The organism is Ewingella sp. S1.OA.A_B6 (assembly GCF_049889095.1).
In the GTDB taxonomy this organism is placed as follows: Bacteria; Pseudomonadota; Gammaproteobacteria; order Enterobacterales; family Enterobacteriaceae; genus Ewingella.
Genome location: NZ_JBLJFK010000001.1, coordinates 1721245 through 1770607, shown reverse-complemented (window position 1 = coordinate 1770607; position 49363 = coordinate 1721245). Strand labels below are relative to the sequence as shown.

Annotated in this window: 41 protein-coding genes and 1 pseudogene (1 of these 42 cut by a window edge); 14 read left to right on the top strand and 28 right to left on the bottom strand. The window is 52.2% G+C overall.

The features are described from left to right. The 4 genes from ACMV8I_RS08280 to ptrR form a co-directional block, all read right to left on the bottom strand. Positions 1–328, bottom strand: a 328-nt coding sequence (locus ACMV8I_RS08280) for a helix-turn-helix domain-containing protein (protein ID WP_498864674.1), incomplete at its 3' end; no start/stop codon positions are given. A 209-nt stretch (positions 329–537) separates the two neighbouring features. Further along, positions 538–1389 (bottom strand): S-formylglutathione hydrolase, encoded by an 852-nt coding sequence (gene fghA / locus ACMV8I_RS08275; RefSeq protein ID WP_498864673.1) that lies wholly within the window; start codon positions 1387–1389, stop codon positions 538–540. A gap of 12 nt (positions 1390–1401) precedes the next feature. Then, positions 1402–2526, bottom strand: coding sequence for an S-(hydroxymethyl)glutathione dehydrogenase/class III alcohol dehydrogenase (locus ACMV8I_RS08270; RefSeq protein ID WP_498864761.1), 1125 nt, complete (start codon positions 2524–2526; stop codon positions 1402–1404). A gap of 8 nt (positions 2527–2534) precedes the next feature. Beyond that, a complete protein-coding gene (ptrR, locus tag ACMV8I_RS08265; RefSeq protein WP_498864672.1) occupies positions 2535–3461 on the bottom strand; it encodes a putrescine utilization regulator PtrR in 927 nt (308 codons plus the stop codon). Positions 3462–3688: 227 nt separating this feature from the next. Here ptrR and ACMV8I_RS08260 point away from each other — a divergent pair, with 227 nt between their 5' ends. The 7 genes from ACMV8I_RS08260 (at position 3689) to mglC (ending at position 12255) form a co-directional block, all read left to right on the top strand. After that, complete coding sequence (locus ACMV8I_RS08260; RefSeq protein ID WP_498864671.1) at positions 3689–4828, top strand: YbfB/YjiJ family MFS transporter; 1140 nt, start codon at positions 3689–3691, stop codon at positions 4826–4828. A gap of 136 nt (positions 4829–4964) precedes the next feature. Then, positions 4965–5630, top strand: coding sequence for a GTP cyclohydrolase I FolE (gene folE / locus ACMV8I_RS08255; RefSeq protein WP_498864670.1), 666 nt, complete (start codon positions 4965–4967; stop codon positions 5628–5630). A 110-nt stretch (positions 5631–5740) separates the two neighbouring features. Next, positions 5741–6898, top strand: coding sequence for a DUF418 domain-containing protein YeiB (gene yeiB / locus ACMV8I_RS08250; RefSeq protein ID WP_498864669.1), 1158 nt, complete (start codon positions 5741–5743; stop codon positions 6896–6898). Between the two features lie 287 nt (positions 6899–7185). Further along, positions 7186–8232 carry an HTH-type transcriptional regulator GalS gene (galS, locus tag ACMV8I_RS08245; protein ID WP_498864668.1) on the top strand — a complete coding sequence of 349 codons (1047 nt, stop codon included), beginning with the start codon at positions 7186–7188 and terminating at the stop codon, positions 8230–8232. A 251-nt stretch (positions 8233–8483) separates the two neighbouring features. Beyond that, positions 8484–9482 carry a galactose/glucose ABC transporter substrate-binding protein MglB gene (gene mglB / locus ACMV8I_RS08240; protein ID WP_498864667.1) on the top strand — a complete coding sequence of 333 codons (999 nt, stop codon included), beginning with the start codon at positions 8484–8486 and terminating at the stop codon, positions 9480–9482. A gap of 193 nt (positions 9483–9675) precedes the next feature. Further along, positions 9676–11226 carry a galactose/methyl galactoside ABC transporter ATP-binding protein MglA gene (gene mglA, locus ACMV8I_RS08235; RefSeq protein ID WP_498864666.1) on the top strand — a complete coding sequence of 517 codons (1551 nt, stop codon included), beginning with the start codon at positions 9676–9678 and terminating at the stop codon, positions 11224–11226. Positions 11227–11244: 18 nt separating this feature from the next. Continuing rightward, the gene (mglC, locus tag ACMV8I_RS08230) at positions 11245–12255 is read left to right on the top strand and encodes a galactose/methyl galactoside ABC transporter permease MglC (RefSeq protein WP_498864665.1); all 1011 of its coding nucleotides are present in this window, start codon (positions 11245–11247) and stop codon (positions 12253–12255) included. A 95-nt stretch (positions 12256–12350) separates the two neighbouring features. Here the strand turns inward: mglC and sanA are convergent, their stop codons facing one another. From sanA to ACMV8I_RS08185, 9 genes are all read right to left on the bottom strand, one after another. After that, entirely contained in the window at positions 12351–13268 is a 918-nt protein-coding gene (sanA, locus tag ACMV8I_RS08225; protein WP_498864664.1) for an outer membrane permeability protein SanA, read from the bottom strand. A gap of 230 nt (positions 13269–13498) precedes the next feature. Then, positions 13499–15196: an NAD-dependent malic enzyme gene (locus ACMV8I_RS08220; RefSeq protein WP_498864663.1), complete on the bottom strand. Its 1698-nt coding sequence runs from the start codon at positions 15194–15196 to the stop codon at positions 13499–13501. A gap of 246 nt (positions 15197–15442) precedes the next feature. Continuing rightward, positions 15443–16327, bottom strand: coding sequence for a cytidine deaminase (gene cdd / locus ACMV8I_RS08215; protein WP_498864662.1), 885 nt, complete (start codon positions 16325–16327; stop codon positions 15443–15445). A 171-nt stretch (positions 16328–16498) separates the two neighbouring features. Beyond that, positions 16499–17233 carry an arginine ABC transporter substrate-binding protein gene (locus ACMV8I_RS08210; protein ID WP_498864661.1) on the bottom strand — a complete coding sequence of 245 codons (735 nt, stop codon included), beginning with the start codon at positions 17231–17233 and terminating at the stop codon, positions 16499–16501. Between the two features lie 223 nt (positions 17234–17456). Continuing rightward, positions 17457–18125, bottom strand: coding sequence for an arginine ABC transporter permease ArtM (artM, locus tag ACMV8I_RS08205; protein ID WP_498864660.1), 669 nt, complete (start codon positions 18123–18125; stop codon positions 17457–17459). Then, on the bottom strand, positions 18125–18841 hold the full coding sequence (gene artQ, locus ACMV8I_RS08200) for an arginine ABC transporter permease ArtQ (RefSeq protein WP_498864760.1): 717 nt from the start codon (positions 18839–18841) through the stop codon (positions 18125–18127). Before artQ ends, artM begins: the two co-directional genes overlap by 1 nt. A gap of 12 nt (positions 18842–18853) precedes the next feature. Then, positions 18854–19585, bottom strand: a complete 732-nt coding sequence (artJ, locus tag ACMV8I_RS08195) for an arginine ABC transporter substrate-binding protein (protein WP_498864659.1) — start codon at positions 19583–19585, stop codon at positions 18854–18856. A gap of 29 nt (positions 19586–19614) precedes the next feature. Then, a complete protein-coding gene (gene artP, locus ACMV8I_RS08190; protein ID WP_498864759.1) occupies positions 19615–20343 on the bottom strand; it encodes an arginine ABC transporter ATP-binding protein ArtP in 729 nt (242 codons plus the stop codon). Between the two features lie 278 nt (positions 20344–20621). Next, a complete protein-coding gene (locus ACMV8I_RS08185) occupies positions 20622–21194 on the bottom strand; it encodes a lipoprotein (RefSeq protein ID WP_498864658.1) in 573 nt (190 codons plus the stop codon). A gap of 240 nt (positions 21195–21434) precedes the next feature. On the opposite strand from ACMV8I_RS08185, the gene ACMV8I_RS08180 reads away from it, so the two are divergent. Further along, entirely contained in the window at positions 21435–22259 is an 825-nt protein-coding gene (locus ACMV8I_RS08180; RefSeq protein WP_498864657.1) for an N-acetylmuramoyl-L-alanine amidase, read from the top strand. Between the two features lie 12 nt (positions 22260–22271). On the opposite strand, the gene ACMV8I_RS08175 is transcribed toward ACMV8I_RS08180, so the two are convergent. From ACMV8I_RS08175 to ACMV8I_RS08145, 7 genes are all read right to left on the bottom strand, one after another. Then, a complete protein-coding gene (locus tag ACMV8I_RS08175) occupies positions 22272–23306 on the bottom strand; it encodes an NAD-dependent epimerase/dehydratase family protein (protein WP_498864656.1) in 1035 nt (344 codons plus the stop codon). A gap of 275 nt (positions 23307–23581) precedes the next feature. Further along, entirely contained in the window at positions 23582–25036 is a 1455-nt protein-coding gene (locus ACMV8I_RS08170) for a DUF2867 domain-containing protein (protein WP_498864758.1), read from the bottom strand. Positions 25037–25126: 90 nt separating this feature from the next. After that, entirely contained in the window at positions 25127–26140 is a 1014-nt protein-coding gene (gene ltaE, locus ACMV8I_RS08165; RefSeq protein WP_498864655.1) for a low-specificity L-threonine aldolase, read from the bottom strand. An 85-nt stretch (positions 26141–26225) separates the two neighbouring features. After that, on the bottom strand, positions 26226–27947 hold the full coding sequence (gene poxB / locus ACMV8I_RS08160; RefSeq protein WP_498864654.1) for a ubiquinone-dependent pyruvate dehydrogenase: 1722 nt from the start codon (positions 27945–27947) through the stop codon (positions 26226–26228). 181 nt (positions 27948–28128) lie between these two features. Continuing rightward, positions 28129–29142 carry an NADH oxidoreductase gene (gene hcr / locus ACMV8I_RS08155; protein ID WP_498864653.1) on the bottom strand — a complete coding sequence of 338 codons (1014 nt, stop codon included), beginning with the start codon at positions 29140–29142 and terminating at the stop codon, positions 28129–28131. Between the two features lie 6 nt (positions 29143–29148). Continuing rightward, entirely contained in the window at positions 29149–30801 is a 1653-nt protein-coding gene (gene hcp, locus ACMV8I_RS08150; RefSeq protein WP_498864652.1) for a hydroxylamine reductase, read from the bottom strand. Between the two features lie 167 nt (positions 30802–30968). Then, positions 30969–31868 carry a LysO family transporter gene (locus tag ACMV8I_RS08145; protein WP_498864651.1) on the bottom strand — a complete coding sequence of 300 codons (900 nt, stop codon included), beginning with the start codon at positions 31866–31868 and terminating at the stop codon, positions 30969–30971. A gap of 168 nt (positions 31869–32036) precedes the next feature. On the opposite strand from ACMV8I_RS08145, the gene ACMV8I_RS08140 reads away from it, so the two are divergent. Beyond that, a complete protein-coding gene (locus ACMV8I_RS08140; RefSeq protein ID WP_498864650.1) occupies positions 32037–33770 on the top strand; it encodes a DUF2813 domain-containing protein in 1734 nt (577 codons plus the stop codon). 23 nt (positions 33771–33793) lie between these two features. On the opposite strand, the gene ACMV8I_RS08135 is transcribed toward ACMV8I_RS08140, so the two are convergent. Together ACMV8I_RS08135 and cspD are read right to left on the bottom strand one after the other, a co-directional pair. Further along, positions 33794–34747 carry a VirK/YbjX family protein gene (locus tag ACMV8I_RS08135; RefSeq protein ID WP_498864649.1) on the bottom strand — a complete coding sequence of 318 codons (954 nt, stop codon included), beginning with the start codon at positions 34745–34747 and terminating at the stop codon, positions 33794–33796. A gap of 325 nt (positions 34748–35072) precedes the next feature. Continuing rightward, positions 35073–35306 (bottom strand): cold shock-like protein CspD, encoded by a 234-nt coding sequence (cspD, locus tag ACMV8I_RS08130; protein ID WP_498864648.1) that lies wholly within the window; start codon positions 35304–35306, stop codon positions 35073–35075. Positions 35307–35693: 387 nt separating this feature from the next. Here cspD and clpS point away from each other — a divergent pair, with 387 nt between their 5' ends. Then, positions 35694–36014 carry an ATP-dependent Clp protease adapter ClpS gene (gene clpS, locus ACMV8I_RS08125; protein WP_498864647.1) on the top strand — a complete coding sequence of 107 codons (321 nt, stop codon included), beginning with the start codon at positions 35694–35696 and terminating at the stop codon, positions 36012–36014. Between the two features lie 27 nt (positions 36015–36041). After that, entirely contained in the window at positions 36042–38321 is a 2280-nt protein-coding gene (clpA, locus tag ACMV8I_RS08120; RefSeq protein ID WP_498864646.1) for an ATP-dependent Clp protease ATP-binding subunit ClpA, read from the top strand. A 217-nt stretch (positions 38322–38538) separates the two neighbouring features. Here clpA and infA read toward each other — a convergent pair whose 3' ends face one another. From infA to ACMV8I_RS08090, 6 genes and pseudogenes are all read right to left on the bottom strand, one after another. Then, positions 38539–38757, bottom strand: coding sequence for a translation initiation factor IF-1 (gene infA / locus ACMV8I_RS08115; protein WP_004244560.1), 219 nt, complete (start codon positions 38755–38757; stop codon positions 38539–38541). Between the two features lie 93 nt (positions 38758–38850). Further along, positions 38851–39585, bottom strand: coding sequence for a leucyl/phenylalanyl-tRNA--protein transferase (aat, locus tag ACMV8I_RS08110; protein WP_498864645.1), 735 nt, complete (start codon positions 39583–39585; stop codon positions 38851–38853). 33 nt (positions 39586–39618) lie between these two features. After that, complete coding sequence (cydC, locus tag ACMV8I_RS08105) at positions 39619–41340, bottom strand: heme ABC transporter ATP-binding protein/permease CydC (protein WP_498864644.1); 1722 nt, start codon at positions 41338–41340, stop codon at positions 39619–39621. A 2-nt stretch (positions 41341–41342) separates the two neighbouring features. Beyond that, a complete protein-coding gene (gene cydD, locus ACMV8I_RS08100; protein WP_498864643.1) occupies positions 41343–43109 on the bottom strand; it encodes a heme ABC transporter permease/ATP-binding protein CydD in 1767 nt (588 codons plus the stop codon). 137 nt (positions 43110–43246) lie between these two features. Further along, positions 43247–44215 (bottom strand): thioredoxin-disulfide reductase, encoded by a 969-nt coding sequence (gene trxB / locus ACMV8I_RS08095; RefSeq protein ID WP_498864642.1) that lies wholly within the window; start codon positions 44213–44215, stop codon positions 43247–43249. Positions 44216–44496: 281 nt separating this feature from the next. Next, positions 44497–44649, bottom strand: a pseudogene (locus ACMV8I_RS08090) (hypothetical protein); the annotation flags it as partial. A 304-nt stretch (positions 44650–44953) separates the two neighbouring features. Between ACMV8I_RS08090 and lrp the strand changes: the two are divergent. The 3 genes from lrp to lolA all read left to right on the top strand — a co-directional run. Beyond that, a complete protein-coding gene (lrp, locus tag ACMV8I_RS08085; protein WP_013574775.1) occupies positions 44954–45448 on the top strand; it encodes a leucine-responsive transcriptional regulator Lrp in 495 nt (164 codons plus the stop codon). A gap of 121 nt (positions 45449–45569) precedes the next feature. After that, positions 45570–48989 carry a DNA translocase FtsK 4TM domain-containing protein gene (locus ACMV8I_RS08080; RefSeq protein ID WP_498864641.1) on the top strand — a complete coding sequence of 1140 codons (3420 nt, stop codon included), beginning with the start codon at positions 45570–45572 and terminating at the stop codon, positions 48987–48989. 193 nt (positions 48990–49182) lie between these two features. Continuing rightward, positions 49183–49363 carry the 5' portion of an outer membrane lipoprotein periplasmic chaperone LolA gene (gene lolA / locus ACMV8I_RS08075; protein ID WP_498864640.1) on the top strand. Its footprint extends 431 nt past the window's final position, so the window shows 181 of its 612 coding nt (coding positions 1–181); the start codon lies at positions 49183–49185; its stop codon lies beyond the right edge, outside the window.

The following is a 49363-nucleotide window of genomic DNA, read 5'->3' as shown; positions in this document are numbered from 1 at the left end:
TAGAGCTACTCGCTGGTACGTCGAAAGGTGCATTGTTATTGAGCAACCAATGCCGAATTTTTACTGGCCCCCAGTCAGGGTGCTTTAGTCGCATATCGACTAATTTCTTGATGATGCCATCAGGCGTCCGTTCGGGGTGAGTAAGGCGTGCTCGGGAACGATCGGTAAGAGATAAGGGGTCGTCAGGTTGGAAACGTTTAAGCCATTTATATCCGGTTTTACGGCTGATCTTAAACTGGCGACAAACAGCGGAGAAAGACTCTCCGCTGTTCTGCATGGCGTAGATAAACTCAAGTCGTTGCATGATAACAGTCTCTGTCCAGGGCATAGCGTCTCTCCTCTGCTATGCCATTTATAACTGTTACCCATGTGGCCGGTCTAAAGTGTTACCCATGTGACCGGCTATACAATAGACACCCCTTCAGGCCGGTTTGGGTGGCAACCCAAGGTTTTGACCTTGAATGTAAAAGCCGGTTTGGGTGGCAACCCAAGGTTTTGACCTTGAAGTTGAATTTAAGAAGCTGAAAACGGTTCAGCCTAACCGTGCAAATACCCTGCGTGAAACCGCAGATGATCTTCGATAAACGTCGCTATCGTAAAATAGCTATGATCATAGCCCGGCTGGGCCCGCAGCTCTAACGGCCAACTGCGTTGGCGGGCGATCTCTGCAAGCTTTGAGGGTTGTAACTGATCGGCCAGGAACTGATCGCCATCACCTTGATCAACTAACATCGGAAACGGTGTTTGATCTTTTGGCAGGGCGCTAAGCAAATGACAGCTGTCATATTGCAGCCACTGCGTTTCGTCATCGCCGAGATAGGCGCTGAAGGCTTTACGGCCCCAGGGCACCTGACACGGATTGACGATAGGAGCAAAAGCCGACGCGGAGCGGAAACGCTGCGGATTACGCAATGCCAGCATCAATGCGCCATGGCCGCCCATGGAGTGCCCGCAGATCGACTGCTTATTACTGATACTGAAATGGCCTGCGATAAGCGCGGGCAGTTCATCAATCACGTAGTCGTACATGCGGTAGTGTGCAGCCCAGGGGGAGCAAGTAGCGTTGAGGTAAAAACCAGCACCCTGGCCCAGATCATAACCTTCGTCGTTGGCTACGTCGTCACCGCGCGGGCTGGTGTCTGGCATCACCAGCACCAAACCCAATTCGGCGGCGATGCGCTGCGCCCCGGCCTTCACCGTAAAGTTCTCATCATTGCAGGTCAGTCCTGACAGCCAATAGAGCACCGGCGGCGGGTTATCATCGCGCGGCGGAGGCAGGTAGATGCTGAACGTCATGCTGCAATTGAGGCTGCTGGACGTATGGCGATAACGTTGCTGCCAGCCGCCAAACATCCGGTGTTCTTCCAGAAGCTCTATCGAACTACTCATCGCCAGGATCCTTTATTTATTAAAGTGAATAACCGTGCGAATCGACTTCCCTTCATGCATTAAATCAAAGGCTTCGTTGATTTGTTCGAGCGGCATGGTGTGGGTGATGAAATCATTGAGCGCGAATTCGCCATCGAGATAGCGCTGCACAATACCCGGTAATTGAGAACGGCCTTTGACGCCGCCGAACGCAGAACCGCGCCATACGCGGCCAGTCACCAGCTGGAACGGCCGAGTGGCGATCTCTTCACCGGCACCGGCTACACCAATGATCACTGACTCGCCCCAGCCTTTATGGCAGCACTCGAGCGCGGAACGCATCACGTTCACGTTACCTATACATTCGAAGGAGAAGTCCACGCCGCCGTCGGTCATTTCGACGATCACGTCCTGAATTGGCTTATCGAAATCTTTCGGATTAATAAGGTCGGTAGCACCAAGCTTACGCGCCAGATCGAATTTACTGGTGTTCAGATCGATGCCGATGATACGGCCTGCGCCTGCCATTACCGCGCCGATAATGGCAGACAGACCAATACCGCCAAGGCCAAAGATCGCTACAGTGTCGCCTTTCTGCACTTTGGCCGTGTTCATTACCGCACCCATGCCGGTCGTCACGCCGCAACCCAGTAAGCAGACCTCTTCCAATGGGGCTTCTTTGTTGATTTTTGCCAGGGAGATCTCAGGAACTACGGTGTATTCAGAGAAGGTTGAGGTGCCCATGTAATGGAAAATTGGCTTGCCGTCTTTGAAGAAACGCGTGGTGCCGTCGGGCATCAGCCCTTTGCCCTGGGTGGTGCGGATTGCCTGACACAAATTGGTTTTGCCGGATTTACAGAATTTACATTCGCCGCATTCCGGGGTGTATAGCGGGATAACATGGTCGCCCACAGCTACGCTGGTCACGCCTTCACCGACCGCTTCCACCACGCCGCCGCCTTCGTGGCCGAGAATAGCCGGGAAGACGCCTTCCGGATCCTTACCTGACAGCGTGTAGGCGTCGGTGTGGCATACACCGGTTGCCACGATGCGCACCAGAACCTCGCCTTTTTGCGGCGGCATCAGATCCACTTCTTCAATGGATAGCGGTTGGTTAGGCCCCCAGGCAACTGCCGCGCGGGTTTTGATCATTTTCATATCGGTGTTCATAGTCGTGCTCCTGAATTCATCACCGGGTGGGTTTCACCGGCAATCGGGTGTTTTAGCAACGGCACAACGCCGTCGTTCTGTAGGATTATCAATTCTTTCAATGCCCGCACATTGGGGCTGAAGGCATCGCGACGCCAGATAAGCCAGGTGGCCGTATCGGCGAATTCATCTGGAATTTCATTGACCTGCACACGTTCGTGGCCGGGAAGCTGTTCGAGTACGCTGCGTGGCACCATGGCAATACCCGCGCCGCTGGCGACGCAGGCTACCATCGAATGGTAGGACTGAATTTCCATTGTATTGGTGACGTGCAGGCCGGTGTGTTTGATCCACGCCTGTAAACGTGAGCGGTAAGAGCAGCTCTGGCGGAAGGCAAATACGGTATGCCCGGACGGGTTTTCCAGCGGCAGTTCGCCAAGTGGGGAGATAACCACCATGCGCTCGCGAAAGGCGATACAGCCATTGATGTCGTCAAAGTCGATCGGGCCATCGACCAGAGCCGCTGCGAGACGGCCAGCGCGCACGCCATCAATCGTTTCACCAGAAGTCGCGGTGCTCAGCGACAGTGCTACCTGCGGATAGTGCTGGTGATATGCCGCCAGCAGGTTCGGCAGACGGGTTGCTGCGGTGCTTTCCATCGAACCCAACGCAAAACTACCGGCGGGCTCACCGGCGCGGGTAATGCTCATGGCTTCTTCGCTCAGTGCCAGAATGCGCTGCGCATAATTGAGGAAGTTATGACCCATGGCAGAAAGGCGGATGCGCTGTTTTTCACGGATGAACAGATCGGTGCCCAGCTCCAGTTCCAACTGGCGCAAACGGGTCGTCAGATTCGACGGCACACGGTGCAGATGCTCGGCAGCTCGCGCCAGCGAACCGGTTTCGGCCACACTGCAAAACATGCGCAGTTGGGTGAGATCCATTATCTGCTCTCCGGATATAGAAAATCGACTGTTCTCTTAAGAGAAACAACTTGGTTATTATTATTCAGTTTTCGTGATTGTATCTTTGCTGCACCATGACCACAACATTCTTTTAACTTTGTTGTTTATCTAAGAGAGAAATTTTCTTTTTTCGCATCGCTGCATTGAGTATGTTTATTCATTGTTTCTGATATGTTGCGTCGTGGTTTCCTGATGGTGGAGCAGTTATGGCTTTTCGTATTGCGTTAAGTGGCTTTCTGGCCTTTGTGGTGGCGATGGGTATCGGGCGGTTTGCCTTCACGCCGCAGGTGCCTTTAATGATAGCTGAACATCAGTTTACGTTGACCGGGGCGGGGCTGGTGGCGGCGGTTAACTACCTCGGTTATCTGTGCGGGGCTTTTGACGCCATGCGCGCTACCCGGCATCTCGAGCGTCGTCTGTGGCTGGGGGCGTGGGGCGCAGTGTTGCTTACGCTGCTTTCGGCGGCGGTGACCGGTGAAGTGATGCACAGCATAATCCGCTTTATGATCGGCTGGACCAGCGGCTGGGCGATGGTCCTGGTGGCCGCGTGGTGTAACGAGCGGTTGATGCATTATGGTCGCCCGGCAATGAGTGCGGCGGTGTTCGCGGGACCGGGCGCGGGAATTTTCCTCAGCGGCATGTTGGCGGTGGGCATCCACAGCCTGCATTTCACTTCGGCGCAGGCATGGAGTATTTATGGGATACTGGCGCTGATTCTGATTGCACTGATCAGCGTGAATTTGCCGCGAAAGGGCGTTCTACACCGCGCTCACGTGGCCACTGAGCCCCTGAAAATGACGCCGGCGCTGAAGCGACTGGTGCTCTGTTACAGTCTGGCAGGCTTTGGTTATATCCTGCCCGCGACATTCTTGTCGCAGATGGCGAATGCCCGTTTTCCAGACAGCCTGTTTGCACAGTTTGTCTGGCCGGTATTTGGCGGTGCGGCCGTGATTGGGATTGTCATTGGTATCCTGACCCGCCAGTGTCTGACCACCCATACTCGTCTGGCCCTGACGCTGTGGGCGCAGGGAGTGGGGATTTTATGTGCTGAAGTCGTGCCGGGTGTCACCGGTCTGGTGCTTGGCGCGCTGCTGGTCGGCGGTGGTTTTCTCAGTGTAGTGCAACTGGCCTTGCAGTATGGGCGAGAGCTGGCGCCCAATCACAGCCGCTATCTGGCAGGCCTGCTGACCACCGGTTATGCCATTGGCCAGCTGTGCGGGCCGATACTCTCTGCCGTTTCTACTTCGCTTACTCATCGCCTGGAACCGGCACTGTATGTCGCGCTGGTGGGCTTTATTATTGCGGGTGCGCTGGTAGTGCGCCGTCCGGCCGCAAACCTGCAATGATAACTTGCAGCTATTTCATCCATCATGAAACACAATCACTGGATTATGGATCCGCTCTCCACTACAGTAAGCCACCTCAATTTGACGTGTTCTGCGTCAAATTGACTACATTTGCGGGACCTGCCGGAGAGAAAATATGTCGACGTTGAGTAAAGAAGCCATTCAGGTACACGAAGCGTTAATGGCCCGTGGTCTTGAGACCCCATTGCGTGAACCTCTGCCTATCGATAATGAAACGCGCAAGCTGCGTATTCAGGAGCATATGACGGGCATCATGCAGTTGCTCAATCTGGATCTTACCGATGATAGTTTGACGGAAACGCCACGACGTATTGCCAAAATGTACGTGGATGAGATCTTCTCCGGTCTGGATTACGCCAATTTCCCGAAAATCACCGTCATCGAAAATAAGATGAAGGTGGATGAAATGGTGACAGTGCGTGATATCACGCTGACCAGCACCTGTGAACATCACTTTGTGACCATCGATGGCAAAGCGACCGTGGCTTACATTCCGAAAGATAAAGTGATTGGCCTGTCGAAAATCAACCGTATCGTGCAATTTTTCTCGCAACGCCCGCAGGTGCAAGAGCGTCTGACTCAGCAAATTCTCCTGGCGCTGCAGACCTTGCTCGGGACCACCAACGTGGCCGTTTCGATTGACGCCGTGCACTACTGTGTCAAAGCGCGCGGTATCCGCGACGCCACCAGCGCTACCACGACCACGTCGCTCGGTGGCCTGTTTAAGTCCAGCCAGAACACGCGTCAGGAGTTTCTGCGCACAGTCCGCCATCATTCGTAACTGAAACTGCAGCAGCATTCGCTGCTGCAGTCTTGCTGCAACGCCATTTCGTCTTTCTCATTTTTAATTTATTGTTAGAACCCCCTTAATTCCAGAAAGGAACGTCAGGAATGCGCCCACGTATTGCCACGCTAGACTTTGCCCGTGGTATCGCCATTTTCGGTATTTTGCTGCTGAATATTAGCGCGTTTGGTTTGCCGAAAGCGGCCTATCTGAATCCCGCGTTTGCCGGTCAGCCTTCGCACAGCGACGCCTGGACCTGGGCGATGCTTGATGCGCTGGCGCAGGGCAAATTCCTGATGATGTTTGCCATTCTATTCGGTGGTGGTCTTTATCTGCTATTGCCGCGTGGTAAACACTGGATCCAGTCCCGTTTATCGCTGCTGGTGCTTTGCGGTTTGCTGCACACCACTTTTTTCTGGGATGGCGATATTCTGCTCTCTTATGGCCTGATCGGACTGGTGTGTTGGCGGATGGTCAGAGAAGGGCGCAGCAGCCAGTCGCTGATCGGCACCGGTATCCTGTTGTACGCGATAGGCGTGGCGATTTTACTGATGCTGGGGTTTATTTCGACCCATACCGCCGGGAGCTTCTGGTTACCCGGTCCTGCGGAGTTGCAATATGAGCAATACTGGAAACTGAAAGGCGGTCTGGAAGCCATCCGTAACCGCCTTGATTTGCTCTCATCAAGCCTGATTGCTATTGCGGTTCAGTATGGATGGGAACTGGCCGGTGCCATGTTATTGGGGGCCGGGTTGATGCGCAGCGGCTGGTTACGTGGCGGATATAGCCTGCGCCATTATCGGCACTTAGCCGCGTTATTGTTACCGTTTTCATTGCTGATCCAAATTCCGGCTATTTATCTGCAATGGCATCTCGGTTGGGACTACCGCTGGAGTGGTTTTTTGTTGCAGTCGCCGCGTGAAATAGGCGGGCTGATGCAGGCTGTGGCCTATCTGGCGCTCTGTTACGGTTTCTGGCCACAGCTTTCGCGACTGCGGCTGGTCCACTGGGTTTCCCAGGTCGGACGCATGGCACTGAGCAACTATCTGTTACAGACGCTGATCTGTACCATTTTCTTCAATTTATTAGGCTTCTACCAGCACTTCGACCGTTTGCAATTACTGGGGCTGGTTCCGCTGGTTTGGGTCATCAACCTGTTGGTGACACTGGTCTGGCTGCGTTATTTCCAGCAAGGGCCGGTGGAGTGGCTGTGGCGTAAACTGACTATCAAGGCATCAGGCCTCGAGCTAAAAGGGCAGGATTGAAATTCATCCAAATGATGAATCTGCGAGAGAGGTTGCAAAATTGTATGTAAACGTTTTCTTTCCTGTGACGAGATTCACGCAGGTGTTTTTGCAAAGCGTTTAGGATAGCAGTCGTGCAGAGTTAGCCGATCGTTACACTAAAACAGGAAACACCATGATCACTGTACTGCGGCCTTTCTTGAGGTCCTTTATCACCACCTGGGCGTTATCCCTCAGTTTTCCTCCCTATTCGTTTCGGGCCAATTCGGCTCGTGTAACGTCTGTGCCGCCAGAACACGGAGCGACCTATGGTCACCATTCGTGATGTGGCAAAACTGGCCGGCGTCTCAGTCGCTACGGTTTCACGGGTCCTGAATAATCCAGCTATCGCAAGTAAAGAGGCGCGCGAGCATGTGTTGCAGGCGGTAACCACGCTCGGTTACCGGCCTAATGCCAACGCGCAGGCTCTGGCGACGCAGAGCAGCGACACCATTGGTGTAGTGGTCATGGACGTCTCAGATCCTTTTTTTGGTGCACTGGTAAAAGCGGTCGATATGGTTGCCCAGCGCCATCAGAAATATGTACTGATCGGCAATAGCTATCATGAGGCGGAGAAAGAGCGCCATGCGATAGAAGTGTTGATTCGTCAGCGCTGTAATGCGCTGATTGTGCATGCAAAAGCTCTGGGTGACGACGAGCTTTCCCGCTTTCTCGACCAGGTGCCGGGCATGGTGCTGGTTAACCGCGTGATCGCCGGTTATGAGCATCGCTGCGTCTCTCTTAACAACGTAGTGGGTGCGGAAATAGCCACACGTTTGCTGCTTTCACAGGGGCATCAGCGTATCGGTTACATCGGGTCTAACCACGGAATTGAAGACGAATTACAACGGCATCAGGGTTATTTGGCGGCGATGACGGCGGGCACGTCAGAAGCAATGACGCAGGCGCGTCAGTCGCCGCCGGACAGCTGGCGTGCGCAGGGGTCACCGGATTTGCAGGGTGGGGAAGCGGCGATGGTTGAATTATTGGGCCGCAACCTGCATCTGAGTGCGGTTTTCGCATACAACGACGCTATGGCCGCTGGCGCGCTGGCAGTACTGAAAGAAAACGGTATCAACGTACCGCAGGATTTTTCACTGGTTGGCTTCGATGATATCCCTATTGCGCGCTACACCAGCCCAAAATTAACCACGGTTCGCTATCCAATTGTTTCTATGGCGACATTAGCCACTGAATTGGCTCTTAAGGGGGCATCAAACCACCTGGTAGCGGGGGTTTCGCACTGTTTTATGCCCACGCTGGTCAGGCGCCATTCTGTCGCACCTTGGCAAAATGTGGCATCGGTCACTTATTAATTAAATAACCGTGTGTAACCGTTTTCAATCTGTGAGAACTTTCACAGTTTATTAACATCGGCACCATTATGATTCATCCGTTTTCTACATGAATCAGTTTGAGTCCGACCTACCGGACAGATTTCACAGCGAGCAGGAAGTCAGACGTCAAGGAAGGCAGGCACCGCAGGATTGCTGAAACGCGGACGCACTGCTCCAGCATGGATTGCCGGTGCCAAATTCAGTACCACCCTACATAACCGGAGATACAAATGAATAAGAAGGTCTTCACCCTGGCTACTCTGGCTGCAAGCATGATGTTTGGCGCTGCCGCCCATGCTGCTGATACTAAAATCGGCGTGACTGTTTATAAATATGATGACAACTTCATGTCTGTGGTTCGTAAAGCCATCGAGAAAGATGCGAAAGCCTCTCCAGGTGTGCAGTTGCTGATGAATGACTCGCAAAACAGCCAGTCCACCCAGAATGACCAGATTGACGTCATGCTGGCGAAAGGCGTAAAGGCTCTGGCAATCAACCTGGTTGACCCGGCTGCAGCCCCCGTCATTATTGAGAAAGCCCGCGGTGCTGGCATTCCGATTGTTTTTTATAACAAAGAACCGTCCCGCAAAGCCCTGGACAGCTATGACAAGGCTTATTACGTGGGTACTGATTCTAAAGAATCTGGTGTGATCCAGGGCGAGTTGATTGCCAAACACTGGAAAGCAGACCCTGCCTGGGACTTGAACAAAGACGGCGTGATTCAGTACGTGCTGATTAAAGGCGAGCCTGGCCATCCTGATGCTGAAGCCCGTACTAAGTACGTAATCAGCACCTTGAATGACAAAGAAGGCATCAAAACTCAGCAACTGCAGCTTGATACAGCCATGTGGGATACCGCACAGGCAAAAGACAAGATGGATGCATGGTTGTCTGGTCCAAACGCCAACAAAATTGAAGTGGTTATCGCTAACAACGATGCAATGGCAATGGGCGCTGTAGAAGCACTGAAATCTCACAATAAATCCAGCATCCCGGTATTTGGTGTGGATGCGTTGCCAGAAGCGCTGGCGTTGGTGAAATCCGGTGCAATGGCCGGTACCGTACTGAACGATGCTAACAATCAGGCTAAAGCTACTTTCGATCTGGCGAAAAACCTGGCCGATGGCAAACCAGCGGCAGAAGGCACTAACTGGAAAATCGAAAATAAAGTGGTCCGTATCGCTTACGTACCGGTAGACAAATCCAACTTATCTGACTTTGTTAAATAATTCAGAGGGTATGGGCGGAAAAGATAATAGCTAAACATATAGCTAAGCAGTGGCAGTAATAAGCTACACGACGTTAATACCTGTATAACAGGAAGTGATGTCAACATACCGCCGGTCTATTAACGATCGGCGGTATTCATGGCGTCAGGTATTAATATAACCAGATTCTTCTAATATTTAGCCAGGTATAATTATGGCCGATATTCCTAAGCCTGACATCAAGCAGTCTGACACGGTGGCACCAGAGCCACGTGAGTTTTTGCTGGAAATGAGCGGTATTAATAAATCATTTCCTGGCGTCAAGGCACTTGATAATGTGAATTTAAACGTTCGTCCGCACTCCATCCATGCCCTGATGGGCGAGAACGGTGCGGGTAAATCCACGTTATTAAAATGTCTGTTTGGCATTTACAGCAAAGATTCCGGCACCATTCTTTTTCAGGGGCAGGAAGTTAATTTTAAAAGTTCGAAAGAAGCGCTTGAACAAGGCGTGTCGATGGTTCATCAGGAGTTAAACCTGGTGTTGCAGCGTACCGTCATGGATAACATGTGGCTCGGGCGTTACCCGACCAAAGGCTTCTTTGTCGATCAGAACAAGATGTACCAAGACACCAAGGCCATTTTCGACGAGCTGGATATTGATATTGATCCGCGAGAAAAAGTCGGCAAGTTGTCCGTTTCACAGATGCAGATGATCGAAATTGCCAAAGCTTTTTCCTATAACGCGAAAATCGTGATTATGGATGAGCCGACGTCGTCGTTGACCGAGAAAGAGGTCAACCATCTGTTTACTATTATTCGCAAGCTGAAAGACCGTGGCTGCGGCATTGTATATATCTCGCACAAGATGGAAGAGATTTTTCAGCTGTGTGATGAGATCACTATTCTGCGCGATGGCCAGTGGATTATTTCCCAGACACTGGCAGGCCTCGACATGGATAAAATTATTTCCATGATGGTGGGTCGTTCCCTTAGCCAGCGTTTTCCGGATCGCCTGAATGTACCGGGAGAGGTCATTCTTGAAGTTCGTAATCTGACGTCGCTGCGTCAACCTTCCATCCGTGATATCTCCTTTGATTTGCATAAAGGTGAGATCCTTGGTATTGCCGGTCTGGTGGGTGCTAAGCGTACTGACATCGTGGAAACCCTGTTTGGTATTCGCGAAAAGATTGCTGGTACGATCAAACTGCATGGTAAGACGATTAAAAATCACAGTGCTAATGAAGCGATTAACCACGGTTTTGCATTAGTCACCGAAGAGCGTCGTTCTACCGGTATTTATGCCTATTTGGACGTCGGCTTTAACTCGCTGATTTCCAATATTCGTAACTATAAAAATAAAATTGGGCTGCTTGACGTTGGCCGTATGAAAAGCGATACCCAATGGGTAATCGATGCGATGCGGGTGAAAACACCGGGACACAGAACCAGTATTGGTTCGCTCTCTGGAGGTAATCAGCAAAAAGTCATTATTGGTCGCTGGTTATTAACTCAGCCAGAAATATTAATGCTGGATGAACCTACGCGCGGTATTGACGTGGGCGCTAAGTTTGAAATATATCAGTTAATCACAGAGTTGGCGAAAAAAGAGAAAGGGATCATTATTATCTCTTCTGAAATGCCAGAGCTTCTGGGAATAACAGACAGAATATTGGTTATGAGCAATGGACTGGTTGCGGGGATTGTTGACACAAAAACAACTTCGCAGAATGAAATTTTACGCCTTGCATCCTTGCATCTCTAATTTTTAAGGGTTCTTATTATGAAAGCATTAAATAAGAAAAGTTTGCTCACTTATTTAAAAGAGGGCGGGATTTATGTGGTTTTGCTGGTATTGCTGGCAATTATTATTATTCAGGATCCCTCTTTCCTCAGTTTGGTCAACTTAGGTAACATTCTTACCCAGTCCTCAGTACGCGTCATTATTGCACTCGGCGTAGCGGGGTTGATTGTGACCCAAGGTACTGACCTGTCAGCCGGACGCCAGGTCGGGTTGGCTGCAGTGGTTGCAGCGACCATGTTGCAGGCAATGGACAACGTCAATAAGGTGTTCCCTAATCTGGACGTGGTGCCTATTCCGCTGGTTATTTTAACCGTGTGCATTATTGGCGCGCTGATTGGTTTGGTGAACGGCATTATTATTGCCTATCTTAACGTCACGCCATTTATTACTACTTTAGGCACCATGATCATCGTTTACGGTATTAACTCACTGTATTACGACTATGTGGGTTCATCGCCAGTAGCGGGTTTTGATCCGGGTTTCTCGAATTTTGCCCAAGGATTTATTCAACTGGGCGGCCTGAAGGTCTCCTATATTACCTTCTATGCACTGTTTGCTATTAGCTTCGTCTGGGTACTGTGGAACAAAACCCGCTTTGGTAAAAACATCTTCGCTATCGGTGGTAACCCGGAAGCGGCAAAAGTCTCCGGTGTTAACGTACCTTTAAACCTGATCATGATTTATGCGCTGTCAGGCGTGTTCTACGCCTTCGGCGGTTTACTGGAAGCTGGACGTATCGGCAGTGCCACTAACAACCTCGGTTTTATGTATGAGCTTGATGCTATCGCTGCCTGCGTAGTTGGTGGAGTATCGTTCGCCGGGGGCGTCGGTTCGGTGGCAGGTGTGGTCACCGGTGTGCTGATCTTTACCGTGATCAACTATGGTTTGACTTACATCGGCGTGAACCCTTACTGGCAGTACATCATCAAGGGTTCGATCATTATCTTCGCCGTGGCGCTGGATTCACTGAAGTACGCCAAGAAAAAATAAGCTATTGGAATCGAGAAGGGCGCAGACGCGCCCTTTTTTACGTTGGTACAAACGTGGTATCGATCAGCTCCCCTTCGCAGGTGGGGGCAAACCAATCAATGCTGGAAAGGATTCCGTCCTATTGGCTTCGCCGGTTTCGCTGCCGGTTCAACATCTTTTGTTTCATTTTCTGCTGCCTCATTCGCGTCCTGTTCCGCCTTCAATCTGGCGGCTTCATCCGCTACCGCCTGGTCTGCAGCCGCTTTTTCGGTGGCGGCTTTCAACTGCGCGGCTTTGGCTTCGGCGGCTTTTTTCTCGTCGGCCAGACGCTGCTGTAATACCAGCAGTTGGTCAGGTGTTACTGCGGGGTAGCCTTGGGCGTCATCGGGGATATGATGTATGGCTGGGATAGGGATCAGCGGGCCGAGGAAGCGCGGTTCGCGTTTAAGAATATAGAGGTCAGTCAGCGCACCGAGGCGTGCAAAGATTTCTCGTATTCGTACGGTCAGGATATCTTTCGGTGAGGGCACGGCAAAACATTGCGCCTGAATGCCCATATGCAGTGCGATATAGAGTGCGCGCTCGCAGTGAAATCTCTGGGTGATGATAATGAAATCGTTGGTATCAAACACTTTGCGGGTGCGCACGATAGAGTCCAGCGTGCGGAACCCGGCGTAATCGAGCACGATATCGCTGGCAGGAATGCCTGCGGCCATCAGATCCCTTCGCATTGTCATCGGTTCGTTGTAACTTTGTTGGGCATTGTCACCGCTGAGCAGCAAGTATTTTACTTTGCCGCTGTTATAGGCATTGATGGCGCCCTGAATACGGTAGTGGTAATACTGATTCGGCACGCCGGTACGGTAATATTTTGCCGTACCCAGCACCACACCCACCTGACGATGCGGCAGTTGCTGAACTTCATCATAGATATAATCTTTGGTTTTCCAGCTGATCCACCGGTCAAGCCCAATAGCAACAACCAGCATCAATACGACGATGCCGGTGAAGCCTACTATGAGCCTTTTAAACATGATTGTGCCCTGTGTGGAATCGAATGCTGTAAATCAGGGCTTTAAGGCTACTTGACCTGTGGGAGCCATGCAATAAGCACAAAGCCCGATCTCGGTGCTTCGTGGACTTTTTCAGCAAATTTCACTGAATTACTTCGGGGTTTGGCCTCGGGGTGCATTTTTCGCAAAAAAAAAGGCCAATATCCGAGGATATTGGCTTTGACCAATCTACGCTATAAAGCGTTCGATATTTAGAACGACGTTCGTTTGTAATCGCGGTACTGAGGCGCCCAGAAGTTGTGCTCGATAGCTTTTGATAACGCATCTTCAGAGGTCACCATCGCCACACCCTGTAACTGCGCAGCTTTACCGACTTCCATCGCGATGCATTTTGATACGCCCTGAATGTCATCTACGTCCGGCAACAGCGAACCTACGCCGTCGGTAGCCAGCGGTGAACAGTCTGCCAGCGCCCGGCTGGCGGCCATCAGCATGCCGTCGGTGACGCGGGTTGCACCGGATGCCACGACCGCGAGGCCAATGCCGGGGAAGATATATGAGTTGTTGCACTGCGCGATAGGATAGATCTGGCCTTTATAGTGCACCGGTGCGAACGGACTGCCGGTGGCCACCAGCGCCGTGCCGTCGGTCCAATTGATGATATCTGCGGGTTGCGCTTCAACGCGTGACGTTGGGTTACTCAGCGGCATCACAATCGGGCGCGTACAGTGTTTATGCATCTCGCGGATCAACTCTTCGGTGAACAGCCCAGGCTGGCCTGATACGCCGATAAGCACGGTCGGTTTGGCATGACGAACCACATCGAGCAGAGAGATGCTGTCGTTATTCAGCGCCCATACGCTGAGGTCGGCGCTTTTTTGCGTGAGCTTGCTTTGGAAGTCGAGCAGGTTAGGCAGTTTGTCAGTCAGCAGGCCGAATCTGTCCACCATGAAGACCCGTGCGCGTGCCTCTTCTTCGCTCAACCCTTCGGACTTCATCTGGGCAATGATCTGCTCTGCAATACCACAACCGGCAGAACCCGCGCCGAGGAAGGTGACAGTTTGGTCGCGCAGGCGGCTGCCTGCGGCTTTACAGGCGGCAATCAGGCTGCCAAGCGTGACGGATGCTGTGCCCTGAATGTCGTCATTAAAGCAGCACAGTTCATCACGGTAGCGGGTCAGCAGGGGCATGGCATTTTTCTGCGCGAAGTCTTCGAACTGCAACAGGACGTTCGGCCAGCGCACTTTGACGGCTTCGATAAACTGGTCAACGAAAGCGTAATATTCATCGCCGGTAATGCGGGGATGACGCCAGCCCATGTAAAGCGGATCATTGAGCAACTGTGGATTATTGGTTCCCGCGTCCAGCACCACTGGCAGTGTGTAAGCGGGACTGATGCCACCACAGGCGGTGTAGAGCGACAGTTTACCAATCGGAATACCCATTCCGCCGATGCCCTGATCGCCAAGGCCAAGAATACGTTCACCGTCGGTGACTACCACCACTTTTACGTGCTGTTTGGTTGCGTTCTGCAACATATCGTCGATGTGCGCACGGTTCGGATAAGAGATAAAGAGTCCGCGTGCGCGGCGATAGATGTCAGAGAAATGCTCGCAAGCCTCGCCCACTGTCGGGGTGTAAATCACTGGCATCATTTCACTGAGGTGGGAGTCAATCAGGCGATAAAACAGGGTTTCGTTCGTATCCTGAATATTGCGCAAATAGATGTGTTTATCGATATCGGTTTTGAAATCCTGAAACTGACGGTAGGCGCGTTCTTCTTGTTCTTCTATGGTTTCAACGGCTTCCGGCAATAGTCCATGCAAATTGAAATTGCTACGCTCTTCTTCGGTGAAGGCACTGCCTTTATTGAGCAGCGGGAATTCCAGCAGAATTGGGCCGGCGTGCGGAATATACAGCGGGCGTTTACTCTCGTATTCAAGTTCCATTGATTTACTCTTCAGGCTCTCGGAGCGGGTGACTGATTGATTAGTATTCACTATGTTAGGACGCAGATCCTAAGAGATTAAGTAAATATGTACAGTATTTGTTATCAGGCTATGAAAAAAAACCGGGAATTTGTGATTTATATCGAGTTTCTGCAGGGAAGGGTAACAATGGCAAGAGAGGATTTCAAATCATGGTGCATTGGCGGGCGGCTGGAAAGCGCGCCCGCCAATATTTTTACCGGAAAATTACAATGTCAGAGCGGTAAGCTCACTGCATCCGATTGCCGCCAGCGTCGAGCGGGTTGCATCACGTTGACTGACCAGCGGTTGCGGGCGCTCAATCAGCACCGCACGACGTACTTGCAGATAGTCTTCACCTGCAAGGTTCAGCAAAATCAGCGCGCCCTGTAATGGTGGCAGGCTTGGATTGAAGGCGGCGTTTTCTGCATAGCGGCCGGCGAAAACTTTGCCACTGTGCGTCTCCAGGGCAATGCCGCTATGTGACTGGCTATAAGGCGCATGACTCTGGTTACAAGCCAGCAACGCCTGCTGACTTAAGGTGTCAGTGGCTTCAAGGGTGTAGCCGTGGTCGATCTTATCCATCAGCAGCGTGGTGATATCCAGATCTTTTGGGCCGAACGAATAGGGCAGGTAGTCGCCGAGCGTTGCAACGTCGCGATCCGGCAGATGAATATTCAGTTCCGTACCGCTGTTAAGCTCATTCATAAACTGACGACAGTGTCCGCACGGCGTGTAGTTCACGGTGATCGATGCCAGTTTTGTTTCACCGCGTAGCCAGGCGTGGGTCACTGCGGACTGCTCGGCATGCACAGTTTGCTGCATGGAGGCACCGCTGAATTCCATATTGGCACCGAAGTAGAAGTTACCTGAAACTCCTCGGGCGACTGCGCCGACGTGGAAATGCGAAATCGGCGTTATCGAGCAGGCAGCAGCGAGCGGCAGAAGCGCAAAAGCCAGTGCATCATCATCCAGACCGGTTGCCTGTTTTACTTGCGCAACGTCTGCCGCAGTGAGCATTGCCGGAAAGTCATCATGTCGCAAAAATGGCTCAAGGGCGGAGGACAGATTTTCAGGGAGTGCCTTAAAAGCGGTGTGAAAACGTGCGTGCATAAACATTCGATCTCGAAATAGTTACGGTTTAACAGTGTAGAAGTCATCTTATGAACTAAGTGTGATAGACGTCACTTTTTTAATGAAATTCATTCGTTGTTGTTACAAAATTGAGAGATGTTACGCAGAAATACCGCCATGGCAGGCGGCATTTGAAGGACATTTCAGAGATTAATTAACCGGGAACCACTTGTCATTGATCTTCTTGAACTCACCGTTGGCTTTGATTCCTTCCAGTGCGGTATTAAGCTTCGCCAGCAGTTCCTTATTCTCAGGACGGACCGCCATACCGACGCCAGTACCAAAGTACTGCGGATCTTTAATCAGTCCACCAATTTCGCCCAGATTCGGGTTGGATTTCAGCCAGCCACTGAGCACCGCCGTATCGCCCAGCAGGCCGTCCAGACGACCACTTTTTAGATCCAGAATCGCATTCTGATAGCTGTCGTAACCGACTGTGGTGATCTCAGGATGTTTTTCCATCAGGTATTTTTGGTGGGTGGTGCCATTTTCCAGGCCTACACGCTTACCTTTCAGATCGGCTATCGAAGAGAACTTACCTTTCGGCCCGATAATCATCGCCGTGTTGGCGTAATAGGGTTGGGTAAAAGTGACCTGCTTACTGCGCTCCTCAGTGATATCCATACCGGAGATGATTACGTCAAAACGACGGAATTTCAACGCCGGGATCAGGCCATCGAAGGGCTGATTGGTGAAGGTACAGGTTTCCTGCATTTGCTTACATACTGCTTTCGCCAGATCGATATCAAACCCGACGATCTGATTATTATCGCCAATCGACTCGAAGGGTGGATAGGTAGCGGACGATCCGAAACGGATCGTATCAGCAGCGGTAGCGGTAAAAGCAGTAGCAGAGAGGAGCGCAGCGAGGATTAGATTTTTCATGCAATATGTTCCTGTTCAAATAATGACATTTTATTAATGGCTTAGTTTACTGATTTTATTAAAATATTCTGATAACTGGTGGGAATAAAAACATAGAATAAAAGTGCCATTAAATGAATTTATATGCAATAAATTTGATTAAAAAATTAATAAAAAGAATGAAATCATTTCCGACAGGCATAAAAAAGGGACGATTTCTCGTCCCCTAAAGCGTGGGGCTCAATCAGTTGCGCCGCTCGAATGCTAAAGCGTGGCGCTCAATCAGTCGCATCATTAGCGTCAGCAGGCCATTTACGCAAAGATAAACCACGCCAGCTGCACCAAACACCATCACATCGTAGGTCCGGCCGTACATCAACTGGCTTTGGCCCATCACATCCATCAGCGTAATAGTGTAAGCCAGAGAGGTACTTTTAAACACCAACACCACTTCGTTGGAATAGGATGACAGTGCGCGTTTGAAAGCAAACGGTAGCAGAATGCGCAGAGATTGTGCTTTCGACATGCCCAGGGCTTCACAAGATTGCCACTGGCCCGACGGAATAGCGCGCATCGCACCGGCAAATAGTTGAGTTGTGTAAGCAGCACTGTTGAGCGCCAGCGCAAACATCGCACATAACCACGGCTGTGACAGCATCTCCCATAACCAGGGGATCTCACGAATTGAAGGAAACTGCCCCGGGCCGTAGTAAATAAGGAAGATTTGTACCAGCAGCGGCGTACCTGTAAACAGCGTGATATAGGCCTTCACAATCTGACTCAGCACCGGTACTTTCAGCGTCAGTACTACGGTGAACATCAATGCCAGCAGCAGTGCAACGATCAGAGCCACCACGGTCAGGGTCAGGCTGGTATGCAACCCTTTCACGACATCAGGTAAATAATCCCACATCAGGAAGCGCTCCGTTCAAAGCGGGTGGTGCGGAGTTCGATGCGTTTGATAACAAACTGGCTGAATAGGGTAACGACCAGATAAATTCCGCCGGCTATCATGTACCAGGTAAAGGGTTCCTGAGTACGAGTAGCGATACTTTTAGTTTGCAGCATCAGATCATTCACGCTGATAAGTGACACAAGGGCGGTGTCCTTGAGCAGCACCAACCACTGATTGCTAAGGCCTGGTAAAGCGTGACGCCACATTTGTGGCAAGATCAGGCGAAAGAAAATCGCTGCTTTTTTCATGCCCAATACCTGACCTGACTCCCACTGTCCTTGCGGCACCGCTTTCAGTGCACCGCGCAGCGTCTGCGACGCGTAAGCGGAATAAAGCAGAGCCAGCGCTATCACACCACACACGAACGGGCTGACCTCGAAGTTATCGATCGGCAGTTTTACCGGTAGTTGGAACAGACCGAAATTGATGTTAAAGCCATCGGCCAGCACGACCAGCAGTTGTGAGGAGCCGAAATAAATAAACAGCACCACCAGAATTTCCGGCAGGCCACGCAAGAGGGTGACCCACGCGGTACCGAGCCAACTGACGGGCTTCCACGGTGCTGATTCCCAGACGGCAAAAAACATCGCCAGAAAGAGGCCGAGGATCAGTGCACACAGGGCAAGGCCGACGGTCATCCCGGCGGCGCTGGCTAAAGGTTGGAATTCATTCATTGATTGCAAAACTTATTGCTGGAACCATTTTGAATAAAGAGTCTGGTAAGTGCCGTCTTGCTTCACTTTCGCCAGGGCTGCATTCATTTTAGTTAATAACTCAGTGTTGTTTTGGCGAACAGCAATGCCCAGACCGGTCCCGAAGTAGGTTTTGTCGGTGATTTTATCGCCAACAGCCGAGAGGTTAGGGTTCTGCTTGAGCCACTCGTTAACCACAGCGGTATCACCGAAGACAGCGTCAAGACGGCCATTTTTCAGATCCAACACGGCATTCTGATAACTGTCATAGGATACGGCCGTGATTTCCGGGTGTTTTTCCATCAGGAATTTCTGATGAGTAGAACCGTTTTGCATACCAACGCGCTTGCCTTTCAGGGCTGCGAGGTCGGCAAACTTGCCTTTCTCAGCGATGAAAATCGCGGAGTTATCATAGTAAGCATCGGTGAAGGCCACTTGTTTCTGGCGATCGGCAGTGATATCCATGCCGGAAATAACCGCGTCAAAACGACGGAATTTAAGGCTTGGGATCAAACTGTCAAAGGCCTGGTTGGTAAAAGTACAGTCTGCCTGCATCTCTTTACACATGGCGTTAGCCAGATCGACATCAAAACCCTGAATTTTATTGGTGGAATCCACGAATTCGAACGGAGGATAGGAGGCTTCCATTGCGAAACGGATCGTTTCAGCCGCGCTGGCGGATAAACTGGCGGTTGCCAGAACAGCAGCAATTAATAATTTTTTCATCGCAAACTCCGTAGTAACCATCAATGAGATCAATGTGACAGATAGCTGGCAAACTCTTTGGTTTGCGGCTGGGTAAAGCAGGTGGCATCGCCTTGTTCAACAACGCGGCCATTCTCCATGTACACCACACGGCTGGCGGTTTTACGCGCCACTTCCACTTCGTGGGTCACGATAACCTGAGTAATGCCGGTACCGGCCAATTCGCGAATAATGCTGACAATTTGAGCGGTAATTTCCGGATCCAATGCGGCGGTCGGTTCATCGAACAGCAGCACCTGCGGTTCCATCATCAGCGCACGGGCAATGGCCACGCGCTGTTGCTGACCACCGGACAGATGCAGAGGGAAACGACTGGCATAATCGGTCAGACGCAGACGGGTCAGTAGTTTTTCAGCACGCTTCATGGCGACATCTTTACTCAACCCCAGCACGCGGCAGGGCGCTTCAAGCAGGTTGTCGAGCACTGTGCGGTGCGGCCATAAATTGTATTGCTGAAACACCATGCCGACGTTTTGCCGCAGTTCACGCACGGCTTTCTCGTCTGGTTTTTTGGTGAAATCGAAAGTGTTCCCGGCTATCTGCAACGTGCCTGAACGCGGTATTTCCAGCAGGTTTAAGACCCGCAGAAGAGAACTTTTCCCCGCACCGCTTGGCCCGAGCAACACAAGTGTTTCTCCGGCAGGGCAGTCGAGCTGAATGTTAAAAAGCGCCTGATGCGCGCCGTAGAAGCAGTTGATGCTATTAAGTTGAATACTCATGCGCAAATAGTGAATAGCCATTGATGCCGCAGATGGTAACTTCCGTAGCATAGTTATGCAACGATCGCGGCTTAAAAAATATCTCTAGCCGCAGGAGGGCTAAAGTGTAGCACAACATATTGTTGCCCTACGGTGAATGCCCGTCATAGATCTGGTTGCAGGTACGTTAACAGCACGCGTTCCTCCGATGAACTGACCCATGCCAGTTCATCGGGATTAGCTCGTTTGCCGCCTTCCTGTAACTCGAATTATGTTGGGCTTATCGGCAGGGGTAATTATTATTTTTCCAACACCTGACGCAACGATCCGCTGGAGGCAAAATCGAGGTTAGCCATATAACGTACGTCGTCGACGGCCCAGCAATGGCCTTCACGCACCATCAGCACTTCATCTTTCCAGGTCGACTTCGCGCCGTTGTCTTTCTGGTGCGACATCGTTACGCGTAGCGGAATGTTACGGGCATCGGTATTTGGAATGGTAGATGCACTGTCTACTGTCGCGGAGGTCGGGCCATCAAACAGGCTTGAAAACACATCACCACCGCTGGCTCCTGGTTTTTCATTCGGCGTCGCGGCGATATCCACTTTGCGCTCTGACTGTGTTTTAAGCAGTTCATTGTACAAGCCTGTACTCAGATACGGGCGATATTCTGCCAGTTGGCTGCTGTTGGGCAGGCCGCCGCCACCCTGATGAATACGCAGGTCATAAAACTTCTGTGCCACAGTGTCTGGGCCACCATCAATGCATGGAGCGGTTCGTGTGCCAATATCCTTAAACGCGGGATCAACCGTGGTACAGGCACTCAAGGTCAGCACCAAGGGAAGCGCAGCGGCAAATGTTTTATATTTCATCGTATTCCTTACTGAAAGATTGATGTTTTCACCATGACTTTCTTTATCATACAGTATAAAACCGATTTTAATTGCTGCATGGTGCGCCGTGAAATCAGCTTAGTTGGCTTGCAGTAGATTGATGGGTATTGACCGGCAGCACTTCTCTGTCGATCAGAGTAATTTGGAAGGAAATTAATAAGGAATGCTTATGGAAATTACAGCTATCGTCGGTTCCCAATGACACGATTCCTGCGGCCTATGTGGGCGATATTAGCCGGTGTGCTGATGGTGGGTTGTCAGTTATCACCGCCTGAGGGAGATCAGCATCTACCTTACCGGCTGGAAACCCAGCGACAGGCGCAGGGTGCGGACCAGCGAGTGCGCTTTCTGGTGATCCATTACACCGCCGAAGATTTCCACAACGCATTAAATACGCTTACTGATGAGCACGTCAGTGCGCATTATCTTATTCCGGCGCGCCCGCCAGTGGAAGATGGCCAGTCAGTGGCCTGGCAATTGGTGCCAGAGTCGTTGCGCGCATGGCACGCCGGGGCCAGCGGCTGGCGGGGGCGTAATAATCTTAATGACACGTCGATAGGGATTGAGCTGGAAAACAAGGGTTACAGCAAGTCTCTGCTCGGCAAGCGTTTCTATCCGTTCCCGCCTGCGCAAATTGACCTGTTGGCATCGCTGAGCCAACAGATAATCTCGCGCTATCAGATTGAGCCGCGCAATGTCGTCGGGCATAGCGATATCGCGCCACAGCGCAAAGACGATCCGGGGCCGCTTTTCCCATGGCAAGAACTGGCAAAACGTGGAATTGGTGCCTGGCCCGATCTGCAGCGGATACAGACCAATCTGGCCGGACGCGATCCACATCAGCCGGTGGCAACGCAGATTTTGCTGGATAAGCTCGGGAAGTATGGTTATCCGTTGACTGACAATATGACCGGCCGTCAGCAACGCCGCCTGATCGCGGCATTCCAGATGCATTTCAGACCTCAGGATTATCGGGGTGAAGCCGATGCTGAAACTGACGCCATCGTCAGCGCGCTGTTACAGCAATATCCCGATGTAAATTAAGCAGAGTGTTAATCAGTCGCGCTGTGGTGATACGCCTTGCAGACCCTGCAGGCGTCCATGTTCACGCAGCCAGTTGGCGGTGCGGATAATCCCCTGATCCAGCGACACCGACGGGCGGTAGCCGAGTTCATCCTGCGCGCGCTGGGTATCGAGCGTTAAATCGAAGTTGAGTTTGGCGACGCTGTAGTGGGTCAGTACTGGCTCTTTGTGCGAGCTTTTGCTGATCTTCTCCATCCCGCGCGCCATCATATCCAGCAGCGGGTAGGGCACAGAGCGGATACGGTACTTCATTTCCAATGCGTTCATCAGTTGCTGCACCAGCGTGTGCAGCGGGCGTGGTTGCTGGTTGGTAATGTTGAAGGCACGGCCAGATGCCGTCGTTTCCGTATGTGATGCCAACCACATGGCGTGCACCACATTTTCCACGTAAGTCATATCCACCAACGCCTCGCCACCGCGCGGTAGCATCAGCGTTCCGCTATATTTCAGCATTTGGAGCAAACGTGGCAGCAGCACGTTATCGTGCGGGCCGAACACTCCCTGAGGACGCAGAATGGTGAAATGCGTCTGCGGATTTGACAGCGCCAGCGTGCTGATCACCTGTTCAGCCGCGGCTTTGCTGCGGGCAAACGAATTGGCATAGCGGTTTGGGCGGAAATCTTCTTTGATATTGCGATGATGGTGAAAATCAAAATAGACCACCGGAGAAGACATATGAACGAAGTTGCTGACCCCATAGGCGGTAGCCCATTCACCGAGGCGGCGCGTAGCGCGCACGTTAGCCAGTTCGAACTCTTGCTCGCTACCCCACGGAGAGGTCATCCCGGAGCAGTGCCACAGTGTATCAACATCGGCCAGCAGCGCTTTTGCCTGGCCGGAAACCAGCGTGGTGAGATCGGCATGAATAAATTCAGCGCCCATTTTCTGCAACAGGGGTCCCATGGCGGCATTACGGCCGGTCGCCCTGACTTTGATTCCTTTATTGAGCAGAAATTCCACAGCATTGCGGCCTAAACCGCTGCTCGCGCCAGTAACAAGTACCTTCATATTACTCTTCATCCTTCACGCTGCAGCGGCGTTAGCTGCACTCACTTACCCGAGTCACGGACATCAGTCAGCTCATCGGATTCACTCGTTTGCTGCCTTGCTGCAGCCCGAATGATTTTGAGTAAAGTTTCATTAGAAAAAACAATAGCTGATAAGGCAATCTGGCCCTTAACAGCAAGAAGGATGCCATTCTTTCGTGAAATAGTGCGGGTTGCAATGGGTAAGGTATGTCTGCTTGTCTGAAACTGTGCGATAGCGCGCTAAATGAGCCGATATCAGCGGCCACAGCGATCTTTTTGTCGTGCCAGGCTGGCGATGCGTTTTGACATGCCGCGAAAGATAAACTGATGCGCAGGCATCATGCTGAACCAGTACAGTAACCCGCTGAAACCGGCCGGATGCCACCAGGCGCGGACATCGATACTGCGGCTTTCACCGTGATCGGTGATGGTGAACATTAGACGCCCTAATCCCGGTGCTTTCATGCCGAAAAGTAGCGACAGTTCTCGCTGTGGTTTCAGACCAATCACTTTCCAGCCATCAATTTTATCACCCATTTTTAACTGCTCGTGCGGCGGCCGGCCATAGACGACTCGCCCGCCGATCAGGTCATCAATCCGTGCGCGTAAACGCCAGAGCGCGTTGGCGTAAAAATAGCCCTCTTTACCGCCCAGTTGTTGAACAACCTGCCACAACGCGTTCTTTGAGGCGGAAGTTTCAAGGGTAAAACCGGCTTGTTTCGGGTAGTAACCGTAGCCTGGCCGCCAGCGCGCGCGGGCATCGGCGTCGTAATGCCAATCGGACGAGTCAAGAACCTGCTGCTCTTCCTGCGCAAGCGTGCGTCGGATAGCCTCCTCCACCGGGATAAGATCTTGCGGGATCAATGCTTGCAGTGCCGCGCTGTTGGCCGGTAAATCATGATTTAGCCCCTGGATTAGCGCTTTGGCGAGCAGGGTCGGAACCGAAGTAATAAGACTGAGGAAATAAACGGATATCATCGACGTTGGCAGCGGAATGGGGACCAGCAAACGGCGTTTACCACTGATGGTAATAAAGCGCTCGAACAGGGTCTGATAACTGATGTATTCCGGCCCGGCGGCGTCAAACTGACGGTGCGATTCGGCAGGTAGGGTGATCAGACCAGTGAGGTAGGTCAGCAAGTTTTCCAGTGCCAGCGGTGATGATTTGGAACGCACCCAGCGCGGTGGTGTAAGGATGGCGAGATTGTACACCATGTCGCGCATTACTTCGAAAGCCGCAGAACCTGCACCAATCACAATTCCGGCGCGCAGTTCGGTGACCGGAATATTACCCATCCGCAGGAGATCACCGGTCAGTTTGCGTGCCTGCAGGTGCGCCGAGCGGCTATCTTCAGGCTGCATAGAGCCGAGATAAACAATGTGTTTGATGGTGGAATTCTTCAGCGCCAGCAGCGTGTTTTGCGCCGCCTGCCGCTCTTTCTCCAGCAGATCATCCTCTTCTGCCATGGCGTGGACCAGATAGACCAGCACCTCGGCACCGTCGAACGCATCCTTCAGGCTTTTGGCCTGATAAACATCGGCGAAGCAACAGCGCACATTGGGCCATTTTTGTTGTTGCAGCCATTCCAGGCGGCGTGCGGCAGCGGTAACCTGAAAGCCCTGTTGGCTTAGATGTGACGTCAGGTGTTGGCCAATATACCCGCTGGCACCAAGCACCACTACCCGTCCGTTATGTTTTGAATCAGGCATCATCCATTTTGCTCATTGAGGGGAAAGAAGTGAAAACCAGCGGCACAGCGGAGCGTATTTAGCCCCAAAAGCGTGCCGCCGGAACGCTTGTCAGGCGTGATGGTGCAGGAAGTCCTGCCACAGCGACACCACTTTCTGCAGATCAGCCCGGCTGATGTCGATATGTGTAATAACGCGAGTCAGCGGGCCAGTGCTGATAAGCACGCCTCGCTCACGCATCCATGGACCCATTTTAACCGCTAAATCGGCATTTTGTTTGATGTACAAAATGTTGGTCTGCGCGCCAGGTTCGGCGATTTCCACGCCAATATCGCGCAGCTGCTGTTCCAGCCAGCGGGCATTGTCGTGATCTTCCTGCAGGCGTGCGACGTTATTTTCCAGCGCATAGATACCTGCCGCCGCGAGAATGCCCGCCTGACGCATACCGCCTCCGGTCATTTTCCGCCAGCGGTTCGCGCGATGGATGTACTCTTTGCTACTGCACAGCAGAGAACCAACCGGTGCCCCCAGCCCCTTCGACAGGCAGATAGTCAGGGTGTCACAATATTGGGTGATATCGATCAACGGCATGTTCAGCGAGACGGCAGCGTTCATGATACGTGCGCCATCAATGTGCAGTGCCAGGCCTTTTTCGCGGGTGAACGCGAAGGCTTTTTGCAGATAATCCAGCGGCAGAACTTTGCCACTGTGGGTGTTTTCCAGACTTAACAGTCGGGTGCGCGCGAAGTGAATGTCGTCAGGCTTAATGGCGGCGGCGATTTTATCCAGAGGAATCGAACCGTCAGCATCCATATCCAGTGGCTGAGGCTGAATACTGCCGAGCACTGCGGCACCGCCCGCTTCATACATATAGTTGTGCGCTTTCTGGCCGACAATATACTCTTCGCCGCGCTGGCAGTGGGTCAGCAAGGCCACCAAATTGGCCTGGGTGCCAGTGGGTAAAAACAGTGCGGCTTCTTTACCGGTAAGCTTCGCGGCCATGTCTTGTAAAGTGTTGACGGTCGGGTCATCACCGTAAACATCATCGCCGACTTCAGCGCAGGCCATCGCCTGACGCATCGCCTCACTCGGGCGAGTTACGGTATCACTGCGTAAATCGATCAACGTCGGTTTCCTTCTGCAAAGTGGAGGGTAAAGGTGAAAGCCGGACGGTTGACGCCTGGCTTTCATCACTATAGCCTCAGCGGGCTTATCGCAGCCAGTTGGTTTTTGCCAGTTCGACCACTTCATCACCACGGCCGTTAATCACCGCACGCAGCATGTAGAGACTGAAGCCTTTGGCCTGCTCGAATTTAATCTGCGGTGGCATGGCAAGTTCGTCGGTCGCGGTCACCACATCTACCAGTACCGGACCATGATAGGCAAAGGCGTCCTGCAATGCGGCATCGACATCTGAGGCTTTTTCGACGCGGATGCCTTTGATACCTGCAGCCTCCGCCATGGCAGCAAAGTTCGGATTTTTCAGTTCAGTGCCGTCAGTCATATAACCTCCGGCTTTCATTTCCATCGCCACAAACCCCAGCACGCTGTTGTTGAAGATGATGATTTTCACCGGCAGTTTTTGCTGCGCCAGCGTCAGGAAATCCCCCATCAGCATGGTGAAGCCGCCGTCGCCGCACATCGCTACCACCTGGCGGTTGCGGTCGATGGCCTGTGCGCCCAGCGCCTGCGGCATGGCATTGGCCATCGAACCATGATTGAACGAGCCAATCAGGCGGCGTTTGCCGTTCATTTGCAGGTAACGACAGGCCCAAACGGTCGGCGTGCCGACGTCGCAGGTAAACACCGCGTCGGCATCGGCAAAGCGGCTGATTTGTTGCGCCAGATACTGCGGGTGGATCGCCTGCTTGTCGTTGAGCGTCGCCAAACCGTCCAGATCTTTGCGCGTTTCTGCGTAATGCTTCAGCGCTTTATCGAGGAATTTGCGGTCACTTTTCTCCTGCAAATTAGGCAACAGGGCGGTCAATGTGGATTTGATATCGCCGACCAGCGCCATATCAACCTGGCAATGTGCGCCGATGCTGCCTGGATTGATATCAATTTGGATGATATTGGCATCGGTGGGATAGAAGGCACGGTAAGGGAACTGAGTGCCGAGCAGGACCAGCGTGTCGGCATTCATCATGGCGTGGAAGCCTGAGGCGAAGCCAATCAGGCCGGTCATTCCTACGCTATAAGGATTGTCCCACTCGATATACTCTTTCCCGCGCAGCGCATGGACCACCGGCGCTTTGAGCATTTCAGCCAGTTTCACCACTTCGTCATGCGCTCCGGCGCAGCCGCTCCCGCACATCAGGGTAATATTTTTTGCGCCATTGAGCGCGGCAGCCAATTTTTCCATTTCGGATGGATTTGGCTGCACTACCGGCAACTGTGGCGGATACCACTTAGCGGTAGCGTCTTCTGGCGCAGGTTTTAGCGCCACATCGCCCGGCAACACAATCACCGATACACCACGGTTCAGAATGGCTTTACGCATTGCGATGCCGAGTACTTGTGGAAGCTGCTCAGGGTTGGTCACCATTTCGCAATAATGACTGCACTCACGGAAAAGCTCGGTCGGATGGGTTTCCTGAAAATAGCCGCTGCCGATTTCACTGGAAGGAATATGCGCAGCAATCGCCAGAACCGGCACATGGTTGCGGTGACAGTCAAACAAGCCGTTGATCAGATGCAAGTTACCCGGTCCACAGGATCCGGCACATACCGCCAGTTCGCCAGTTAGCTGGGCTTCGGCGCCTGCCGCAAACGCCGCCACTTCTTCATGACGTGTGCCCATCCATTCAATAGTGCCCATTTTGTTCAGGCTGTCACTCAGACCGTTAAGGGAATCGCCAGTGACACCCCAAATCCGTTTGACACCCGCCTGCTCAAGAGTTTTTGCCAGTAATGACGCTACGCTGTGTTTCATAATCAAATCCCTTCATCGGTATGCACAATAAAATAACTGCGTTAATCATAGTCCAATGATTGCGGCATTGAGTGCTCGGGCATACACCCTACCTAATTCGTGGTGCGAGGAATTTGAAGATTTGTAAAGCTGCCCACTTTGACTGTAAAAAGTCATGAAGGGGCAGCGGAGTGGGGCGGGGTTAAGCCAGGGTAACGTCACCCTTCAACTGGCAGCTACAGGCAAGAACGTATCCTCCGGCAATCTCTGCGTCGGTCAACGTCATCTGGCTGGTGGTCTCATAATCACCGGAAATAATGCGAGTTTTGCAACTGCCGCATACGCCCGCACGGCAGGCAGCCGCCACCGGTAAAGCGTGCTGCTCCATGGCGGCGAGCAGCGTCGAGCCAACCGGAACGCGGTAGTTTTGCAGCGGTGTCAGGCGGGTCAGGGTGAGCTGATGCTTCTCAGAAACCGGTGCTGCAATCGCTTGAAACTGCTCTTTGACAATATTCTCCGCCGCCACGCCCAGCGAGAGCGCCCATGATTCAGCCAACTGCATGTAGGGTGCAGGCCCGCAAATCATCAGCCGGCGCGAAAGAATATCGTGTACCTGTGTTTGCAGAAGATCCTGATTCAGCCGTCCGGCCATCTGGCCGGGTTGGGCATCATGTTCGGCCATGATGGTCAGATGCAGTTGCGGATATTGTGTTTTAAACTGTTGCCATTCGGCAGCAAAAATCACCTCCTGCGGGCTGCGTACACTGTAAAATACGGCCACGGATTGTGCCGGTGTGCGTTTTAATACGTCGCGGCAAATTGATATAATTGGCGTAACGCCACATCCGGCTGCCAGCAGCAACAGCGGCTGTTCGGTATCGCAGGTGAATTCACCCTGTGCATCGCTGAGCCACAGGTAATCGCCCGGTTTTACCTGTTGCGTCAGCCAGGCGGAACCCGTGCCGTTATCGATGCGCCGCACGGTCAGGGTGATAAAGCGGCTGACGCCCGGCGTCGAAGAGAGCGTATAGGCGCGCTGAACCTCGCCGCTGTGGCCGATATTCACCAGCGCAAACTGACCGGGTTGATAAGGGTAATGCACATGGCTAAACAGCGAGATTGTCCAGACGTCAGTTGTTTCCCGGTGAATGTCATGGACCTGCATCCGGTTCTGACAAAGCGCAGTAGGCTGGTCGCTAAATATTGGGAAGTCCATGGTTTATTACTCCGCCAGCATAGTGTGGAGATCCTGCTCAACCGAGGAGATTGCACGCAGGCCAAATTTTTCATTCAGCACGGCCAGCAGGTTATCCGTCAGGAAAGCCGGAGCAGTCGGTCCGGTGGTGATATTGCGCACGCCCAGCGACAGTAGCGTGAGCAGGATCACGATGGCTTTTTGTTCGAACCACGACAGCACCATGCTCAGCGGCAGGTCATTGACGCCGCAGCCCAGCTTCTCCGCTAAATTGACCGCCAGTATGATGGCGGAATAGGCGTCGTTACACTGGCCGACATCAAGCAGGCGGGGCAGTGGACCGAGGGTGCCGAAGTCGAGTTTGTTGAAGCGGTATTTGCCGCAGGCCAGGGTCATGATCAGACAGTCTTCAGGCACGGCGCGGGCGAGATCCGTGAAGTAACTACGCTCACCGCGACTCCCGTCACAACCGCCAATCAGGAAGATGTGGCGCAGCTGTTTGGTGGCGACCAGATCAATTACCGTATCGGCCGCGCCCAGCAAGGTTTCACGGCCAAAACCAACGGTAATTTCTTGTTCGATTTCGTTATACGGGAAGCCCGGCTGTTCCAGTGCCTGATCGATCACCTGCGCGAAATCCTCCCCTTCGAGATGCTTGACGTCCGGCCAGCCGACGATGCTGCGGGTCCAGATACGGTCGCTGTAGTTACCGACATTAGGGTCAATTATGCAGTTGGAGGTCATGACCACCGGTCCGGGGAATTTGGCAAACTCAATCTGCTGGTTTTGCCAGCCGCTGCCGTAGTTACCCACCAGATGCGGGTATTTCTTCAACTGCGGGTAGCCGTGGGCAGGCAGCATTTCACCGTGGGTATAAATGTTAATGCCGCGGCCTGCGGTCTGTTCGAGCAACAGTTGCAGATCTTTCAGGTCATGGCCGGAGATCAGAATGGCTTTGCCTGCACGTGGACGAACATTGACCACGGTTGGTACCGGGTGACCATAAGCTTCAGTTTCGCCTTTATCCAGAATCGCCATGACATGGAAATTCATCTTGCCGATACCCATGGCATTTTCCAGCAGGGTATTCATATCGGCAGGTTGGGTACCGAGCCACGCCATCAGACGATGATAATCAGCATAGATAGTGGTGTCTGACTGGCCGAGGACATGGGCATGTTCCATATAGGCTGCCGCCCCTTTCAGGCCGTAGAGGCACAGCAGGCGAAGGCCGTGAATATCGTCGCCGACTGCCGCTTTGTCGTTATTCAGCGCAAATTGCTGCGCCTGCTGTTGCAATTCAACCAGAGTTTCTCCCGCCAGCGTCAGATGTCCCATCGGGTGATCCGCGGTGATTGCCGGGTCCAGCAGGCGGCAGCGCGCTACCAGTGATTCACGGTATGCGATGGCATCGCGGGCATACTCGACAATGCGGTCCGAGTCGAAATTCACATTGGTCAGGGTTGAAAAGAAGGCACGTGGCGCGAAAGCATCAATTTCATCGTCAATGATGTCATAACCGCGGGCTAGCAGTGCCCAGGCTGACAGGCCTTGCAGCACGGCGACCAGCAAGTCCTGCAGATCCGAGGTTTCTGCCGTTTTGCCACACATGCCCTGCGCATAAGCACAGCCGTTTGCTGCCGGGGTACGGACCGTTTGTTCACATTGTACACAAAACATCATCAGTTCCTTTTATAAGTTGCATTTTAAATGCGTGTTTTAAAATAAGCCTAGAACTGACGTGTGAATAATTGAAGCGCTTTTTGTTTTATATGCAGGAGAGTTGATTTGGCGCAAGTTTTAGCCGGCAATCAAGCGCCGGTCCGCAGACCGGCTACGGGGGAAAGTCAGGCAGAGAAGAAGGCCATCAAAACCGGGGCTAACAGACTCAGCAGGAAGCCGTGCACCACCGCAGGCGGGACCATGTCCAGACCGCCGCTGCGTTGAAGTACCGGCAGGGTGAAGTCCATGGAGGTCGCGCCACAAAGGCCCAATGCGGAGGAGCGACTGGTGCGCACTAATGTTGGGATCAGCATGATAGCGACCAGTTCGCGGGCCAGATCGTTAAAGAAAGCGGCGCTGCCGATCACCGGCCCGAATGAGTCAGTCAGGACGATACCGGAAAGTGAGTACCAACCGTAACCGGAGGCTATTGCGAGGCCGGTATTAAGCGGTAAACCAAGCATGATTGCCGCCAGTGCGCCGCCGGCCAGTGAACTCATTGCTACTACCGCAGCCACCAGCATCCCGCGGCGGTTGAGGATGATCTGACGCAGCGTCATGCTGCTGTTCCGCAACTGCATACCTACCAGCGCCAGCAGGAAAATCAGCGCGGCTTCGCTGGCCTGTGAGGCGAACGTCAGCCAATGCCACTGGGTCAAACCGAGTAGGAAACCGGCGACAACCACACCGCACAGCTTCAATGAGTCCAGCGCCATGCTCAGGCGTGACGGCAGGGACTCTTGCTTATGCGAGGTTTTCCAGGGTTTGCGGCGTTCCAGCCACCATAAAGCCGCAAAGTTGATGATGAAAATGCACAAAAAAAACACGGCGGCATATTTAAATATCAGCACTAAATTGGTACTGAGGTTGTCGAGAAACGCCAGACTGGTGCCCATAATGAACAGGATAACGTAAACCATCCAGCTCAGTAGTTTATTGATAGTATGGAGAAATGTGCGTTTTTTTACCGGGATGAGATAACCGATAATCAGCGGAAAAAGGATGATCAATAAACCTGAGTACATTGGGTGAGTCCGTGTGTGATATGAATCCTGAATGTGCGGCCAACACGCTAACCAAAAGTTACCGGGCTGTAAAGTCACTTAAGCACGCAGGCTATGGGCAGAGTGCTTGACCTAAAACTGCTTTTAACGCCATGCTCATATCAGGCGAAAGCATACGGGAGCGCTCTGATGTATCTGGAACATATCGACATTGCAGGATTTCGTGGTCTTAACCGGCTTTCACTGACCCTGACACAACCCACACGGCGTGGGGCGTCGATCACCGGGCCTATCAACGAGGAGAGTGTGTCGTCGGTAACCACCAATACGGTGCTGATTGGTGAAAATGCCTGGGGTAAGTCCAGTCTATTGGACGCACTGACGTTGCTGCTCTCACCGCAGCCAGAGCTTTACTGCTTTAAAGAAAAGGATTTTTATTTCCCCGCAGGTGAGCGAGAGGAGAAAACTAAATACCTGCACGTAGTCTTTACCTTCTGTGAAAATCAGGTTGGGCACCACACTTCACCCCGGTTTAATCCGCTTTCACCTTTATGGGTGAAGTGCCCTGATAAACTGACGCGGATCTATTACCGTCTTGAGGGTGAGTTGGATGACGATGGTAGCGTATTAACGTTGCGCAGTTTTCTCTCCGCCAACGGACAGGCGCTTAATCTGCAGACCATCGATCCACTGGCCGAGGCATTGATCACACTTAATCCGGTTTTACGCCTGCGAGATGCGCGTTTCATCCGTCGTTTGCGCAGCGAAACGCTGGCACCGCGTCTGGCAAAAGACAATGAGCAGATGGCTCGCGAACTTGATGAGCTGACGCGCGGTCTGGTCCATAATCCGCAAAATCTGACCAACAGTGAACTGCGCAGTGGGCTGGCGGCTATGCAGCAACTGCTTGAACACTATTTCGCGGAGCAGGGCACCACCAATAGTGTGTCGTGGCAGCAAAAACGTCACGGCAGGGCAGAAAGCCGCCGGGCGTGGCGCTCACTGGGTAATATCAACCGGATGATTGCTGAACCCAATAGCCGCAGTATGCGCGTTATGCTGCTGGGGATGTTCTCGACATTATTACAGGCAAAAGGCTCCGTGCTGCTGCACCCCGACGCCCGTCCGCTGCTATTGATAGAAGACCCCGAAACCCGGCTACATCCGATCATGCTGTCGGTGGCCTGGGGACTTCTCGACCAGCTTCCTTTGCAACGCATTACGACAACCAACTCTGGTGAGCTATTGTCGCTGGTTCCAGTCGAGCAAATCTGTCGACTTGTGCGCGAATCTGGCCGAGTGGCGGCTTACAGCATTGGGCCGCAAGGGCTAAGTGCTGAGGACAGTCGCCGCATTGCTTTCCACATTCGTTTTAACCGACCGTCATCATTTTTCGCCCGGTGCTGGCTGCTGGTGGAAGGGGAAACCGAGGTGTGGTTGCTGAACCAGCTGGCGCGGCTGTGCGGTTACCATTTTGAGTCAGAAGGGATCAAAGTCATTGAATTTGCTCAGTCCGGGCTTAAGCCGCTATTGCGCTTTGCCAGACAGATGGGGATCGAATGGCATGTGCTGGTAGACGGTGACGATGCGGGCAAGAAATATGCGGCGACTGTGATAAGTCATGTCGAAAGCCATAGCGATACGCTGCGTTATCGTCTGACGGCCTTGCCTTCACAGGATATCGAACACTTTCTTTACCGTGGTGGTTTTGAGGATGTATATCGCCGACATGCTGCGCTGACGGAAAACGTACCCATGTCGCCGCGCAGAATCATCGACAAAGCCATTCATCGTACCTCAAAACCGGATCTGGCCATTGATGTGGCGCTGGCTGCATCACAGCGTGGTGTCAGCTCTGTGCCGCCTCTGCTCCGGCAAATGTTTTCCCGTGTGGCATGGCTGGCACGCGGGCGGGCTGACTAGCCTGTACTTGACGGGCGTTAGCATTAAGCTCCCTGCGAAAAAGCCTGGCAGATCTGTGCTTGCATATCATCAAGCAACAGGTAGCGACGGCGGTACTCCGAACGACGCTTGCTGTCGATCTCTTGCAGTGGGCGATGGTGGATCTGGCCTGGCAGATGAAAATAGCCATCTTCGCCTAACTTACCGTGCAGGGTTTCCCAAAAACTGTCGTAATCAGCCAAGACCATCCCTTTACGCTTTTTATAGCGCGGGTGTTCATAAATATGCGTGTGTTTACTGACGGCTACAATCTGCGTCATTTGGGTCAGTTCGGCGACCTGCATCACCGCTTCCATTACCAGCCTTTTCGGGAATAAACCGTGGCAGGCTTTCGTGGCTCTCTGGATTTCCGCGTGTTCAACATATGCTTTTGGTCCCTGAATTGCACCAATGAATAACGTTGGCTGCCCTTGGTAGTCGATCAGCGAGAAGGTCACCGTGGCCACCGATTCACCGGTTTCATTGATGAGCATTAAAGAGGTTTCGCCCTCTTTGTCAAAATGAGAAACAGCGTTGAGCCGAAGGTCAAAACGCTGACCCTCTTTGCCTTCAAGTACCGCGATGTTCAACGGTTTGGCACTCAGCAGCGCATAACTAATAGCCGGTGGAACATGTGAGGCGAGATGATCGTAATGGGCGATGATGTTTTTCAACGCCGTCCCACGGCTAATGTTCACCGACTGATATACGCGGTGCAGCTTGCATGGCAGGGAAGGCATGGCCTTGAGGATCTCATCACGCTGCGGATGCTGGGCCAGATAGTCCAGCAGATTTAACGTCACACGCGGTGACCACAGCGTACGCAGCAAAAACTTCAGGCGGTAATTCGTGCGGTTCCATGCTTTACCCGGTACCCGTTGATGTGAAACCAAGGCCGACAGCAACTGTAAGCCAGAAAGCTTTTTGACATTTTCGAGAGGGTAAATGAGACTTGTCATTGTGTTGTACCTGTTCGTCTTCGTTACGTGCCTGCGGGCCCGAAATAGGACTATTTGAACAGGTGCTGAATAAACCAAATTACAACGGCGATTTAGCAACAGTGAAAGCTTTACAACTGTTTGGATTTCGTTTAGATAATTTTACTAAATGTAATTTTTTGGCGATATTGTGACCTATTCCATCGTCAGGAAGTATGACAAATAAATGCCTTTTTCAGCTTCAGGACTTGAAGCCTGGGCAATTCTCCCCCATAAATAAAAATACCAGTCAATGTAAGACTGGCATTTGGAAAAGCATCGGTAGCAAGAGGGGACCAATAGAGCGTTATGCAGCCGGTTCGGCAACCGCTTCACTTTCCACCGGAATGATGAGGCTGGCATGATTTCCTTTTGGCCCTTCATGAACGTCAAAGCTCACTTGTTGTCCGGCTTTGAGAGTACGATAACCCTCCATCTGGATCGTGGAGTGATGCGCAAAGATGTCTTCACCGCCATTTACAGGGCAAATGAAGCCAAAGCCCTTAGCATTATTGAACCATTTAACAGTACCCGTCTCCATGCTTCTACTTCCCTCTTATGACAGTTTGGTGAGTTGAAGAGATTAAGCCAGTAAGTGAGCGTAAGTGCCCGTGGGTCGCTGAATGCAGGCGCTTCTGATGGGTATTCAGCAGACGAAATTACACTCTAGTGGAATTGATCCGGACGTCAAGAGAACGGCATTTGTCGACTGTGGGCAGATAACCAAACTTTGAAGCAGGTAACGCTATTGAAATAATTTGTTCATTATTTCAACGTTAGCGCCGATGGTAAAGACAGGTTTATGTGCTGCGGCATGATGACGTAAGAGATGGTAAAATGAATGTTAAACGTCATGACTTAAGGCAAGCACGGTGTTGTTAGTGCCCTTTTAAGTCAGAATCGATCTTCGAAGGGTAATGGGCAGGCAATGGGTAAGAATCAAGATTGGCTGAATTTTGAACACTTAGCGGCGGATAAACTAAAGGATGAGGTAAAACCGCCATCTATGTATAAAGTTATATTAAACAACGACGATTACACGCCGATGGAATTTGTGATTGACGTTCTGCAAAAGTTCTTTTCTTATGATATTGAACGTGCGACGCAATTGATGCTCCAGGTGCACTATAAAGGGAAAGCCATCTGCGGTGTGTACACTGCTGAAGTTGCTGAAACCAAAGTTGCACATGTGAATGACTATGCCAAAGTGAATGAACACCCTTTGCTGTGTACGCTGGAAAAAGCCTGATTAAGGCAATCTATTTGGGAGGTGCCTATGCTCAATCAAGAACTTGAACTCAGTCTCAACATGGCTTTCGCAAGAGCCCGTGAGCACCGGCATGAGTTTATGACCGTGGAGCACCTGCTGCTGGCGTTGCTGAGCAACCCTGCCGCCCGTGAAGCGCTTGAAGCTTGTACCGTTGACCTGGTGGCGTTACGCCAGGAACTGGAAGCGTTCATCGAACAAACCACGCCCACCTTACCTGCCAGTGAAGAAGAGCGTGATACCCAGCCGACGCTGAGTTTCCAGCGCGTTCTGCAACGTGCGGTATTCCACGTTCAGTCTTCCGGACGTAATGAAGTATCTGGTGCTAATGTCCTGGTTGCTATCTTCAGTGAACAGGAGTCCCAGGCTGCGTATCTGCTGCGCAAACATGACGTTAGTCGCCTCGACGTGGTGAATTTCATCTCTCACGGTACGCGTAAAGATGAGTCGGGCCAGACGCCAAACAATGCAGAAAACCCAGTTAACGAAGAGCAGTCGGCGGGGGAAGATCGTATGGAGAACTTCACCACTAATCTTAACCAGTTGGCGCGTGTTGGAGGGATCGATCCGCTGATTGGCCGTGACAAAGAACTTGAGCGTGCTATTCAGGTGCTTTGTCGCCGTCGCAAAAATAACCCGCTGCTGGTGGGTGAATCCGGCGTGGGTAAAACCGCTATTGCCGAGGGCCTGGCATGGAGAATCGAGCAGGGCGATGTACCGGAAGTCATTGCTGACTGTACCCTTTATTCCCTGGATATCGGTTCATTGCTGGCGGGCACTAAATACCGTGGCGATTTCGAAAAACGTTTCAAATCGCTGCTTAAACAGCTCGAACAAGACAAGAACAGCATCCTGTTTATTGATGAGATCCATACCATCATCGGTGCAGGTGCGGCATCTGGCGGGCAAGTGGATGCGGCAAACCTGCTCAAACCGTTGCTTTCCAGCGGTAAAATCCGGGTTATCGGTTCTACGACTTATCAGGAATTCAGCAATATCTTCGAAAAAGACCGCGCCCTGGCGCGCCGCTTCCAGAAGATTGATATCACAGAGCCTTCTGTAGAAGAAACCGTACAGATCATCAACGGCCTGAAAACCAAATACGAAGCGCACCATGATGTGCGTTATACCGCGAAAGCAGTACGTGCGGCGGTTGAACTGTCGGTCAAATATATCAATGACCGGCACTTGCCGGACAAAGCTATCGACGTTATTGATGAAGCGGGCGCGCGCAGCCGGTTAATGCCGGTCAGCAAACGCAAGAAAACCGTTAATGTCAGCGACATCGAAAGCGTGGTGGCACGTATTGCGCGTATTCCGGAAAAAACCGTCTCTTCAACTGACCGTGATGTGCTGAAAAACCTCAGCGATCGTTTGAAAATGCTGGTGTTCGGGCAGGATCCGGCGATTGAAGTACTGACAGAAGCGATCAAAATGAGTCGTGCAGGTTTGGGTCAGGATCACAAGCCGGTCGGTTCTTTCTTGTTCGCGGGTCCAACGGGCGTGGGTAAAACCGAAGTGACGGTTCAACTGGCAAAAGCGCTGGATATCGAACTGCTGCGCTTTGATATGTCCGAGTATATGGAACGTCATACTGTAAGCCGCCTGATCGGTGCGCCTCCGGGTTATGTCGGTTTTGATCAAGGCGGTTTGCTGACTGATGCTGTTCTGAAGCATCCGCACTCTGTCGTACTGCTGGATGAAATCGAGAAAGCGCATCCTGATGTTTTCAACCTGTTATTGCAGGTGATGGATAACGGAACGCTGACCGATAACAACGGCCGCAAGGCAGACTTCCGTAACGTTATTTTGGTGATGACCACCAACGCTGGCGTACGTGAAACAGAACGTAAGTCGATCGGTCTGGTGCATCAGGATAATAGCCCTGATGCGATGGAAGAGATCAAGAAGGTGTTTACGCCAGAGTTCCGTAATCGCCTGGACAATGTGATGTGGTTCAACCACTTGTCCACAGAAGTGATCCAGCAGGTTGTCGATAAGTTCATCGTCGAACTGCAGGCACAGCTGGATGCGAAGGGCGTTTCGCTGGAAGTCAGCGACGAAGCGCGCAACTGGTTGACGGTTAAAGGCTACGACAAGGCCATGGGCGCACGCCCAATGACCCGCGCCGTGCAGGAGAATCTGAAGAAGCCATTAGCTAACGAATTGCTGTTTGGTTCGTTGGTTGACGGTGGTTCAGTCTCCGTCGAGCTCGATAAGAGCGCTGACAAACTGACGTACCATTTCATGAGTGCGCAGAAGAAAAAAGCGGAAGGCGCTGTGCATTAAGTAGTAGCTGATAACGTAAAAGTGAAAAAGGCGATGATATCATCGCCTTTTTTATGCCTGTGATTAAGTAGAACAGACAACTGACAGAGTATACAAAGCAGAGTTACGCTACACTCGTCAAATTTCGGATACCACAAAACGCCCTTGCAACAGCAGGAAGGGCGAAAAGGGTATCCTCAGGTATCGCCAGAATAATCAGCGATGAGTGAACCGCTTATTAGCGGCTACGGAAGATAATGCGGCCTTTACTCAGGTCGTATGGGGTCAATTCTACAGTGACCTTATCGCCCGTCAGGATGCGGATGTAGTTCTTACGCATTTTACCGGAGATGTGTGCAGTAACTACGTGACCGTTTTCCAACTCAACGCGGAACATAGTGTTTGGCAGCGTATCAAGTACGGTACCCTGCATTTCAATATTGTCTTCTTTGGCCATCGAATCCTCTAGGTCTAACTACCATAGTTTTTAACCGGCAAGATAATGCCGAAAAACCCACATTATGTAAAGAAATATGGACCACGACCTTATCTATTCCCTATCCATCGGGACTATCGGCAGGTCTTCATAACGTGGGGATAAGTCTTGGGGCAGCCAGCATTCCGGTGGTAATTGATGATTTGAAAGCCGGGAAAGCAGCTGCAAAAATTGTCGGCGGGGGATCTCTCTCGCACCCAGCGACGCAGTGTGAGGGTTGAGCACCTGACAGTCAATCAGTTCTCCGCCATAGCGGGTAAAATGTTGGCAAAAAATCATCACGGCGCATTTTGATGCATTGATCTGGCGGCTAAACATAGACTCACCGCAAAAGAGGCCGCCCACGCTTACCCCGTACATGCCACCAATTAGCTCATCACCTGACCAAACCTCAACCGAATGCGCATGGCCTGAATCATGCAGATCCTGATAGCCACGTTTTATCAACTGACCAATCCAGGTGCCTTCGGCACGTTGCTGAGCACAGGCATGGACCACGTCGGCAAACGCACGGTTGAGAGTGAAGCGATAAGGCTCTTTAAGCATGAAACGGCGCAGGCTACGGCTAAGGTGCCGCTCAGGCGGAAAGAGCACAGCACGCGGGTCCGGTGACCACCACAGGATCATTTCGCCAGGGTCAAACCACGGGAAAATACCCTGATAGTAAGCGGAAAGCAGGCGTTGTTGAGTTAAATCACCACCCAGTGCCAGCAGTCCGTTAGGTTCCTGCAAAGCCGTTTCCGGCTCCGGAAAGTTGACTGAGTTCGCCTCAAGTTTAACTAACTGCATATAAAACCTTGTTCATCTTTGGACGAAAATAGATTAACCACGTGTGCGAAAACGGGCATAACGGCCTGCAAGGCTCATGAGTGTCCGGTGATCACCTTGCTCGACGATTTCCCCTTCTTCCATCACGCAAATCTTGTCCATCGTTTCAAGAGCGTAAAGGCGGTGGGTGACCAGTATCAGCGTCTTACCAAGGCAATGTCTGCGTAACAGCGCAAGTATATGGCGCTCGGTTTCGGCGTCCAGACCCTCTGTGGGTTCGTCCAGCAGCCACAGCGGTGCGTTATGCAATAAACCGCGTGCTAGCCCAAGCCGACGCTGTTCGCCGCCAGAAAGCTGTCTGCCGCCTTCTCCAAGCCAGGCATTTAGCCCTTCGTCTTCAAGCAGCACATGCAAATCAACCGCTTCCAGTGCTGAAACCATTTCGGCATCGTTGCTGTGGGGCGACGCCATCCGCAGATTTTCACGCAGCGTATTATTGAAAATATGTACCCGCTGGCTGACCACGGTCATCATCTGACGCAGGGTTGATTCCGCATAGTCGGCCAGCGGCTGGCCGTTTAGCCTGATGCTGCCACTGCCGGCATCCCATGCACGGGTCAGCAGTTGTAGCAGCGTGGATTTGCCACAGCCGGTCTTGCCCAGTAAAGCGACGTGCTCGCCCGCATTGATGTGCAGTCCAATGTTCTTTAGTACCGGTAACGGCTGACCCGGATAGGTGAAGTTGAGGCCGTCAATGTGCATCACGGCCTGGTTTTGTACTGAAGCACCCTGTAGCGGGAAGGTGACCCGCGGTGGCTGCTCAATCACCTGACTAACTCGGTTTGCGCTAGCAATGACTTGCCCCAGATGCTGAAAGGCAGCCGCAACCGGCCCAAGCGCTTCAAAGGCGGCCAGCGGCGTGAAGACAAACAGAGCAATCAGTGCACCGGGCTGAGTCAATGAGCCGAAGCCGCCTGCCGCCAGCCACAACATCAACGTTACGGTCAGCCCTGCACAGGCAATGATCATCGCCTGTGAGAGGCCTGAGAGTTTTGCTTGCTGTTGCTGGCGATGCATCCAGTGACGTTCAATGTCATCCAGCATCTGGCGAAATCGTGCCTGTGCCCCAAACACCACCAGTTCTGACTGGCCTTGTAACCAGGCGTTTAATTGTGTGCGGTAGGCTCCGCGCAGGCTGGTTAGTTCGCGGCCAATGGGCTGTCCGGCATGATAAAAAATAATCGGTAACAACAACATAAGCACCATCATTATCGCGCCAAGCGTCAGTGCAAGATTAAGATCCAGAAAGCTCAGTCCGAAGGTGACGACCAGAATAACAACCAGTGCGCTGATCAGCGGAGAGATGACCCGCAGATAAAGATGGTCTAGCGTATCAACATCTGCCACCAGACGGTTAAGCAAATCAGCCTGACGGAAACGGGCAATACCACCCGGTGACAACGGCATGATTTTAGTAAAAGTAAAGACGCGCAGATGAGCGAGAACGCGGAAAGTGGCATCGTGACTGACCAGACGTTCAGCATAGCGCCCGGCAGTACGGAATATCGCTGCACCACGTACACCTGCGGCCGGCAGCATATAGTTGAATGTATATAAACCGGCTAAACCTGCGACTGCCGAAGCGGCAAGGAACCAACCGGACAGGGTCAGCAGCCCGATGCTGGCAAGCAGCGTGACAATCGCCAGAATGATGCCCAACGAGAGTCGCAACCAGTGACGACGGTATAGCGCGAGATAAGGCAGTAGAGTTTTCATGTTTACAGCTCCTGACTGCGCTGGGCCAGCAAGCGGCAGAAAGCGCCGTTTTGCACGATTAACTGTTGATAGCTACCCTGTTCGATCAACTGGCCTTTATCCATCACCCAAACCATATCGTAATGTTCGGTATCTTCTAATTGATGCGTCACGAGAAGGGTAGTTTGTAACGCAGAGGCTTCAGTCAGTGCATGCATCACGCGTTTTTCACTATGAGCATCAAGGCTGGCGGTCGGTTCATCCAACAGCAATAACTGGCAAGGAGATAGCAGGGCGCGAGCCACGGCAACCCGTTGTGCCTGGCCGACCGACAGGCGTGCGGCGCTGTCGCCAAGTGTGGTATCCAGACCTTGCGGTAGCAGGGCTAAAAACTCGCTGACATAGGCGCGCTCAATGGCTGAATGAAGTTGCAGGTCGCTGGCATCAGGTTGATTTAACAAGATGTTGGCACGTAAAGTTTGCTCAGGGAGGTGCGGATTTTGTCCGACCCAGCCAAGCTGCTGACGCCAGTCACTGCTGCGAATATCGTGCAACTCACAGCCGTTAGCCTGTAACGAGCCCCGATAGGGCAAAAAACCCAGCAGCGCGTTGAGCAGTGAGCTTTTCCCCGCGCCGCTCAGGCCAACAATGGCAACACGGGTACCTTCGGGCAGGTCAAAATTAAGAGGCCCGGCCAGTTTTTTGCCCTCAGGTGAACAGACAATCAGATCTTTGGCCGAGAGTGATATTGGCTTCTGGCTATGCCAGCTTTGCGTGCCCTGTCCCTGACTTTCGACTTCTGAACTGAGAAACGTCAGCAGACTTTCTGCGGCACCAACAGCCTGCGCTTTGGCATGGTAAAATGCCCCGAGGTCGCGCAGCGGCTGGAAAAACTCTGGAGCCAGAATCAGTACCAAGAAGCCAGCGAACAGGGTAACCGGTGTACCGTAGCTGCCGAAATTCAGTTCACCCAGAAACGAGAAGCCAAAATAGACTGCGACGACAGCAATGGCGAGGGAAGCAAAGAACTCAAGCACGGCGGAAGATAAAAACGCCAGACGCAGCACGTCCATGGTTCTGGCGCGGAAATGTTCGGTGGATCGACTGATCTGCTCGGTTTCAGCCTGTGCGCGGTGGAACAGGCGCAGGGTATCAAGGCCCCGCAGGCTATCGAGAAAATTGCCGCTGAGGCGGGCGAGAGCAGTAAAGTTACGGCGGTTGGCATCGGCAGCACCCATGCCAACCAGCGCCATAAAGATCGGAATGAGTGGCGCAGTGACCAGAAGGATCATGCCTGCAGCCCAGTTGATCGGGAAGATGCTAACCAGGATGAGTAACGGGATGATCCCCGCCAGAGCGATTTGCGGCAGATAGCGCCCGTAGTAGTCCTGCATCTCTTCGATCTGTTCGAGGATAATGGTTGCCCAACTGCCAGCAGGTTTACCTTGAATCCACGCCGGCCCAAGTCTCTCCAGCCGGTCTAGCACCAGTTTGCGCATCTCCTGACGGATGATCTTTCCGCAGATAAAACCAACCTGTTCACGTAACCAGGTCACGATCGCACGCAGAATAAAAGTCAGGGCCAGCAACAGGAAACTTTGCAACAGGGCTTCGCGCGGCGTGTGTTGAATAATCAGGCTGTGGAGGAGTCCGGCCATGAGCCAGGCTTGAGCAAGGATCAATAAGCCCGAGAGTAAACCGAGCATCATCGACAGGCGTATCCAGCCTTTTGCGAGAGAGCTTTGTTGCTTTAACCAGCGGATCAGTTCTTGTTGTCGTGTTTTGTTCATCAGGCATCAGTCTGTGCAGCAATCCAGATGGGAGGCCGCTCATGTTACATGCTCAGACTAAAAACTGAAAACAATAAGGCGGCAATTAAGCCACCTTACTCATTATCATTTATGTGGATAATCGCTCAGCAGAGTGATTATAAATCCGGAGCTTGAGATAAGCCGTCAAGGTAACGCTCGGCGTCCAGGGCTGCCATACAACCTGTACCCGCAGAAGTGATTGCCTGACGGTAAATATGATCCATCACATCGCCCGCGGCAAAGACGCCAGGAATGCTGGTCTGGGTCGCATTGCCATGAATACCTGATTGCACTTTGATGTAGCCATTTTCCAGCGCCAGTTGACCGTCAAAAATCGCGGTGTTCGGGCTGTGACCAATAGCGATGAATACACCGGCAACGTCCAGTCTGTTCAGCTCATCAGTACGCGCATCGCGCAGGTTTGCTCCGGTTACGCCCATCTGGTCGCCCAGAACCTCATCCAGCGTTTTATGGGTGTGCAGAACAATGTTGCCGCTTTTGACTTTTTCGTTCAGGCGGTCAATGAGAATTTTTTCTGCGCGAAAGCTGTCACGACGGTGGATGAGATGCACTTCTTCAGCGATGTTGGCCAGATACAGTGCTTCTTCGACGGCTGTATTACCACCACCGACCACGGCAACTTTCTGGTTGCGATAGAAAAAACCATCGCAGGTCGCACAGGCCGAAACGCCTTTACCTTTGAAAGCTTCTTCGGATGGCAAACCGATGTAACGCGCGGAAGCACCGGTAGCAATAATCAGCGCATCACAGGTGTACTCTTCGCTGTCACCAAACAAGCGGAACGGGCGGTTTTGTAAATCAACTTTGTTGATATGGTCGAAAATGATTTCAGTATTAAATTTTGCAGCGTGCTCGTGCATACGATCCATCAGAGCAGGACCTGTCAGGCCTTCAGGATCACCAGGCCAGTTTTCAACGTCGGTGGTTGTGGTCAACTGACCGCCTTTTTCCATGCCGGTGATCAGTACCGGGGTCAGATTGGCACGGGCAGCATAAACCGCTGCGGTATAACCGGCAGGGCCTGAGCCTAAAATCAATAATTTACTGTGTTTAATCGTACTCATGAGCAATTCATCTCCGTGGTGGCGCGACTGGCAATGAAACGATTGTAGGGAAAAGCGCGTGGTAAAAAAAGCAAACTCAGATGTTGTTAGCGATTTGTCTGATAGTTTTTACGTTTAAACCCGCGTAAAAGAGAACGGTTGCTTGGCTGTAAGCTAGGTAACTGATTGATGGGCAGAGGAATATGATGCCACCCGCCGTGTTGGCCGGGTCTGTTTTGTTAAATACCCTGTGGCTTTTTTGAGAGAAATTCCGGCTTCTCGCCGGAGTTATCGTGGAAAAGTCATCTCATTGTTTGGTTATTATTGGCCGCAGAAAGATAGCTAAAAAGGGCGCGGTGTCTTTTCAATCTGGCACGTTCTTCTGATTTTGCTTCTTTTACTTTGACAATCCGCTGTGCATTTGCGAAAACATCTGGGGACGAAGAAATTAATCGCCTGCCTGTGACTTGAAATTATACGATCAGCTGCTACCTGACTCGTTTGGGATTCTAAATGGCTGGTTTTTTCTTGCGCAGGATTTAGTGAAAACAGCTTGCTGTATGCAAGCTATTAATTTCACTGCATTATTTTTTCTCGGTATCAGGTCACTGAGTGCGTTTTCTTTTGACAGGGAAGAATGCGCTTATACAGGGTGCTAAAACCTATAACAATCGGGTCTTCGCTTGGGACAAACCCTGACACATTGAAGTTGGCTAGGGTATGGCAGGTGCAGGGAAGGACAGCAGAGAGACAATAATAATGGTAGACAACAAAAAACGTCCGGGAAAAGATCTCGATCGTATTGACCGTAACATCCTCAACGAATTGCAAAAGGATGGCCGGATTTCAAACGTCGAGCTTTCCAAACGTGTAGGATTATCTCCAACGCCGTGCCTGGAGCGCGTTCGTCGTTTAGAACGCCAGGGCTTCATCAACGGTTATACTGCGTTGCTCAATCCACATTATCTGGATGCGTCGCTGCTGGTGTTTGTTGAAATAACACTCAACCGTGGTGCGCCGGATGTGTTTGAGCAATTCAATGCTGCAGTGCAAAAACTTGAAGATATTCAGGAGTGTCATTTGGTTTCTGGGGACTTCGACTATTTGTTGAAAACCCGCGTACCTGATATGTCCGCTTACCGTAAACTGTTAGGAGAGACTTTACTTCGTCTGCCGGGCGTCAACGACACCCGCACCTATGTGGTGATGGAAGAAGTAAAACAAACTAACCGACTGGTCATAAAGACCCGGTAAAGGTTCAGGTGCAAAACCTTATAAAGTTAGCTACACTCCTGTGTATCTATACAGCTCTGGCGCCGAGGCCCGTTCTCGGCGCTATTGTTTTTTCAGCCCACAGGAACCTGGAGAGCCTTTCTTGAGCCAGGAATATACAGAAGATAAAGACGTTACCTTGAAGAAACTCAGCAGTAGCCGCCGTGTATTGGAGGCTGTGCTGGTTGTGGTAGCCGTTTTCGCCGTTTACCTTATCGCGGCATTGGTGAGTTTTAATCCGTCAGATCCAAGCTGGTCGCAGACCGCATGGCATGGGCCTATCCATAATTGGGGTGGGGGAGTTGGGGCCTGGATGGCCGACACCTTATTCTTCGTTTTTGGCGTACTGGCTTATGCTATTCCACCGATCATGCTTAGCCTGTGTTGGGCTGCATTTAGTCAGCGAAATAATCAGGATCATGTCGATTACTTCTCTTTGTCGCTGCGCCTCATCGGGACGCTGGCGCTCATACTCACGTCTTGTGGGTTAGCATCGTTTAACATTGATGACCTCTATTACTTCGCCTCCGGTGGTGTGATCGGCAGTTTGTTGGCTACGGCCATGACGCCGTGGTTTAACAACGTCGGTGCAACGATGGCGCTTCTTTGCATATGGGCCGCAGGCTTAACGCTGTTTACCGGCTGGTCCTGGCTGACGATTGCAGAGAAAATTGGCGGAGTGGTGCTGGGTGTTACCACCTTTATGACCAACCGCTCGCGCCGTGATGACGATGAAGATTATGACGACCGCCATGAACACGACCTTAATGATGTACATGATGATCCGCTTCTTGATAGTGACTATGTGCCTTCAGATGCCGCACGCGCTGTGGCAACCAGCACTTCCGCATTAGCCGTTAATACTGCTTTGGGCGCGGAAGAAGATGATGATGTGTTGTTATCGGTGCCATCTGTTCATGACCCTGTGAATGAGAATACGCAGTCGCCAGCAGGCGTCACTTCCGCTGAGCAAGTCCTGGCAGAAGTCAGTCCATCCTCAGCGGCGGTACATATTCCTGCGCCGGACGCGAATATCGCGCCACCGCCACCGTTATACAGTTTTGAAATCCCACAAGAAACACCTGCTCCACAGCAACCTGCGCCACATTCAGAGTATGACAAGGATGAGCCGCGACTGGGTAACTGGGGTGCGAATGTTGATCCGATCTCTGAGCGCTCTCCGTTTGATTTCAGCACCGCGCAGCGCGACAGCAGCGATGTGAGCAGCGTTGCCGCTACTGCGGCACTGGCGACCGGGCTGGCGCAGGCCGGACAATCGACCTCATCAGCAACCAATACCTTCATGCCAGCGTTTAGCGCCGTCAGTGAGGGTAATTCTCAAATCAAAAAAGGGGTCGGACCTGAATTACCTCGTCCTAATCCAGTGCGTATCCCTACGCGCCGCGAACTGGCGTCTTATGGTATCAAATTGCCTTCCCAGCGAATGGCAGAACAGCAGGAACAGGTGACTGTACAGGCTTCTTCGGCAACGGATAGCGAAGACGATCAGGCGCTGCAGGAAGCGGCACTGAGTCAACAGTTTGCCCAACAGCAAAGCCAGCGTTACAGCGAAGAACTCCCAGACACTGAGCAGGATGAAGACGCTGCACTGCAGGAGGCTGCCCTGCGTCAGGCTTTCTCTGCCCGCGAGCAGAACCGCTATCAGCAGGAGTCGCAGGAGCCAATGGACTCAGTGCCTTATCAAGAGCGAGTATTCTCACCTGCACCGGTTCAGTCAGCTTCTGAGGCTCTGGCCGCTGCGGCAATGAACATCAGTACGCATGATGCATTCACCTTCTCGCCGATGGCGGATTTGGTGGATGACACGCCTTCGGAACCGATGTTTACACTGTCACCACAGAAAGAGGATGAGCCTGAGATCCCGACTTTCGGCCAGTCCGCACACCGTCCTTCTCATGCACCGGTTGAAGCTATTGAGCAGTACGAAGCGCCACAGCAGACGCAGGTTGTTCGGCCGAATATGGACAGCCTGATCCACCCGTTCCTGATGCGTAATGAACAACCGCTGGTCAAACCAACCACGCCGTTACCTTCACTGGATTTGCTGACGTCTCCGCCGGTTGAGTCTGAGCCGGTCGATGAGTTTGCCCTGGAACAGATGGGCAATTTAATCGAAGCTCGTCTCAACGATTACCGTATTAAAGCGGACGTTGTGGGCCGCCAGCCTGGTCCCGTGATCACCCGTTTTGAACTCGATCTGGCACCTGGCGTTAAAGCAGCACGTATTTCCAACCTTTCACGCGACCTGGCTCGATCTTTGTCCGCTGTGGCGGTCCGCATCGTCGAGGTTATACCGGGTAAGCCTTATGTGGGGCTGGAATTACCCAATAAGAAACGTCAGACCGTGTATCTACGGGAAGTGCTGGATTGTCCGAAATTCAAAGACAGCCCTTCACCACTGACCATTGTGCTGGGTAAAGATATCTCCGGTGAGCCTGTTATTGCTGACCTTGCGAAAATGCCGCATTTACTGGTGGCCGGTACGACCGGTTCCGGTAAGTCCGTCGGTGTAAATGCCATGATCCTTAGCATGCTTTATAAAGCCACGCCGGAAGAAGTGCGCTTCATCATGATCGACCCGAAAATGCTCGAGTTGTCCGTCTATGAAGGCATTCCACATTTGCTGACTGAAGTAGTCACCGATATGAAAGATGCGGCCAATGCGCTGCGCTGGTGTGTCGGTGAAATGGAACGTCGCTACAAGCTGATGTCTGCACTGGGTGTGCGTAACCTTGCAGGTTACAACGAGCGAGTGGAGCAGGCCGAAGCCATGGGGCGTCCGATTCCTGATCCATTCTGGAAACCGGGTGACGGTATGGCCGCTGAGCCGCCGTTCCTCGGAAAAGAGCCCTTTATTGTGGTGCTAGTGGACGAGTTTGCCGACCTGATGATGACGGTGGGTAAAAAAGTTGAAGAGTTGATTGCACGTCTGGCACAGAAAGCGCGTGCGGCGGGTATTCATCTGGTGCTGGCAACCCAGCGTCCGTCAGTGGATGTTATCACCGGCCTGATCAAAGCCAACATCCCAACACGTATTGCGTTTACGGTTTCAAGCAAGATTGACTCACGCACCATTCTTGATCAGGGCGGCGCCGAATCCTTGCTGGGAATGGGGGACATGCTGTATATGGCACCTAACTCCTCGATCCCTGTGCGTGTTCACGGCGCGTTTGTCCGCGATCAGGAAGTGCATGCGGTTGTTCAGGATTGGAAAGCTCGCGGTCGTCCAAAATACATTGAAAGTATCATCTCGGGTGGTGAAGAGGGTGAAGGCGGTGGTCTGGGTCTCGACAGCGAAGAAGAGCTGGATGCCCTGTTTGATCAGGCTGTAGCTTTCGTGGTGGATAAGCGTCGTGCTTCAATATCAGGTGTTCAGCGTCAGTTCCGTATCGGTTACAACCGTGCGGCGCGTATCGTTGAGCAGATGGAAGCGCAGGGCATTGTCAGTGTGCCGGGCCATAACGGTAACCGCGAAGTGTTAGCTCCACCTTCTCACGAATAAAGGTCAGCAAGGCCAGAGAGTCATTGAGGGCCGCTGTTGCGGCCCTCTGTGCAAAGAAGCGTAAACCGCAAGCTTTTCAGACGAATGAGCTACCTTTGTGCATCAGCCTCGGCTAGAGTTCGCAACATGCGTCTTTCGCCACGTGCGCAGGACAACGTCGTAGTCGCAAGAGATTTCTGAGGTAACTATAAGAATGAAAAAATTGTTAATAGTAGGTTGTTTACTGACTGCATTTACTTCCGCCTCGGTATTAGCCGATGCCAGTAGTGACCTTAAAAGCCGTCTGGGCAAACTCAATACATTCCATGCCAGTTTTACCCAAACTGTCACCAGTGATGACGGTGCGGCTGTTCAGCAGGGCGAAGGCGAGCTGT

Coding starts and splice junctions, on each gene's coding strand:
- fghA (WP_498864673.1), bottom strand. CDS start 1,389: ATGAGTAGTTCGATAGAGCTTCTGGAAGAACACCGGATGTTTGGCGGC.
- ACMV8I_RS08270 (WP_498864761.1), bottom strand. CDS start 2,526: ATGAAAATGATCAAAACCCGCGCGGCAGTTGCCTGGGGGCCTAACCAA.
- ptrR (WP_498864672.1), bottom strand. CDS start 3,461: ATGGATCTCACCCAACTGCGCATGTTTTGCAGTGTGGCCGAAACCGGT.
- ACMV8I_RS08260 (WP_498864671.1), top strand. CDS start 3,689: ATGGCTTTTCGTATTGCGTTAAGTGGCTTTCTGGCCTTTGTGGTGGCG.
- folE (WP_498864670.1), top strand. CDS start 4,965: ATGTCGACGTTGAGTAAAGAAGCCATTCAGGTACACGAAGCGTTAATG.
- yeiB (WP_498864669.1), top strand. CDS start 5,741: ATGCGCCCACGTATTGCCACGCTAGACTTTGCCCGTGGTATCGCCATT.
- galS (WP_498864668.1), top strand. CDS start 7,186: ATGGTCACCATTCGTGATGTGGCAAAACTGGCCGGCGTCTCAGTCGCT.
- mglB (WP_498864667.1), top strand. CDS start 8,484: ATGAATAAGAAGGTCTTCACCCTGGCTACTCTGGCTGCAAGCATGATG.
- mglA (WP_498864666.1), top strand. CDS start 9,676: ATGGCCGATATTCCTAAGCCTGACATCAAGCAGTCTGACACGGTGGCA.
- mglC (WP_498864665.1), top strand. CDS start 11,245: ATGAAAGCATTAAATAAGAAAAGTTTGCTCACTTATTTAAAAGAGGGC.
- sanA (WP_498864664.1), bottom strand. CDS start 13,268: ATGTTTAAAAGGCTCATAGTAGGCTTCACCGGCATCGTCGTATTGATG.
- ACMV8I_RS08220 (WP_498864663.1), bottom strand. CDS start 15,196: ATGGAACTTGAATACGAGAGTAAACGCCCGCTGTATATTCCGCACGCC.
- cdd (WP_498864662.1), bottom strand. CDS start 16,327: ATGCACGCACGTTTTCACACCGCTTTTAAGGCACTCCCTGAAAATCTG.
- ACMV8I_RS08210 (WP_498864661.1), bottom strand. CDS start 17,233: ATGAAAAATCTAATCCTCGCTGCGCTCCTCTCTGCTACTGCTTTTACC.
- artM (WP_498864660.1), bottom strand. CDS start 18,125: ATGTGGGATTATTTACCTGATGTCGTGAAAGGGTTGCATACCAGCCTG.
- artQ (WP_498864760.1), bottom strand. CDS start 18,841: ATGAATGAATTCCAACCTTTAGCCAGCGCCGCCGGGATGACCGTCGGC.
- artJ (WP_498864659.1), bottom strand. CDS start 19,585: ATGAAAAAATTATTAATTGCTGCTGTTCTGGCAACCGCCAGTTTATCC.
- artP (WP_498864759.1), bottom strand. CDS start 20,343: ATGAGTATTCAACTTAATAGCATCAACTGCTTCTACGGCGCGCATCAG.
- ACMV8I_RS08185 (WP_498864658.1), bottom strand. CDS start 21,194: ATGAAATATAAAACATTTGCCGCTGCGCTTCCCTTGGTGCTGACCTTG.
- ACMV8I_RS08180 (WP_498864657.1), top strand. CDS start 21,435: ATGTGGGCGATATTAGCCGGTGTGCTGATGGTGGGTTGTCAGTTATCA.
- ACMV8I_RS08175 (WP_498864656.1), bottom strand. CDS start 23,306: ATGAAGGTACTTGTTACTGGCGCGAGCAGCGGTTTAGGCCGCAATGCT.
- ACMV8I_RS08170 (WP_498864758.1), bottom strand. CDS start 25,036: ATGCCTGATTCAAAACATAACGGACGGGTAGTGGTGCTTGGTGCCAGC.
- poxB (WP_498864654.1), bottom strand. CDS start 27,947: ATGAAACACAGCGTAGCGTCATTACTGGCAAAAACTCTTGAGCAGGCG.
- hcr (WP_498864653.1), bottom strand. CDS start 29,142: ATGGACTTCCCAATATTTAGCGACCAGCCTACTGCGCTTTGTCAGAAC.
- hcp (WP_498864652.1), bottom strand. CDS start 30,801: ATGTTTTGTGTACAATGTGAACAAACGGTCCGTACCCCGGCAGCAAAC.
- ACMV8I_RS08145 (WP_498864651.1), bottom strand. CDS start 31,868: ATGTACTCAGGTTTATTGATCATCCTTTTTCCGCTGATTATCGGTTAT.
- ACMV8I_RS08140 (WP_498864650.1), top strand. CDS start 32,037: ATGTATCTGGAACATATCGACATTGCAGGATTTCGTGGTCTTAACCGG.
- ACMV8I_RS08135 (WP_498864649.1), bottom strand. CDS start 34,747: ATGACAAGTCTCATTTACCCTCTCGAAAATGTCAAAAAGCTTTCTGGC.
- cspD (WP_498864648.1), bottom strand. CDS start 35,306: ATGGAGACGGGTACTGTTAAATGGTTCAATAATGCTAAGGGCTTTGGC.
- clpS (WP_498864647.1), top strand. CDS start 35,694: ATGGGTAAGAATCAAGATTGGCTGAATTTTGAACACTTAGCGGCGGAT.
- clpA (WP_498864646.1), top strand. CDS start 36,042: ATGCTCAATCAAGAACTTGAACTCAGTCTCAACATGGCTTTCGCAAGA.
- infA (WP_004244560.1), bottom strand. CDS start 38,757: ATGGCCAAAGAAGACAATATTGAAATGCAGGGTACCGTACTTGATACG.
- aat (WP_498864645.1), bottom strand. CDS start 39,585: ATGCAGTTAGTTAAACTTGAGGCGAACTCAGTCAACTTTCCGGAGCCG.
- cydC (WP_498864644.1), bottom strand. CDS start 41,340: ATGAAAACTCTACTGCCTTATCTCGCGCTATACCGTCGTCACTGGTTG.
- cydD (WP_498864643.1), bottom strand. CDS start 43,109: ATGAACAAAACACGACAACAAGAACTGATCCGCTGGTTAAAGCAACAA.
- trxB (WP_498864642.1), bottom strand. CDS start 44,215: ATGAGTACGATTAAACACAGTAAATTATTGATTTTAGGCTCAGGCCCT.
- lrp (WP_013574775.1), top strand. CDS start 44,954: ATGGTAGACAACAAAAAACGTCCGGGAAAAGATCTCGATCGTATTGAC.